Source organism: Chryseobacterium sp. RLHN22 (assembly GCF_051011795.1).
Lineage (GTDB): Bacteria > Bacteroidota > Bacteroidia > Flavobacteriales > Weeksellaceae > Chryseobacterium > Chryseobacterium zhengzhouense.
In genome coordinates, this window is record NZ_JBPCHW010000024.1 from 1 (window position 1) to 50901 (window position 50901).

The window sequence follows — 50901 nt, forward strand, 5'->3', positions numbered from 1 at the left end:
TGTTCTGAATATTTTATCGGCTTTAGCTGCTTATTCATTCTTTGATAAAAAACCATCAATAAACACCAATGAAGACATTATTGACAAAGATAGATTAATCGCTGCTTAAATCGAACTCACGTTAATTTAAAATTTGATGGAAATACTTCAAAAAACTTCACATCCAAATCTTTGAAAAGCCCATAAAAAGATTCCTTAATTATTTCTGGTGTTTTAATTCCAAAATAAATTCCCGTGATGGCAGAAGGATGAAATTTTTTCATTCCATACTTATCAAAAATTAATCTTATTTCTTCTTCATGTTTCCATGTAGATTTTTTAGTAGCAAACATTTTTTTAATAAAGCCGTCTTGTAAGTTTGTAAGATCTCCAATTCCTAAAGTTGGAATATTATCTTTATAATCAATTTCGAATGTATATTGAAAATCAAAGTTCTGACCTTTATCAATCAATTTCTCTAAATCATATTCGATGCAATATCCTGAATAAGAACTTGCATAGTAAGCCCATAATTGTTCATTCAAAAAATCCGTACTTAAACAATAAACTCCTATTTCTTCTTTGAAATTTAAAACTTCTTTAAATTGATCCTCGAAACTATCTAATTCCTGATAGGCAAATAAAGTTTTCAAAAGATTTATGACTTGAGATATTTCTTCATTAAAGTAAATGTCAAATGGATCATTCAACATATTATAATTTGATGAATAAAAAGAATTGTTTTTAATTGTCTCAAAATCTCTTTCAAAAACGTCTTTTTCTATTGATCTATATTTATAAACTTTCATGATAAATAAAATTTTAAATAATTTCTTCAAACGGCCTTATCATCTCCTCTTTCTTTGAAAGAATCGCAAAAACCACTCTTTTAAATTTATTTTTATACTTTCCGTGAAGATGCTTTTTAAATAATTCAGCAATTTCTTTCGGATCATTTTTGAAAACTCCGCATCCCCAAGCTCCCAAGATCAAGGTTTCATTTGCCTGACTTAAAGCCAAAGCCAACATTTTATCTGTTCTTACATCCATCGCTCCGAAAATTTCGTGAGCCCTTTCCGGTTCCTGACGTTTGACAACTCCTGCATTCACCGCGGGAGACGTGATGAAATTACACAATACAGGTTTTGATAACAATTCGCCTTTATCCTTTCTGAAAACCGGAACTTTCGGGCTGTAAATCATCATATCGGTGTAGAAACAAGATTCCATTTCGCGATGAATTTTGTAATAATCCCAACCTTGAAGCAAACTTTCATGCAATCCTGAAGTTCTCGCCAGGCTTTCTTCCTGAGCCTCGGCTCCGTTGATAAAACCGCCGCCCGGATTTTTCGCCGATGCGAAATTCAGACACATGATTTTTTCCTGATTTTCTTCTTCGGCTAATTGTAAAATAGCTTTTAAAGAACTGCATCTCCAGACTTCAAACTGCGTTTCAAAATGGATTTCAGGAAGTTTGTTATTTGCCAATTCTGAAAGTTCATCGGGATAGAACAAAACTGTCCCTTTCGTGGAAACTTCCAATTCGTTTTCTATATTTATTTTTTCGTTGTGTTCGTTTATATAATATTTCTTGGCAAGGATATCCAAAGTATCTTTTGCCATTCCTTTATTGGTCATCGTTAGTTTTTTTATGTTTATTAGTAATTTTTCTACATCCGTATTTACGGGTTCTTTAAATCTTTCCCCATAAATACCTTTGTCACTTTAATATTTCCTACAATTGCCTTATTAAAATTATCCAATTCTTCCGAAGGAACCCACAGTTCATTGTGATTTCTAGCTCCAACATTTTGTGAAGGATATTGATTGACAACTTCTTCTAATACTTCAAATTCGGTTACAAATCCAAGATAATTTCCGGCTTCATCTCTTGTATTCCATTTTTCTGCGATTTCGGAAGCGTAGCCTTCATCCAAAACGGGATAGAAAATGGGTTGCCATTCCAATCTTGAAGGGAATTTTTTGAAATTGCTTTCGATAATTAAAAGCATTTCTTTTTCTCCGACGGGTCTGTATAATGTTTTGGTTTTCATGATTGTGTTTTTAATTTATTTAACGCAAAGTCCGCAAAGATTTTCTTTTAAACTGGATGTATATTTTTAAGTTCGCAAAGGCGTTCTACTTAGCAAAGCTCTCAAAGAAAATTATTTATTCAAAATCATAAACATATACTTCAACATTATTTTTCAGCAATGTTCTTTCAATAATCGGTTCAATTTCTTCCCACTTTCCACCAGCTAAACCACAACCAATTCTTGGCATATGAACACTAGCATTTAATTTTAAAGCTTCATCAGAAAGTTTATTTAGACACTGTTCAACGGCTTCATATCTGATTGGTGGAATTCCTTTTGAATTGATAATTGTCTTATGCTGACCAATCATATTGCAAACCCAAAGATTATCTTCAACCTGAACGATTTGAATTTCTCCAAGTGTAAAATTTTCACCATTTTGAAACCATTTTCTGTATTCAGCTTCAGGCTTTTTCCATCGTTTTGAAATCGCTAATACGAAACCTTTTCCCCAGCCTCCGATATCGTTACAGATATGAGCAATAATTTTATTTCCTTCAATGTGAGGATTTGTGGCATCACCTTTTAAATATATTATCGTTTTCATGGTTATTGGATTTTAATTTTACCTAAACTTAGGCACTTTTCAATATTTTTTAAAGTTCCGCTTTTTCTTTTTTCATCACTATTAAAATCGATGGCTAAAAAATGAGTACAAAGTTCTATTCCGAACTGATCTCTTTCATTATCAGAATTAAATCCCCCAATTATTTTCCAGTTTTTTGCTTTTGTTTGAAATGAATTGGCAAAATATCTTGGTCTTTTTCCGACATGTAAAACTGTTACATTTTCAGATTTATCCTTTAAAAATTCCATCATTAAAGTATCGGTCCCTGAAAAATCTCCGAGAATAAATTCACACTCGGAAAGATTTAATTTTTTTATTGGTTCGATATAAAACTGATGAAAATTTTCCCACGACACATTTCCATTTCCGGATACATATATTTTTTTCATCACTTGTATTTTAGTATTTCTAATTTTTTAACGCAAAGTCCACAAAGTTTTTTTGCCAATAATCCTGCTGATTTTTAAGTTCGCAAAGGCGTTTCACCTAACAAAGCTCACAAAGAAATTCTACTATGTTAAATTTTAAGGATTTGTGGCGTCGCCTTTTAAATATGTTATTGTTTTCATGGTTTCTAATATTTTAAGTTTTGGCTAAAGCCTTTTGACTTTGCTTTATTATGAAAATGGGCTAAAGCCCATTCCTATTGATATGATAGTTGTGTTAATTATTTTTATCTCTTTATATCAATTAATTCTTTTAAAATCTATTGAAAACGGAGAATAAGACCCAAAAACCGCATCAAATTTCACCTTAAGATTTTCTATTTCAAATTTTTCATCTAACTGATCTAAGCAAGTTATCACCAGATTTTTCTTTTGAGCAACACCATAGGCTTCATCCACTTTCAAGGCATAATTCAACAACCCATAATCCAAATCTCCAAAACGCAGATCTTTTTGAAATTTATTAAAAGTACAGGTTTCTTCTTCATTATTTTTCAGATTTAATGATTTTTCATTGCTCATCCATCCATTTCCATGACGGGTTGAGTAACTTCTGGTCACATAAAACATTTCAATATCTTCAATATTAATCAGTTTACAAACCTGATAAGCGTTTTTAGAAGTCGTATTTGCATAAGTCACATTTGGAAAAACGCCATGATCCATGTCCAGTAAAATTCCCTGACTTCCTTCAAAAATAAGATGATTAAATGATTTCAAGTACTCATAACCTTCTATTTTCCAATCCATTTTATCAATCGCTTCTAAAAAATCCTGCAAAGCGTTTTCTATTTCTTCTCCTTCTTCAAAACCGTAGTAATTGGCAATTCCTTTTAATTTTTCAATCAGCATCGCTCTTGGAGCGATTAAATCAACAGCAAATAATTTAAACGGACTTTCATTTCTTTTCATCGTTGCGCCGACTCCTTTTCCACAGGTTCCGTGCTCTAAATTTTTGACATTTTTTCTATTGTATAAAACATCAAAAGGAGTTGTCACTTTTGCTAAAGGGTGGATCGTCAATTCAACATTTCCATTTTTTTGTATTAGCTCTTCCCTTTCATTGAATAAAAACGTCGGATGAATCGTGCAATGTTCCGTGAAATAGGAAGGCAAACCACGCAGCGCACCACTCGCAAAGCTGGAATGAATGTGCTTTTTATCATCAATCATCACCGTATGCGCCGCCTGTTGACCTCCAGAAAACCGAATAACTACAGACTCAGGATGTTGCTGAGCCAGAAAATCGGTTGTGATGCCTTTGCCTTCGTCCCCAAATCCTAAGCCTATAATTATTTGTGCTGTTTTCATTTTTTAATACATTTGAATATTATCTAATCCTAAATTCTCTGTTGTTTTCGTAAAACGATCTTTAAATTTACTGCAAACTACATCCTTAATCACTTTCGGAACATCTCTGTAATCTTCGATAGATAAACAGTTTTGTCCTAGCAAATCTTTCCAGCCTTTATCTGCATTAATTGCTTGTCCGGAATGCAGAACGCTGATGTGAAAAACCTCATATTTTTTCTGAGCTTCTGCCAGTAATTCCGTGTGTTTGAAAGTCTGCTGTCCCGTTCCCATAATCTCTCTGATCGCTGAAGCAGGAAGCGTTTTCAGGCAAGGTTCATCGCCAACTGTGAATAGTAATCCTTTTTGATTTCTCTTTTCAAAAGCATCTGTTCTTGTGTGAAAAGCCGCAAAATACCAAGCCAGTAAATAACTTTCTCCAGCATTTCCTCCACCTCCGGACTCGATATACGTTCTTGTTAACCACATATCAAGCTCTTCATCTCCCGATTCAAATTGACCAACTTGTAATGGATATCCATCACATTCATGATCTCCGATTCCTAAGAATAAAAGTGCTGCATCGGGAACGCCGCCCTGAATAATTCCGCCCATTAATTTTGGAAGACCTTCCTGAATCAGATCATAAGGAATATGTCCCATACTTCCCGTCACGTCCAATCCTAAAATGATCGGAACTGAATTCGGATGAACCGCAGAATCTCTTGATTCTCTGAAAGAAATACCGTGTGGATTCATCGATTCATGCGCTTTTCTCTTTGCATTCTGCGTGAAAATTTCACTTGCAGATTTTGATGCATAACCTGCTTTCTTTGCTCTGTCAAAACGAGCGTCCATATCGTATCTTGTACCTCCCATAACTTAAAATTTTTTGCCAAATAAATATTCAAATCTTTTTCTTGTCAGTTCTAATTGAATATTTAAATTTCTGATGATTAATGATAATTCTATGTCTTTCTGAACGAATGCTTCCGGCTGAAAATCAGCGAATGTCAAACTGTTTTTGTCTAATGGACTGATGTCGATCAGGCCTTCCTGTTCTCTTTCCAGTCTTTTGATCTTTAGTTCAATATCTTCTACTCTTCGCCTGTAGATCAGCTCTGCATCTTCTCCGATAATTCGGGCACGGTCTTCTCTGATCTGGTCATTATTTCTTTGTAATGACTCGATGAATCTGGGTTTTAGGTCTTCTTCCATAATTCATTTTATTTTGTGTTGTTTTTACGCTAATTTAAAACTGCATAGTTTTGCCTTAATTCTTTTCGAATTATTTTTTAGAGTACATGACATCTGTTCTCAAAACGTATTTTAAACCACTGATTAAAGTTTTCCCTTCGTGTCTCAAAGGATGGTAAAAAACCAATGCAGAACCTTTCTTCGGAGCAACAGTAAATAAATTTTCAAATTCTGTTTCTCCGCCTTCAAAATCATCATTCAAGTAAATCAGAAAGGTATAAAAACTTTTCTCATTTACATTTCTGATATAGCTTCCATCCCTATGCATTTTGAATCTCTGTCCTGTAGAATATTTATAAATTCTGAACATTTCATTAAAATCCAAAATGTTATAGTCGTCATGAGTCTGAGGAAGAAATTCAGCCGCTTTTTTAAAAAGATTTTCGGCCAAATCGTTATCAAAAATCATCAGTCGATCGTTATTTCTAACTCCTTTGCTCATCATTTGCCGACCACTCATATTGATTTTGGCTTCTTCAAAGACTTTGTCTTTCGTTAAATCAATATAATGGTCGCATTCTTCATCAGTCAGGAAATTCTCGATTACGAAAATTTGTGGGTGTAATTCTTTCTTTTTCATAATGAATACTTTGTGTTGGGTTATGTGTTTTTACCTTCTTAATTCGTCTCTTGCTTCCATTAAAGCAAATCCTAACAGATTTTCACCATTCCATAACAGTGGATTTTCTGCTCTCGTATCTGTTTCCAGCATTCCGATTCCCCAGATTTTATCGTAGGGACTGGCTTCTACCAAAATCTTATCATTTGTTGAAAGTAAAAATTCCTTAAACTTTTCATTTTGAGAAAATTTCAAAAGATTTCCCTGCTTTACGATTTCATACTTATGCTCATCCCAAATTTTAGAATCAAAATTCTTTACTTTTCTACCCAGACTTTTTGCCTGATTAGGAGAACTTGCTTCTAATATTTTCCCTAAAATTTCCTCATCATTAAATAATTTTGCTTTTCCGGCCATCATATAATGTTCAGCTGTTTTGTAAACAATTCCGTTTTCTTCAAACTTAAAAGGAAACCATTGACTGAAACACGACTTTGTAATTTCATCTTTTGCCGTATGTCCCCAAAAGAATAAAAACTTCAGCTTTTCCTTTCTCTGGAATCTTTCAATTATATTTTGTAAGTGATATTTCATTATTGCGTTATTTTTACACAAATTTAAAAGATTATGATTTTATTCTCCAAATTTATTTGTGTTAATTTTACGCTAATTAATTTAATTGATTGATTATCAATATAAAAAATTTAATTTATTGGAACACTAATTTCTCAAATATGCTCACAAATGGACACGAATTTGAATCTTTGAATGAGTTGGAAACTAATAGATTAAATTTATTTGATTTCAAAATAGAACCCCTGCTCCTCAAGCTCCTTATACTTTTCTTCATTGAAAGTAAATAACTTTCCGGGCCTTCCGCTGCCTTCTTTTTTTAACGTATTGGTATCATTGAGCAGTCCGTAGCTCATGATTTTTTTACGGAAATTTCGGCGGTCAATTTCCTTTCCGATAATGGTTTTATAAAGATTTTCCAAGTCAGAAAAGGCGAATTCTTCATTCAGAAGATTGAACCCGATCGGTTGATACTGGATTTTGGTACGAAGCCTTTTTAACGCAAGATCAATAATCGTTTGATGATCAAAAGCTAATTTAGGAAGCTGATTCACACTGAACCATTGTGCATCATCTGCATCAGAATCGGCAAACAGTTCATGATAAGAAGGATTTACAAGCCCCAAATAAGCTATTGAAACTACCCTGTTTCTGGGATCGCGACCTACATTGCCAAAGGTATAGAGCTGCTCCAGAAAATCAGGCTTTATGCCTGCTTCTTCGTATAATTCTCTTTTTACCGCATCATCCAGATTTTCATCATCCAAAACCAATCCGCCGGGAAGTGCCCAACCACCTTTGAACGGCTCAATATTTCTCTGAATCAACAAAAGCTGAAGGTCTTTCTTATCAAAATATCCGAAAATAACAGCATCTACAGCAACTTTGATGTCTTGGATTTTTTTTGGAGTATTCATTGAATTAATTTGCGTTACGAATACACAAATTTACAATTTAGATTGAACAATATCAAATTTAAAATAAAAAAATTTTGTCTTGTTATTTTAATTAAATTTATAAACAACTTAAAACTAAACGATTATGAAGAATTTATTATTTGCAGCCTGCACTGCTATTCTGTTTACAGCTTGTGATAAAGTAAAAATGGATGTAAAAACTGAGAAAAGCGAAGAATGGAAACCTGTAGATTCCGCAACGGCAACCAAAGCCTGGATGGACTATGCAACTCCTGGAGAAATGCAGAAAATGATGGCAAAATCTGACGGAGCCTGGTTAGGAGAAAACACCATGTGGATGGAAAATGGTGGAAAACCTATGAAGACAACATCCGAGGCTATCAACAAAATGATTTTCGACGGCCGCTATCAGGTAAGTGAACATAAAGGCGATTTTATGGGAATGCCTTTTGAAGGAATGAGCATTGTGGGTTACGACAATTCTAAAAAGAAATTTGTGAGCACTTGGATCGACAATATGGGAACGGGAATTATGCACGGAGAGGGCGATTGGAACCCATCCACAAAATCCATCGAGTTCAAAGGAAAAATGACTGATCCTTCAAGACCGGGAAAGGATTGTGATTTCAGGGAAGTGTTTACGTTTATTGATGATAATACTCAGAAAATGGAAATGTATGGACCTGATTCGAAGACTGGGAAAGAATATAAAACCATGGAAATTGTTTATAAAAGAAAGTAAAATCTTCCATTTGACCGTTTTTCGTAAAATCGTAGAAAATGTATCGGGAAAACTTTTTAATATAAGTTCTCCATACAGATTCTTGCAGAATTTTACCCGAACTGACGAACTGTTAATTCAATTATTCAACCAAAAAATCCGCAGAACGATCTGCGGATTTATATTTTTAAAATGCATCAATGAATGATGCTAATCATTCAACTTCAAAACAGCCATAAACGCCGATTGTGGTACTTCTACCCTACCAATCTGCTTCATTTTCTTCTTACCTTCTTTCTGCTTTTCCAAAAGTTTACGTTTTCTGGAAATATCTCCTCCGTAACATTTTGCGGTAACGTCTTTTCTTAAGGCTTTAATCGTTTCTCTGGCAATAACTTTTGTTCCTAAAGCCGCCTGAACCGCAATATCGAACTGCTGTCTAGGGATCAGCTCACGAAGCTTTTCACACATTTTTTTACCGATGTGATATGCATTAGAGTCGTGGATCAATGAAGAAAGTGCATCCACCATATCTCCGTTGATCAGGATATCCATTTTCACAAGCTTAGAAGCCCTGAATCCGATCGGATGATAGTCGAATGAAGCGTAGCCTTTAGAAATTGATTTTAAACGGTCGTAAAAGTCAAAAACAACCTCAGCCAAAGGCATATTAAAAATTAATTCAACTCTTTCTGATGTTAAATAACTTTGATTAACGATTTCTCCTCTTTTCTCGATACAAAGGGTCATTACAGAACCTACGAAATCAGATTTAGTGATGATGGAAGCCTTAATGAAAGGCTCTTCCACTCTATCCATAATCGAAGGATCCATCATTTCAGACGGGTTGTTAATCAGGATCGGAACTTCCGGTTCTTTTTTCGAGTATCCAAAATAAGACACGTTCGGAACTGTTGTGATCACGTTCATATTAAACTCCCTGTCAAGACGTTCCTGAACGATTTCCATGTGAAGCATTCCTAAGAATCCGCAACGGAAACCGAAACCAAGAGCCGCAGAACTTTCAGGTTCGAAAACCAGAGAAGCATCATTCAGTCTTAATTTTTCAAGAGAGAACCTCAATTCTTCAAAATCCTCGGAATCAATCGGGTAAATACCCGCAAAAACCATTGGCTTTACTTCCTCAAAACCTTCAATCGGTCCGGAAGCAGGATTTTCAAAAGACGTAATCGTATCACCCACTTTTACTTCTCTTGCATCTTTAATTCCTGAAATCAAATATCCTACATCTCCACACTGGATCGTTTTCTTTGGAACCTGCTTCAGCTTTAAAGTACCCACTTCATCAGCACCATATTCTTTTCCGGTAGCGAAGAATTTTACCTTTTCATTTTTACTGATACTTCCGTTTACCACTTTGAAATACGCCTCAATTCCTCTGAACGGATTATAAACCGAGTCAAAGATCAAAGCCTGAAGTGGCGCATCGGGATCTCCGACCGGAGCCGGAATTCTTTCCACAATCTGCTCCAACAAATGGTGAACTCCTTCTCCTGTTTTCCCTGAAACTCTTAATACATCTTCATATTCGCAACCGATAAGATTCATGATTTCGTCGGTTACTTCTTCAGGATTTGCAGAAGGAAGGTCAATTTTATTCAAAATCGGGATGATCGTTAAATCATTTTCCAATGCCAAATACAAATTACTAATTGTCTGTGCCTGAATACTTTGCGCAGCATCTACAATCAGAAGCGCTCCTTCACAGGCCGCAATTGAACGGGAAACCTCGTAAGAAAAATCTACGTGTCCCGGTGTATCAATTAAGTTTAATATAAATTTTTCGCCTTTATATTCATAATCCATCTGGATGGCGTGAGACTTGATCGTAATCCCACGTTCTTTTTCCAAATCCATATCATCCAGCGTCTGAGACTGTAATTCTCTTTGAGTCACCGTGTTGGTATACTCCAAAAGACGATCCGCCAAAGTACTTTTACCGTGGTCGATATGGGCGATTATGCAAAAATTTCGTATGTTTTTCATTTAAGAACCTTGTAATTTGCAAAGATAAAAAAATGCAGGAGAATTTCATTTTTAATTTTAGAGGTGAAACCTTCCTTAATTTGGTTTCCAATTAAAAAAGAGAGACAAACTGCCTCTCTTAATTCTTATTTAGATTTACCAAAATCTTCGGGTAAAATATAATTTCCGGTAAACGGATCAAGCGATACCTCGGTTCCTGCCATTGCTCTTCTTTTTTGGGCAGCTTTGGCATCAATTGCTACGATTGCGACATTTGCAACCACACTTCCTATTAATCCTGCGATACCGCCACCAACCATCATAAAGGAAGAGTTGGCTTCGGGGAAGAGTTCTTCTTTTTTAACTTCAATAAAAAGACCTTGTTCATCTCTGAAAATTTCAACATACCATACAGGAATTACCTTAAATGGCACTCCTTTATAAACAAAGGCATAAAAATTTCTGATCGGTGTTTTCTCTTTTCCATTTACTGCTTTTGTTACAATGCCTTTGTTATTGGTTTCTATAATAAATCCCGGCTCAGGATTATGGGTGAAAAAACTGTAATAATCTTTATACACCCCATCTTTTAAAGAATCTGTCTTATAAATTTCGAGTTTATCTTTTAATAATGTCGAATAGTTTGAAAGTTCATCCTGATTAACCACAAAATCCCAAGCCTTCGCTCTGTATGTATTTTTTAGTAATTCTGAAAATGTAAGTGTAAGTTTTTTTGCGAGACTTTGCGCCAAATAAGGTGTTGTGCGGGAAGAAACTGTTGCAACGGTATCTTTTCTCGACAGAAAATGATACCCGTCATCTTTTTTGAGAAATGTACTCGCCCGAACCTCAAGTTTTGCTATCGAATACTTTTCGTGTTTATCCTCAGAAATATTAATATTTTCCAGCAAAAGAACCAGCTCATCATTTCCTCTTACAGGATTATCACCATAAAACCAATTTTGAAGGTCTTTGGCTGCCTCATTTTCAAAAGCAATATTTACTCGGTCTTTATGATACATAACCGAACCAATTTCCTGATTTGCTCTCCAGTCAATGACTGTAAAGCTTTTATAATCATGCTTTTTACTTTTTACAGACTGCGAAAGTTTAATTGTTTCGGTTTTTTGCGCACATAGAGATGCGGATAATAAAATGAATAGGAATAGCTTTTTCATAATCCAATTTTCACAAAAATAAGAAATATGTTATTTGTACTTAATTAATACCGCTAAAATTATTTTTTAATTTTTTATGAAAATTAAACGACCCTCACAATAAATTGCAAGAGTCGTCCAACATTAAAAAATAAACTATTATGGGTTTTGCTTCGATCTCGGAGCATTTTTCTTCCCGTCATGAGATCTCTTTTCATTCATTTTTTCTCTCATCATGGCTTCAGAATTGAAAAGCTTCAATACTTTTTGACAAGGAATAACGGTTTGCATTTTTTCAGCATATTTCTTTTTATTATCCAGTAATTTCTGTCCTAAATCAAAACTCTGCTGAAGTTTTACTTTCGCTTCTTCTTCATTTAGTTTTTCAGGATCAAAATTTGAATCGAACTGGTTTTTTATCTTCTTCTGATCATCCAGATATTCGTTGTAAATAGAAGTAAACTCAGCTTTATCCTGTGGCGCAACTTCTAACATATCAACAACCATTTTATTTCTGAATTCTGTAAGAAGTATTTTCCTTTCTTCCGGTGACATACTATTTATCACCTCTTTCCTTTTCTCAGGACTCATTTTCTTCCAGTCATAATCCTTGACCTGGGCATTTAAGCCAAACCCTGAAATTATAAAAAGTGTAAATAATATTTTTTTCATCTTACTTTAATTATATAAGTCCAAATAAACATCCTGACTAGAATTATTTGCTAATTCTGCAATCTCAGAATTGGTAAGAGATTCCAGATATTCATTCATATGAACTTCATTGGTTGCTTTTACCGCTTTTTTGTTCTGATTTCCAGAATTATTATTCACTACCTGAGAAACAACAGGTTTGATATTCATCTGACTTTCAGTTCTTTGATTAGCATTTTCAACAGAAGTTAAATCTGATGCTAAAGTTTCATAAGCTAACTGACTTTCTTTTTTCGGAGATTCTCTGTTATCAGCGTAACTACTAACTGAATTTTCATTTACTGCAGAAACTGAACTTGAATTGTAAACAAATGTTACTCCAAAAATAAGAGCCACCGATGCAGCAACAGCATATCCCCAGTTCAATTTGAAAATCGGAGCTTTTTTCTCTACTTTTATTTCGCTCAATATTCTTTCCTGAACAGTTTCAAACATGTTTTCAGGAACTTTGTAAATGTTTTTACGTTCTAAATTTTCTACGTCAAAACTTTGAACTCTGCTCAGAACTTTCTCCTGAATGTTTTCAAACATATTTTCAGGAGTTTTGTAAATATTTTTACGCTCTAAATTCTCCAGATCAAAATTTTTCACTCCACTCAACACCTTTTCCTGAATATTTTCAAACATATTCTCAGGAACTTTATAGATGTTCTTGCGTTCTAAATTATTTAGATCAAAATTTTTCATTTTTGTTTTCTCAAAAATTATCTCTCGTAATTTTCTTTGATATATTCTTCTATTTTCTGTTTGGCATAATGATAATTTGTTTTCAGAGTCCCGACAGACATATCTACAATTTTAGATATCTCTTCGTAAGGCAAATCATCATAATACCGCATCATAAATACCAGTTTCTGCTTTTCAGGCAGACTTTGTATGGCTTTTTGCAGCAAAATCTGTATTTCTTCAGCATCTCCTTCTGTATTATCAGCAACCAGATTCTGCATATAATATTCAGGATCTTCATCCGTCTTCTGCATTTTCTTTAGCTTATTAATCTGCTGCAACGCTTCATTGGTCGCAATTCTGTAAAGCCAGGTGTAAAGCTGGCTGTCATTTTTGAACTGATGAAAATTCTGATACGCCTTGATAAATGTTTCCTGCAAAGTATCCTGCGCCAGGTCTGCATCTACAATAATACGTCTGATATGCCAATATAATCTGCTTTGATAAGCATCCATCAACACACGAAGTCCTTTTTCAAGGGTTCGTGGATCTTGCATCAGCGCAATAATTTCCGCGTCTTTAATCTTCATAAGATGCTTTCATTGGTTTGGATTACAAAAATATCTAAAAGTTAAATTACTTATTCAATTTTTGTGCTATAATTTAGCTTCTTATCATTAAAAATTTAAAAATATCAATTATGCGACTTTCACCGCTACAACAAAAAATATTTATCTTTGTTGTATGCAAACAGTCATTATCGGATCCGGAAATGTTGCCTATCATCTGGCAAAAGCTTTCGTTCAAAACGGGATTTCTTTAGCCCAAATTTTTGGCAGAAATGAAAATGAGCTTCAGAAAATTTCTTCAGAATTAAATATTCCTTATTCAACACAAAAACTGGAAGAAGCAGATTTGTACATCATTTGTGTAAGTGACAATTCTGTAGAGGAAGTTTCCAAAATTATTTCTAAAAAAGATTGTTTAGTAACCCATACTTCAGGTTCACTTCCTAAGGAAGTTTTGATAGGAGAGTACAGAAAATCAAGCTTTTATCCTTTACAGACATTTTCAAAAACTAAAAATTTAGATTACAGCAAGATTCCTTTTTTTATAGAAACTGAAAACACTGAAGATCAGCAAGTTTTAACTGAATTAGCTTCTAGAATTTCAGAAAATGTGATGGAAAGTACCCATGAAAAGAGAAAATATATTCATTTGACTGCAGTTTTTGCCTGCAATTTTGTGAATCATCTTTTTTCGAGAGCAAAAGAAATTTCAGATGCACAGAAAATTCCTTTTGATTATTTTTTACCATTAATTGACGAAACCGTTCAGAAAATTCATGAAATTGAGCCAAAATCTGCACAAACCGGACCGGCTGTAAGAAATGACAAAAGAGTTTTAGAATTACATGAGCAATTATTGCAGGACGAAAGTCTTGAGATTTACAAAACGATGAATCGGTCTATAAAAAAAATGTATCAATTGCCATAAAGTTTTAACTTTGAGGAAAACAGAAAAAATGAATACAAACATTATTCGTTCCCTCATCATCGGAGCAGCCATCGTTATTACCGCTTTCGTATTAGGTTCAAGTTTTAAAAACAGAAACTTAAAACAAGATACCATATCCGTTACAGGATTGGGTTCTAAGGATTTTATTTCAGACGAAATAAGTTGGGGCGGAAGCTTTGACGCCAGTGCCATGGATGCCAAAGAAGCTTACAATTTAATCTCGCAGGATAAAGAAAAGGTAAAAGCTTTTTTCTACAGCAAAGGTTTCAAAGCTGGAGAATTTGCTTTTGGCGGGGTTAATTTTTCAAGGTCTTACAGAACGGTTACAACAAAAGAAGCAGACGGATCAGAAAAATCGGAAGATATTTTTGATGGCTATAAAGCTACTCAGAGTGTGTTTTTCAGGGCAAAGAAAAATCCGGCTTTGATGAAAAAAATTGAAAGCGTGATCGACAAAACTGCTGAACTTATCAACAGTGGAGTACAGTTTGAACCATCTTCAGCGCAATATACATACTCTGATCTTTCTTCATTAAAACACAGTTTAATCGAACAAGGTTCAAAAGATGCCAGAGAAAGAGCTGAAAAAATTGTAAAAAGCGCAGACGGAGATTTAGGAAAATTAAAAGATGCGTCGATGGGAGTTTTTCAAATCACTGCAAAAGGTTCTACGGATGAAGACAGCTATGGAGGAAATTTTGATACTTCCAGCAAAGAAAAATCAGCGAGAATTACCGTAAGACTTACGTATAATCTTGATTAAAATAATTTAGTAATAAAACAAACAAGCGATTAATGAATCCGTTAATTTGAATTTTGTCATTCATCAATTATCATTCATCAATCATTAAATTAAAATGAGTTATAAAGAGAAATTAAAAGATATTAAAGCATTTGTATTTGATGTAGACGGAGTTTTCACAGATGGAAGTGTTTATCTGATGCCCGGTGGAAATATGAGCCGAGTAATGAATGTTCTGGACGGATATGCCGTTGTAAAAGCTTTAAAAAATGATTATCTGATTGGCGTTATTACCGGAGGAAACGATGAAATGGTAAGACACCGTATCAGTTACCTGGGAATTCAGGATTATTATGCAAAATCACATGATAAAATGGTGGATTATGAAGATTTTAAAGCGAAATACAATCTTAAAAATGAAGAAATTCTGACGATGGGAGACGATATCCCTGATCTTCACATGATGCAGAATTCGGCGATTGCAACCTGCCCTGAAAATGCCGTTTCTGAGATCAAAGAAATTGCAGATTATATTTCTCAAATCAAAGGTGGAAGTGGAGCAGTACGTGATGTCATCGAACAGGTCATGAAAGTTCAGGGTAAATGGCATGATGATAATACACAATCTGTTTAATTATAAGCTTTAGTATCATTTATATTTTATCAATAATCATTTATAAATACTGATGAAAATACTTTTAGCATCACAATCTCCGAGAAGAAAAGAACTGCTTTCAAGCTTAGGATTTGATTTTGAAGTGGTGAAAATCGATTGTGAAGAAATTCTACCGGAAAATATTAAAGTAGAAGATTCTGCAGCTTATTTATCGGAATTAAAAGCCAGTACCTATCAAAATCTTCAGGAAGGTGAAATATTGCTTACCGCAGATACCGTTGTTGCCAATGGAAATGAATTTTTGGGAAAACCGAAAGATGAAAATGAAGCCAAAGAAATGCTTCAGTCATTATCCGGAAAAACACATCAGGTTTATACCGGAATTACGATTAAAACTTCAGATAAAACCATTACAGAAACTGATGTTGCCGATGTAGAGTTTGATGAAATTTCGGAGGAAGAAATTGATTTTTACATTAAAAATTACAAACCTTTCGACAAAGCAGGAAGCTACGGAATCCAGGAATGGCTCGGAATGTCGAAAATAAAAAAGATCAATGGAAGCTTCTATACCATCATGGGTCTTCCTACTCATTTGGTCTATAAAATTTTGAAGGAATTATAAATATTTTCAAAATAAAATTTTATTATTTTTACAAAATCATCAAACTGCTGATAATAAAAAGTAAATTAGCGAGTTATATTGAAATAATGAAAAAGATTCTATTACTCCTTTTAACCGCAATTGTTGTCGTTTCCTGCAGCACGAAAGTGAAAAAACCGGAAGCGAGATCGAAGTTTTTAAAAGGGTTTTCAACATATTACAATACACTTTTTAATGCAAAAGACGCATTGAACAGTGAATTTACAGAGAGAGATAAAGCACATAAGGACAACTTTTATGCGCCGTATATTCCGATTTTAACCTACGAAGAGCAACCTTTAGGGAGTGATTTGGGACAGTCTGCTGCTTTTGCCGAAAACTCCATGAAAATGGCAGAAGTAAACCGACCACAAACCAACGGAAGAACGGGCCCCGGAATGCCATCAAATGGTCCCGGAATGCCTGGAAATATACCACAGGATGCCAATAACCCTGAAGCAGCAAAAGGAGCATCAGTATTAGAAATTGCCGAAGCAAAAGCTTTAAAAGCCATCAACAAATATTCTGTTATCAGAAAAGGCGAGGAGAAAAATAAAGTGATTTTTGACGCGTATATCATTTTAGCACAATCAAGAATTTATCAGGGGAAAGCGGTAAAAGCGCTGGATGCACTCAATTACGTTTTCACCCACATGAAGGAAGATAAAAGACTTCCTTTGGCTCATATTTATGAAGCTTTGGCTTATTCACAGATCAAAAATTACCATAAATCTGACGAGATTTTTGATAAAGTAAAAAGTGAAAAATTAAGCAAAGATCATGAGAAACTTCTTAGTATTTACTATGCAGAATCTCTTTTGGATCAGGGTAAAAAAGAAGCTTCTGTAAAAGAACTGGACCGTGCGTTTGAATTAAACGGAAACAGAAAACTGAAAAGCAGAATTGCCTATTTAAGAGGTCAGGTTTTACAGGAATTGGGGAAATCAGAATTAGCCAGAGAAAGTTTTGTCTCCGCTTACAAATATGCTAATGATTTTGAGTTTGAAGTAAAATCACAAATTGAAATTGCCAAAACATTCAATGGAAGAGGAAATTACGAAGGGGCAAAAGATTATCTTGAAAATATAAGTAAAAAAGGAACCTACGGCTCCAGAAAAAATGAGTTTTATTATGCTTTAGGGCTAATGGCTACTAAAGCAGGCAAGAAGAAAGAAGGCCAGGAGTTTTTCAGAAAATCATTGCTGGAGAAAGTTTCTGACCCTCAGGTAAGGGGTTTGACTTATTATGAGATAGGAAGAGATTATTTAGACCGAAACGATTACATCGGAGCAGGAGCCTATTATGATTCAGCTTTAGCTTCAATGACCTACCAACCTTCAAAGATTTTGTTGCAGGATCAGTCGAACTACATCAAGAAGATTTCAAAAAACTATTATTTAATCAAGAAAAATGACAGCATCCTTTCATTGGCAAAAATGACCGATACCCAGAAAAACGATTATTTTTCAAAATATATAGCAAAATTAAAACTCAAAGAAGAAAAAGAAGAGCTTGAAAGAAGACGTGCCGAAAGAAGCAAAGGTTTTGATTCCGGAGATTACAATGCCAATTCTTTGTTTGCCAACAGCGGAAATTCCTTTGAAGATTTCGGAGTTGCGCAAAAAGGTTTTTACTTCAGCAATACAGGTACGGTAAGTAAGGGGACATCAACGTTTAAACAGGTTTGGGGAGACAGAGCTTTGGTCGACAACTGGCGCTATTCTAAAAAAATGGCAACGATTGAAGATATGAAAAATGAGGCTTTAGGAATTACTTCAGCACCGAACCCGAGACGTTTTGAGCCTTCATATTATATCGAACAGATTCCATCTGACGCTGGAAAATTATCTCAGCTCAAAAAAGACAGAGATACTGCTTCATTAGGCCTTGGAATCATGTATCAGAATTATTTTACCAATACTTCTTTAGCTACAAAAACGCTTTATGATCTTGTAGATGTAAAACCTGAAGAGAAAGTAATGTTACAGGCCCTGTATGAGATCTTTGCCATGAATTACGAGAAAAACCCGCAGATTGCAGCCAGAGCGAAGCAGATTTTATTAACAGATTATCCTTATACTTCCTATGCAGAATTCGTAAGAAATCCTAAGAATAACTCTTTTGTGAAATCTTCTGAAGAAGTTGAAAACGAATACAAAATGGCTTATGCCCTCTACGAATCTGAAAAATTTACGGAAAGTCAGGGGAAAATAGATCAGGTAATCCTTAAATATCCGAAAGATGCCATGATTCCGAAACTGAATCTTCTTAATGCCTTCAATGCCGGAAAAACAAGTGGGAAAGAAGTGATGATTCTTCAGCTTGAACAGATTGTTCTGAACTACGCCAAAACTCCGGAAGGACTAAAAGCCAAAGAAATGCTTAATTACTTAAAAAGTGACCTTGCATTCAAAGCGACAGATAATAAAGGAAATACGATACAAAATAGCCCTTTCAATGGACCCGGGAAGCCTTCTAATATTCCTGAAAACAATCAGAATAATATTGCTCCCGGGAATAATCAAAAGCAGATGAATAATGGCAGCCAGATGATGAACAATAGTCCTCAGAACAATAACGGTATGAAAAAGAGTGTTCAGATGCAAAAACTTGAAGCTCCTGTTGAAGCACAGCCAGTGAAAAAATAAAAGAAAAGCGAAGACTTACTCTTCGCTTTTTTGTTTCTTTTTTACCCCATGAAAATCTTTTAGATAAAAAGGCTCGAAATAAGCAATATCTTCAAACTCTTGTTTTTCTATTTTCTCTAAAGTTTTCTTTACCAAATATTTTGCGGAAGGGTAGATGTCCGCTTTAAATTCAGCATTGGGAAGCTGAAGAACATCTTTAGCTTTTGAAGCTCCATCTCCTACAAAAAGTATTTTTTTTCCTTTAAATTCTTCAAAAGCACTTTCATCAAGAATTTTTGCTTCTGTTGGCGAGATCTCATTTCCTGTCTGACCATCATAAACGGCCGTATAAACCTCCATTCTCCTTGCATCGACTAAAGTAATGATATAATCAAAATTTTGCCCTAAAAACGGCTCAATCATACTTTCCATAGAATTGACTGCGAGCAAAGGAATTTTCAAACCATAACAAAACCCCTTTGCTGAGGCTGCTCCAATTCTCAATCCAGTATAAGAACCAGGACCTTTTCCTAAAGACACCGCTTCAATGTCTTTCATGGTGAGTTTTGCACCTTCCAAAGCCCATTCTACAAAAGTGTGTAGTGATTCGCTCTGTTTGTAGTTTTCTGAAACTTCTTCACAAACACATAAAAGTTTTTCACCATCAGAAATGGCTACCGAACAGTTTTTTGAGGAAGTTTCGAGATATAATATTTTCATTTTTAATTAAATTTTTAAACAGCAATTCGAGCTTTTGCTTTTATTGTGCAAATTTATGGCTTTATTTCCACACTTTGCCGGCTCCACAATTTCCATTCAGATCTGTTTTTAATCCAGATTTCAAGTAGCGATAAATTCATTTCAAAATCTTGATTTTTATACAAACCTGAAACTTTTATTTTCCTTCTGATGCTGAATGTATTTTTTAATTTCTTAATTTCTGAAACTTCAGTTTGCTTGATTTCTTTGTAAACAACTTTTTTCGAAGTAAAATCTCTTTTAAAATCATTCAGATTCTGAATCCATCCATTTGAATGACCGAAAGAAACATCAGGCTCAAACAGATTCAAGATTTTAGAATCATTATTTTGCATCAGAGAATCCAGTTTTGCAGTTTGAGAAAGCAATTTCTTTTCCTGTCTTGAATAATTCTGAGAATATCCAAAAGCACAACAAAAAAGGAATAGGATAGGGAAGGACCTCATTTTCAAATGTTCAGATTAAATCATTTTTAAACTGAAATTATCCTTTTCTATAGATTGTTCTTGGCTCACTCTGAGCACTCGGATAAATTGCCATATCTGAAACCGTTACATGTTGTGGCGCATTAATACAATAGGCGATTGCATCGGCAATATCTTCGGCTTTCAAAGCTTCATAACCTGCATAAACGGTAGCAGCTCTTTCCTGATCTCCTTTAAATCTAACGAGTGAAAAATCAGTTTCTACAGCTCCCGGTTGAATATTTGTGACGCGAATTCCAAATTCTGTTAGTTCAATTCTCATACCTTCAGAAATTACATCAACTGCTTTTTTGGTAGCACAATACACAACTCCGTTCGCATAAGTCTGCCTTGCAGCAACCGAACTGATATTGATAATCTGTCCCGAACTTCTTTCTTTCATCATTGGAATAAGTGTTTTTGAGACGTATAAAAGTCCTTTTACATTTCCGTCAATCATATTATCCCAATCGTCGGTACTCCCTGCTGAAAGAGGCTCTAAGCCATGTGCATTTCCTGCATTATTGATGAGAACATCCACATTTTTCCATGCTGAGGGAAGAGATGCAATAGCTGTTTCCACCTCTTTAAGATTTCGAACGTCAAATTTTAAACTAAAAATTTCGGTTAATTCTGATAATTCTGTTTTTACTTTATCTAAGACTTCAGATCTTCTTCCGCAAATGATGATCCTGTTTCCTTGTTTTGCTAAAAGTTCCGCGGTTGCTTTTCCTATTCCGGAAGTCGCTCCGGTGATGAGTATTGTTTTCATAAAAAAATTTCATTTTTAAATGTAGCAATGTATTCATGTAAAAATTTACCAATAATTGTTACACTGTTAGATTACTTAGATTGATACATTTGATTAATTTGCATCAAATGCTTCAAAAGCATTCTCAATATGTTCTATTTCTAATTTTCCGGTTTTGTCAGGAAGAACAGAAATTATATCAAATCGTACTTCCTGATCCTTGCTAAACTCTTCCATAAAATGATTGGCAGCTGAAACAATTGATTTTATTTTCCCTTTAGTAACCGCTTCTTGGGGTAGAATGAAAAAATCTGTAGACCTGGCTTTTACTTCAACTACAATAATCAGATTATCTTTTTCGGCAATAATGTCCACTTCATTTTTCTTGAAACGAAAATTTCTCATAAGAATTTTATACTCATTTTTAAGTAAATATTCCGCTGCAAGATTTTCTGCTTCTTTTCCTAATTCGTTGTGATCTGCCATAAAAAATTATTCTTCTTCCCTGATTAGATTATCATGAGTTTCGTCGATCCAATCTAAAATATTCTGATGAAATTTCAAAAAAGACAACTCTTGCTCTGTTTTCAGTAGTTTTTTGTTGAAATACCAAGGATTAACATTAACAGAATATTTATTTTCATTAAGAAAAAATGTATAATATTCATTTCCAATGTCGTTTGGTTCATATTGCTTTTTTTCTTCTTCAGTAAGTTCAGGATATGTTCTTTGTATTTTAAAGTTTTTAAAAGATAAAAGTTTTTCGATATCATAAATAATCTTTTTTGGAAGTTTACCATTAATTTCCACATGATTTCTTAAAGATTTATAATACCTTTCGTCAAAAGGTCTACCATCTGGTTTTTTGTGATAGAAAATTTCAAATCTGAATTCAAAATTTTCATATATCAATATATCAACGGTTCTTAATTTCCCTGTTAAGGAAGGAGAATAGTTGTATTCTATTATGATACTTTTCACTTTTAAAACTCAAGCTTTACCTTATCCTCAACCTTTACCGTAATCTCACTCCCAATAATCAACGGTCGGTTGTCCTTAATATGACCATTCGGGAAACCAAAAATCACAGGAAAATTGTACTTTGAAATTCTGTCTGAAATCAATTGATAAGCAAATTCATCGAAGCTTTCTTCGTATTGTTGATTGTCTTTTTCATCGCCCATGTTTGTCATTCCGCCGATGATTAATCCTTTAATTTTTTTGAAAACTCCGGCTAATTCGAGACTCATCATCATTCGGTCCAAGGCATAGAAATTTTCGCCAATATCTTCGATAAATAGAATTTTGTCACTAAAATTAAATGAGTATTTGGTTCCTAAAAGAGCATAAACTAAGGCTAAATTTCCTCCAATCAATTCTCCTTCAATATTTCCTTGCTTATTAAATTGATGCGATTTTAAGCTGTATTTTGGCTTTTTACCTTTTAAAATATCAAAAAGCAAAGCGTAACTTTCTTCAGTCACTCCAAAACTCGAAGTTTTAATGGTTTGGCCGTGAATCGAAGCAAATCCTTTTTTCAGCAGATAGCTTTGGATCACTGTATTATCAGAATAGCCAATATACCATTTCGGATTTTTGGTAAATTCTTTTAAGTTTAAACCTTCCAATAAATGCTGGCAACCATAACCGCCTCTTGAAGCCCAGATTGCAGAAATTTCGGGATCATTTAATGCCCAGTTCATATCTTTTAACCTTTCGGCTTCGGTTCCTGCGTAATTGTAGCCGTTTGAAAATTTAGTATAAAGATTTTCGCCTAAAACTGGTTCATAACCTTTAGACTTAATCATATCCAAACCTTTTTCCAATTGAGATGGTTCCACAGAACCTGCAGGAGAAATGATGGCAATTTTATCGCCCTTTTTTAGGGGTTTCGGGAATATTTTTTCCATTTGTTTTTTTGAATTTTACTTCTTTTTTCTCTGCTTCTTCCAATTGTTTATCAAACTGGTTAAACATTTTAAAACTCTGAAGGAAGATGAAGAAACTGAAAATAATCAGAACAACACCAACGCCTTTTCTGATATTGTTTGCCAACTTTTGGGTCAGTCTGTCGTGAAACTGTTTAGCCAGAAATATTTTAAGAAAATCAATCGCAAGATAGGTTGCAATCACGATTCCGAGATAGAAAATAACGCTTTCCGTATCCGGATATTGATTTCTCACGCCAATTACCGTTACCAACCAAAAAAGAATAACCCCGACATTCAGAAGATTTAATAAAAACCCGTTTAGAAATGTTTTAAAGTAATTCTGGCTGATAAGTTTTTCTTCACCGGGCATATGCATTTTGGTTTTTGTAACCAGCATGATAATTCCGTAGGTAAGAATAAGAATGGATGTAATTCTGTAAAATCCGGGATGCTTGTCGATAAGCTGTACAATATCTGCACTGGCGTAATAAGCCGCAATAATACAAAGCAAGTCTGCCGTAATAACGCCAAAATCAAGCGCCAAAGCATGTTTTGGACCTCTTGTGAAGCTGGTTTCGATCAACAGGAAAAAAATCGGCCCGATAAAAACGAGACTCAGCATAAAGCCTAAACCAATGGCAGAAAGTATGAGTTCAAACATTAAAAATTTGTTTCAAACCCAAATTTAAAGATTATATTTTTATTGGAGTTTCAAATAAAGAATTTATTAGGTTTTGAATTGAATTAATTTTTAAGTTTCTCGCTGATTTTGCAGATAAAACAAATCTGCACAATTAGCTTAATCTGCGTGAAATTAACTTTTAAAAAACAAAAAAGACCGCAAAATTGCAGTCTTTAAATATTATTTAAGTTTAAAATTCTATTCAACAATCTTAAAATCAAGCTGTTTTGCAATTAAATTAGCTTTCACCACTTTAATTTTAACCTGATCTCCCAATTGGTAACGGTTTCCTGTACGGTTTCCATAGACAGCATGAGTCGATTTGTCATAGGTGTAAGAATCGTCCATCAAATCTCTCAATTTAATTAAACCTTCTGCACCGTTCTCAGGGATTTCTACCCAGAAACCAAATTCTGCAACTCCGGAAATAACACCCGTGAAAGTTTCTCCCAAATGTTTTTCCATGAATTTCACCTGCATAAATTTGATGGAATCTCTTTCTGCATCAGCTGCCAAACGTTCCATTGCGCTGCAGTGTTTTGCTTTTTCTTCCAGCTCATTTCTGTCAGGAGACTTTCCTCCATCCAGATAATGCTGCAATAATCTGTGAGCAAGCAAATCCGGATAACGACGGATAGGAGAAGTGAAATGCGAATAATAATCGAATCCTAAACCATAGTGACCAATCGGTTCGGTAGAATAGACTGCCTTACTCATACTTCGCATCGCTAAAGTTTCAATCATATTTTCTTCGCCTTTTCCTTTCACATCTTTCAATAAAGTATTTAAAGATTCAGCGACTTTCTTGGTATTTGCTAAATCCATTTTATATCCGAAGGTAGAAACAAAATCTCTTAACGCTTCCAGTTTTGCCGGATCCGGATCGTCGTGAACTCTGTAGATAAAGGTATTTCCGTTTGGTCTTCCTTTTTTCAGCGAAACAAATTCAGAAACTTTTTTATTTGCCAACAACATAAATTCTTCAATCAAATGATTCGAATCTTTGCTGATTTTAAAATAAACTCCTATCGGCTGATTGTTTTCATCCAAATTGAAACGAACTTCGCTTCTGTCAAACGTAATTGCACCATTTTTAATACGTTCGCCACGCATAATTTTAGCTAATCTGTCCAAAACATTGATTTCCTCTTGTAAATCGCCTTCTTTAGTCTCAATTCTTTCCTGAGCTTCTTCATAAGTAAATCTTCTGTCGGAATGAATCACGGTCCTTCCAAACCATTGCTTCTGAATTTCTGCTTTGTCATTTAATTCAAAAACTGCAGAGAAAGTATATTTATCTTCATTTGGACGAAGTGAGCAAACATCGTTACTCAAAACTTCCGGAAGCATCGGCACAACACGGTCAACTAAATAAACTGAAGTTGCTCTTTCGTAAGCTTCATCATCTAAAATAGTTCCGGGAACCACATAATGAGAAACGTCTGCAATATGAACCCCGATTTCCCAGTTTCCGTTTTCCAACTGTCTGATCGATAATGCATCATCGAAATCTTTAGCATCTTTCGGGTCAATCGTAAATGTTAAAACATCACGCATATCCCAACGTTTTGAAGCTTCTTCATCGGTAATTCTGCGGTCGATTTTATCAGCATCTCTTTCCACTTCTTCAGGAAATTCGTACGGTAAACCGTATTCTGCCAGAATAGAGTGGATTTCGGTTTCATGTTCTCCAGGATTTCCTAAAACCTGGAGAATTTCTCCTTCAGGGTTCTTATCTCCGGGTTTCCATTCAGTCATTTTTACGATGACTTTATTTCCGTTTTCGGCTCCGTTTATTTTCCCTTTCGGAATAAAAATATCAGTGTTAATCGTCTTTTTATCACAAACTACAAAACCGAATTCTTTATGAGCAACCAATTGGAAAGTTCCTACAAATTCTGTTCTTTTTCTTTCCAGAACTTCCAAAACAGAACCTTCTAACTTTTTGCCTTTGAAATTGTAGGTTACGATTAAAACTTTATCTCCCTGTAAAGCATCTTTTACGTTCTTTGAATGAATGAAAATATCATCTTTCAAATTCTCAACTGTTACGTAAGCATTTCCGCTTTGGTTGAAATCGATTGTACCTGTTAAAGTTCCGGCAATATTAAGGTTGATGCTGAACTTGCCTTTTTCGGTTTCTTTAATTCTCTGGTTTGCCAAAAGTTTATGCAAAGCCTGAATTACCATTTCTCTCTGTCTGGGATTTTTGTAATCAATCCCGTCTGAGATTTGTTTGTAATTGTATAGTTTGGTTTGATTTTGATTCATAAATCTCATAATCAGCTTACCGATTTCCATAAGTTTATGATCATTTTTCTGACTTATATATTTTTTCTTTTTTGCCATTTTTTAATTTGATTGTATAAAGATATTTCCTTTAGCTTGTAATCGGAAATATTTGTGTTCTAAATCTGAATTTTCATTGATCTTAATAAAAATTTCATCATTTTCTTCAAAGAAGATGTAGATATGAAAGTTTTTGTAAGGATTAATTTCTTTACTATTTAATTCTTTAAAATTATTTTTCGCGTTGTAAAAAGTCATTCCATTACTTCTTTTAGAATAAATCTTTTTAAACGACTGAATTTTTTTGTTTACACCTTCATTTTCGCTGTATGGAAAAACGATTTTTGAAGGAAATTTATTTACAAATTTTTTGAAGTTATTTTCATTCCAAAACAATTCTGAAGCCAAATTTACTCTTAGATTTAAAGGAGAATAATCTGCTCTATCTTGTCCGCAACCTGCCATTTGAGAAAAGCTCGCGATTTCCAAGGTAATCATTCTTGATTTAAATTCTTTTAAATCTATTTTGCTAAAGATAAAATCTGCCAGTTTTTCATAATTAACATTTTTTGTTTTGTCTAAAAATTTCTTTTTTACATCATCCAATTCTTCTTTTGAATAACTGTGACTTTGATAAACCTTGGGGCAACCTTGTTCTTCAGCAAGACCCGGAACTGTAGGACACGCATCATCTTTATCTAGAATTCCGTCTCCATCTGTATCCGGCCAAGGACAACCATTATTTTCTTCGGGTCCTACAACCGTGGGGCATAAATCATCTTTATCTAAAACAGCATCCCCCATCTGTATCCGGCCAAGGACAGCCATTATTTTATGCAGGTCCTGCATCTTTTGGACATTGATCTAAATAAAACAAAACACCATCTCTATCTTCATCCGAAAGACAAATCTTCTTGCTGAATTCTTTTCTGCATTTTTTGAAAGATTCTTTGTCAATAATTTCCTGCGAACTACAACACAGAAAAAGAAATAGGAAAAAGAATGTATAATAAAATTTCATAGTTATACTTTATAGTTTATTTATTCTTTAAAAACTTCCACTTTCCATCTTTAAATTGATATCGATTATCAATTCTATTCAATTCTTGTCTTTCATTTTTTAAAATAACTATAACATTATAAACATTATTTTTTCCATTTACAACAGGAGAAATATTCATCTCTAATTGAAGATAATCCTCAGATATTATTTTATTTTTTTGAAGATGAATTTCTAAATTTTCAGTGGGTTTATTATCGGAAGAATAATAAAATTCTTTTTCTAAATTATTCAAATCCCAATAAATTCCTTTATAAAGAGGTTTAATATTGTTGTTTTTAAGATAGTTGTTTTCATCATACATATTTTGTTCAAAAGATGAAAATGGCAATCCTACTAAGGGAATAATTGCTTTATTATCAAAGAATTTTTGAATTTTCAGATAATTATTTTTCATCCAGACTTTCGCAAAAACTTCATTTTGAATATGCTTTTCGTAATGTTTACATTTAAAATAAGAATCGTTTCCACAAACAGAAAAAATCGTTTTATAATCAGGATTTAAAATTAATATTTTTCGATTATCTGACTTTAGTTGCTGTATTTCTTTTAGTTGTAATATTTCATCAAAAAGTCCTTCAAAATTCAATTTTCTAAGTTCTTTAGATTGCTTTTCATAAAAAGTTTTTTCTTCATCATAAATTTTCTGACAACCTAGTTTTGGATGTCCTAAAATCACAACGTCCTCAATTTTATAATTATTCACGGAATCTTTTTCCTGTGCCTGAAAGCACAAAAAACTTAATAATGACAAAAAAGAAAATACAAATTTCATTTAAAGTTTAATTCTTTAATCAAAAAACATCAATTCCATCTAAATTTTTATAATGGAAGTTTCAGTTAAATTTAAAACAAAAAAGTGGAGAAGGAGAGATAAACTTTCTATTGGGACTTCGAAAGTTTTTACGGAATCAACAGTCAGGTAGTTTCTGTTGGATGATGCAAAGATATAAATAAAAAAATAAATAAGGCTTGTAATTTGATTTACAAGCCTTTATCAATTTAGCAGAATGCAATTTTGTCTACTCGGTTTTGGTGTCTTCCTCCTTCGAAATCGGTTGAAAGAAATTGATTAACAATCTCTATTGCCAATTCTTTTGCAATGAATCTCGCAGGGATAGAAATCATATTCGCATCATTGTGCTGTCTTGCCAATTCTGCAATTTCGGGCATCCAACATAGTGCACATCTAATTTTCTGATGTTTGTTGGCCGTAATCTGAACTCCGTTTCCGCTTCCACAGATAAGAATCCCCAATTCGTTTTCACCATTTTCCACTGAAGTTGCTGCAGGATGTACAAAATCAGGATAATCAACAGAATCAGTAGAAAAAGTTCCAAAATCCTGAACATCAAAATTTTCTTCCAGATGCTTCTTTAGAATTTCTTTGTATTCAAAACCGGCGTGATCTGCTGCAATAGCAATTTTTCTTTTCATTTTTACTTTTATTTACTCCTACAAAGTTACGTTAATCTTATTCAATTTTGTTTTACTCAATCTAAATCCTATTTATAAAAACATTTCATTCCATAAAAATTGCTCACTTCGTATTTAATGAATTCGCATTTAAAATAGTAACGAAAATCTCTTTATCATATAATTCATTGATTTCCATTAAACTACATTTCATTATCCATAATTTCTATTATTGTTAATTAAATTCTAACAAAATGTTAAAACCATTGTGAATAAGTGTGGAAAACTTTGTTAAAAATAATATTTTTTTTCTTCTGAAAAATTAGTAATGAAAGTTACTTCCAAAAAATTGGCTTAAAATTTTCTAAAACTTTTATGGGAGAATTCTTTGGCTTTTCCATAAATCGGTTATTCATAATCGACATCGTGGAAAAGTTATCAATATTTGTTAGTAAGTAATCGAAAAATCAGATTTACAGTATTTTATTTTGTGAATTAAATATGAATTGCAGATAAATTCTGTGTTATGAAGTTTTCACTTTAAAGTTATCCCCGAAACTCACAATACTCAACAACAGTATTCATTCTTTATTTTTAAAAAAAAGAAATTAGTGTTGATTAATGAGTGGTGGGTTTGTTCAGAAAATTTTGAAAACTTTTGGAGGATTCAATTTTTTACGAGATTTTAAAATCTTACATTTGTGAAACAAAAAACAAAAGAATTTAAGAAATCAGCCTGCCTCTACAGTTTTCAATAAACTGTTCCGCGCAAGTTGATTTAATGACTGCAGAAATTAATAAAAGTACATATGAAAACAATCAATGATTTCAATTTCAATGGTAAAAAGGCTCTGGTAAGAGTAGATTTTAATGTTCCTCAGGATGATCAGTTGAAAGTAACAGATAATACAAGAATAGTAGCTGTAAAACCAACAGTTGATAAAATTCTTAAAGACGGAGGATCTGTAATTTTAATGGCTCACTTAGGAAGACCAAAAGGTGAAGTTAAAGACGAATTTTCATTAAGACATATAGTAGAGGAAGTTTCTAATGTTTTAGGGCAGGAAGTTAAGTTTGTAGATGAATGTGTAGGGGAGAAGGCAGAAAAAGCTTCGGCAGAACTTCAGGCTGGAGAAATTCTTTTATTAGAAAATTTACGTTTTCATAATGAAGAGGAGAAAGGAGATGATGGATTTGCTGAACAGCTTTCAAAATTAGCTGATGCGTATGTGAACGATGCCTTTGGTACAGCGCACAGAGCACATGCTTCAACAGCAGTAATTGCTAAATTCTTTCCTTCAACTAAATTTTTCGGTTTATTGATGGCTAAAGAACTTCAGGCAATTGATAAAGTATTAAAAAGTGGTGAACGTCCTGTAACTGCGATACTTGGTGGATCCAAAGTTTCTACTAAAATTACAATTATAGAAAATATTTTACCAGCAGTTGATAATTTAATTATCGGTGGCGGAATGGCATTTACTTTCATTAAAGCTCTTGGAGGTAAGATCGGAACTTCTCTGGTTGAAGAAGATAAATTGCCTTTAGCTCTTGAGATTTTAGGAAAAGCTAAAGAACATAATGTAAAAGTTTATCTTCCATCTGATACGATCATTGCTGAAAGTTTCAGTAATGACGCTGACAGAAAAGAAGTAGATATCTATGCGATTCCAGAAGGATGGATGGGATTGGATGCAGGTCCAAGATCAAGAGATCAGTTTAATGATGTTCTTTTAAATTCAAGAACAATTCTTTGGAATGGTCCGATCGGAGTTTTTGAAATGTCAAACTTTGCCGAAGGAACTGTTGCTCTTGGAGACAGTATTGCTGAAGCGACAAGACAAGGAGCTTTCTCTTTAGTTGGAGGAGGAGACAGTGTAGCTTTCGTAAAACAATTCGGCTATGGAGACAAAGTAAGCTATGTTTCTACCGGAGGTGGAGCAATGCTTGAAAGTTTGGAAGGTCTAGAACTTCCCGGAGTTGCTGCAATTAACAACTAAATTTTAAAAAAATATTAAAAGTCTGCTATTTTATGGCAGACTTTTGTTTTTCTATTCCAAATTTCCAAAATTCATTTGGTGTATCTTTAATTTTGACTATTTGCTTTGCCTAAAAAGGTATTTTCTTGAAAATTTATACGTTTTCACAGTCTCTTGTACTGTATTATTATCAATTTAAATAAATCTAGACTATTCTCAGAGGGTTTGTTTGAAGTTTGGTAAAACATTAAATTTAATAAATCACATTAATATTTTCGAAGAGATGTAAAATTTCAAATTAATTGTGTTTTCTTTTCTAAATGATTATTCTAAATGATTACTATTTTCTTCCGTTATACTGAACAATTACTAATTAAAAAAAATCTGTGGCATTCGCAGAGCCTTAGTTTGTACTCTTGACTTCAGTTATTTTTTCCAAATTAGTTTTGATCTTTTCGAGAAACGTATATGTTTAGGTTTTTCTCTTTTTAAATTGTACTATTCTCTTTCTTCTACACTGTACAATTATTAATTAAAAATAATTTAAACGATTCTCAGGCTATTAGTTTTATTTGTTGAATATTTTATTTTTCCAGTAATTAAACTAATTACTAACATATTGTCCATATTATTAAGAATAAATATTCAATTTTTAGAATTTTATCTTTTAAAAAAAATATTAATTAGAATATGGAGTAGGGGAGTAGTTGAACAGAATAAAAAAACTCAGAAAATAATTCTGAGTTTTACTTTTTATATTAAAAATTCGAAAAAATGACCTTTAGAAATAGGTCAAAAATCGATTTTCTACTTTTTTTCGATAATGTATATCAAACTTGAAAATTCGTTGGAAAAAATAGCTTTTACGTTAGAAATCGTTCCATAGAACGTAGCTTTTAGCCAAAAAAGAGTTGATTTCTTGTATTTTTCGCTCAACATCGAGATATAATAAGAGTCAAGAACCAATGGTTTAATTTTTCTTATTTTCCAATTTGTTTTCTTTGCAATCAGATTTTCCATTCCAACTTTTGAGAAATGATAGATGTGTCTTGGTACATCATAAGCTGCCCAATATTCCTTATAATGTTTTGCATCGTAAGAAGTAGGGTTGGGAACAGCTATAATTAAAAGTCCTTTTTCTTTTAATTTATTATTGAAAATTTCAAGCATTTCATCCTGATTTTCCACGTGCTCGAAAACATGCCAAAGAGTGATGGCATCTAAACTTTTATCTTCAATAGCATTGATATTATCTAAAATTGTTGCTTTTGAAATCTTATTTTTTGCTGCTTTTCTGGCATCTGAATTTGGTTCAAATCCGAAAGTTTCAAAATCATTTTCTATATATTTTACGAATTCTCCGGCACCACATCCATAATCCAATACTTTTGATCCCTTCTGAATTCTATCTAAAAGAATTGTTTTTTTGTACTGTAAATTGAATGATTGTAAAAATTTGTAAAGCTTTTCTTTTAAACTTCCTGAATCCTGATGATGGGAAATGTAATCTTCACTTTCATAATATTTTGAAATATTCGATGGAATAGGGGAGGTTTTAAATACTCCTTTTGTTTCTGTTTCTTTAATTTCAAATATTTCCTGTGAAAGAAAATGATCTTTAATTTTCATTGAATTTGTTTCTTTAAATATAAAAATTAAGATATTCAGAGTTTATAATAAGCTCATAAATACCTTAATTTCCGCCTTTATTTTATCTATGTTTCACGTGAAACATTTTATATTTAACGTCCTAAATAGATTAGTAAAACGTTTATATCGGCAGGTGAAACCCCACTGATTCTTCCTGCTTGGGCGATAGTTTTTGGCCTTACATTTGACATTTTTTGTTTCGCTTCAGCAGACAAACTTGAGATTTTTGTGTAATCAAAATCTTCTGGAATTTTGATGTTTTCCAAACGGTTTAGTTTGGCTGCATTCTCTTTTTCTTTTTCTATATAACCTCTGTATTTAATATTTACTTCAGCCTGCTCTCTTACTTCGTCATCATAAGTAGAAGAAACCTCATTGATGAAGTCAATTCCATCCAGCTTTTCTAATGTCATATTAGGTCTTGTAAGGATTTGAGCTGCTCTGTATGCTTGGTCGACAGGGTTACTTTCAATACTTTCAAGAATAGGATTAATCACTCCAGGCTTTAAAGAAGTTTCTCGAAGGAAGTTCTCAAGTTCCTCACTTTTAGCTACTTTTTCGTTTACTCTTTGTAATCTGTCTTCTTTTGCTAAGCCTAAGTCAAAAGCCTTCTGAGTAAGTCTGATATCTGCATTATCCTGTCTTAAAAGGAGTCTGTATTCTGCTCTGGAAGTAAACATTCTATAAGGTTCTTCCGTTCCTTTGGTGATCAAATCATCAATTAAAACCCCAATATAAGCTTCATCTCTATTTAAGATGAACTCATCCCTTTCTTTTACTTTATTGTGAGCATTAATCCCTGCAATAAGACCTTGTCCAGCTGCTTCTTCATACCCTGTTGTACCATTAATCTGGCCAGCAAAGTATAAATTGTCGATCAATTTTGTCTCTAAGGTATGCTTTAATTGGGTAGGAGGGAAGTAGTCATATTCAATAGCATAGCCAGGACGGAATACCTTTACGTTCTCAAATCCCGGAATATGTTTCATTGCTTTGATCTGTACATCTTCAGGAAGGGAAGAACTGAATCCATTTACATAGATTTCCACGGTTCTCCAACCTTCAGGTTCTACGAATAACTGATGTCTGTTTCTTTCTGCAAAGCGGTTGATTTTATCTTCAATACTCGGACAATATCTTGGTCCTAAACTCTGAATAGTACCATTGAACATAGGGCTTCTGTCGAATCCTTCACGTAAAATATCGTGTACCGTTTCGTTTGTATAAACAATATGGCAACTTAATTGTTTGGTTAACTTAGGAGTATCTAAATAACTGAATTTTTGAGGGTTTTCATCTCCTTTTTGTTCTTCCATTTTAGAATAATCCAAGCTTCTTCCGTCTACTCTCGGTGGAGTACCTGTCTTCATTCTTCCTGCTTCAAAACCTAAAGAAACCAATTGTTCTGTGATCCCAAAAGCTCTTGGTTCACCCATTCTTCCACCTCCTAACTGCTTATCTCCAACGTGGATCAGGCCGTTAAGGAAAGTACCGTTTGTAAGTACTACTGAACGTCCTTTTATCTCAATTCCCAATGAAGTAACAACTCCTACTACCTTGTTATTCTCTACGATAAGCTGTTTTACCATATCCTGGAAGAAATCAAGATTTGGAGTATTTTCTAAGGCTAATCTCCATTCTTCTGCAAATAGCATTCTGTCGTTCTGTGTTCTTGGCGACCACATTGCAGGACCTTTTGAAAGGTTTAGCATTTTGAACTGTATAGCAGATTTGTCTGCTACAATTCCTGAATAACCTCCCATTGCATCAATTTCTCGTACAATTTGTCCTTTAGCGATTCCACCCATCGCTGGGTTACAGCTCATCTGTCCGATTGTCTGCATATTCATCGTAATAAGCAGAGTCTTTGAACCCAGATTGGCTGCGGCAGCTGCTGCTTCACATCCTGCGTGACCGGCACCAACTACGATTACATCATATATTTCTGAAATCATTTTTTATTGCTTGTTTTAAGCCTTAAATTTTAATCTTTTTTATCAATGTTTCACGTGAAACATTGTTTTAAAATACGTGCTAAAATAGCTTGTATTGCGGTTTATTTAGCTTATTGTTAATTATACTTAGCTAAATATTGATCTTCTTTTTCTCGCATTCCTCTTTCTTCTTCTTCAATTTTATCCTTGTATCCGCACAAGTGAAGTATACCGTGAGCTAAAACTCTTCTCAGTTCTTCTTCATAATCTTTGGATAGGGTAGAAGCGTTATCCGAAATGCGCTGCAAAGATACGAAAATCTCTCCGCTTATTGTTTTGCCTTTTACATAGTCAAAAGTAATGATGTCTGTATAGTAATCATGCTGCAGATAATCCTGATTTACTTTCAATAAATATTCGTCGTCGCAGAAGATATAGTTGATTTCGCCAAGCTTTTTTCCTTCTGAAAGAATAATATCTTCCAGCCAAGCTGTGTAGTCTGTATTTACAGATTCGGGTAGGTTTTCGTAAAAGAATTGTATCATTGTTTTAAAACCAGTGTCCTAAAATAACACTGAATATGCCTTTTTGATTGTTTTTAAGTGAATGACTGAAATTGAATTTAATTTGTCCAAAAGGAGATCTGTAACCAATTGTTGCTCCCATAGAACTATAATTTACTTTTACAGCATCTTCGAAAGTAATGTCATTTGAAAGATTCGCGAAAGAAAAGTTACCGCTCAGGAATAAATTTTTATAAAATTTAAATTGCAGATCGTTAGATACCAATACGACATTATTGGTATTAAGCTGTGCAAAGTAAAATCCTGAAAAATTATGAAAGTTGATAATGTTCTGTTCAAAGATTCCACCTAATCTATATTGATAAAATTGTGGAAGATTTTCTCCAATTGTAATTCCACCATAAAGATTTAAATGATAACTTAGTTTTTTAATAATTGGTACATTGATTCTTAAATCTGCTTTTACCTGTATAAGGCGTTTTTCTACTTCAGATTTTAAAAGATCGATTACTTTACCTTCAGCATTGAGATAGAATCCTCTGGTTGGAAAATCACGGTCATTTTGTGTATCACTTTTCAAAAATACATATGGATTCAAAAAGCGGCTGTATCTTTTGTTTAGACCATTCATGTCGGCTTCAAAATAATCGTGGCTTATTCCTGCCCCGATTGCAAATTTGTCTTTCCAAACAGACTGTATATAGGCCTCATTCCTCAGCCATTCCCATTTGTCTGTATTAATATTGTTATTCCCTTTAAGGTCAAAGCTCATTCCTGATGAATAAATACCAAATCCCGGAATGTAACCATTATCGATAAAATAATTTAGATAATATCTAGGCTTATCTCCTACAACGACATCTAAAGAGAGATTTGAATTTTTAAAAAGAAGTCTCTTTGCAGAATAATTTAATAGAAGGCCTGTCTTAAATATTTCATCATAGTGTAAGCCAACTTTCAAAAAATGTCTTGCTTCGTCTTCAGTAACGTATAATTTCAGATAATTAAAATTGTTTTCGGTAACGATATCATAATTAATAAAACGATAGTTATTAGTTGCAACTAACTTGTCTAAACCTTTATTAATGCTTCCATAAGTTTGCATCGATGGAAGTCGAAGTCCCATTTTACCGAGAACATAGTTTTTACCATAAATACGGCCACCTTCTATTGAAATGCTGTCAATCTTGTATACGTTGGAATAAATCGGATTTATGGGTTGTCTAAGACGGTCAAATTCACGTTTTGGGAGCTGATCCAAAACAGCCGAATATTTTAAACCTTCAACATAGCCACTGTCAAGTATTTTTTTCTTTTCATCATAACTTGTGGCGGTCATTCCGGTAAGATTTGGTTTGATATTAATGTCGGTGTATTTGTATTGTCTCCTTGTATCTTTTTTAATTCCGAAATCAATGACCTGATTTAAAATGGCAATAATATTATTCAAATCTTCTCTTTTTGAAAGGTCTTGATTAAGGTCCACACCAATGACGATATCAATGCCCTTTTCTTTTAACGGCTTTGAAGGATAATTTACAGTCATTGCTCCATCAATGTAAATACTGTCACCTATCTTTACGGGGTCCATTAATGAAGGAAAAGCCGAGCTTGCCATAATAGATTGTACCAGATCTCCTTTTTCAAAAATTTCCATATTTCCGCTTTCCAGATTGGTGGCAACACACATGAAAGGGATTGGTAGTTTTGAAAAATCATTAACATTGGAAACATTTTTAAAAAGTTCTTTCAGAAGATAAACATTTTTCTGTCCGGAACTTATAGAGGAGGGAAGGGTAATTTTTCCGTTTTTAAGTGGAATTGAAAATAAATATTTATCAACTGATTTATTGAAAAAAGTACTTTCTTTTCTGGATTTGGGATCTCTGATTAATGAATAAAAATCAGTATCCATTACAATCTTTTCAATTTCCTTTCCGGAATATCCGGACGCATACAAACCGCCGACAATGGCCCCCATGCTGGTTCCTGCTATATAATCTACTTTTACTCCTAAAGAATCTAATACTTTAAGGACTCCGACATGAGAAAATCCTTTAGCTCCTCCACCTGCAAGCGAAAGTCCGATTCTTGGATTTTTAGGAATCACCAGATCTTTTTTCACCTGAGAATGGATCAGTAATAATTGAAATACAAATAAAATCAGCAGGAGCTTTCTCATAGGCTTAATCTTTTACATAAATCCTTTTCACTCGTGGCGAAATAGAGGTTAGAACTTCATAGGTTATTGTTTTGCAGTAAGCTGCGAATTCTTTCAGGCTTGGGTAAGCATTAAAAACAGTTACTGTATCGCCTTCTTTTACATTGGGGATGTGATCTATATTAATCATCATCATATCCATGCAAATGCTTCCGACAATCGGAGCCAGGGTTTTATTAACACCAACATTGCCAACCTGATTTCCGATCAGTCTTGGAATTCCGTCTGCATATCCAACGGGAATGGTAGCTATTTTTGTATTATGATCTGCTTTAAATCTTCGGCTGTAACCGACAGATTCTCCGTTTTCTACCAAAGATATCTGCGAAATTACGGTTTTAAAGCTTACCACAGATCGTAACTGTTTTTGTATTTCACTATTTGGTGATTCTCCCAGCATTCCGATGCCGATTCTCACCATATCATACTGATGATCGGTATAGCTTGTAATTCCCGAGGAATTTAAAATATGGCGGATAGGCGTATAACCTAATTTTTCAATCAAATAATTTGAGTTTTTTTCAAATGTTTCCAGCTGGTTTAAAGTAAATTCTTTTTCTTCCGGTATATCTGAAGACGAAAGATGGCTGAAAATACTTTGAACTTTTACATTAATCGTGTTTAAAGTTTCGCTCAATTGATCTAATTCAAAACCTTTGAAACCAAGACGATGCATTCCTGTTTCTAACTTGATATGGATAGGATATTTTTTGTCATAACCAGATTTTTGAACGGCTTCATAAAATAATTCTAAGACTCTGAAACTGTAAATTTCCGGTTCCAAATTATATTCAATTACGGTTTCATAGCTGTGTTGTTCAGGATTCATCACAACAATAGGAACAGTGATTCCTTTCTTTCTAAGCTCAACCCCTTCATCCACAAAAGCAACGCCCAAATAATCAATATGATGATGTTGCAGAAATTCTGAAATCTCATAACTGCCTAAACCATAAGAATTTGCTTTTACCATCGCCATCATTTTTGTACTTGGTTTCAGCAAAGATTTATGATAATTGATGTTATGAAGGATTGCGTTGAGATTGATTTCTAAAACGGTATCATGCTTTCTAAGTTCAAGAATATCCTTTAATCTTTCAATCTCAAATTTTCTTGCTCCTTTTAGCAAAATAATCTGATTTTCGAGTTCAGTAAGATGTTTACTTTCAATTAATTCCTGAGTATTAATAAAAGTAAAAGTTTTAGCTTTAAATAATTCACTAAAATTTGATATTTCATTACCAATTAAGAAAACAGAATCAAATTTTTGTTCGTTCACTAAATCCGAAACTTCTTCATACAATTCTTTTGAATTTGAATTGACACCGACAATATCTGTTAAGACCAAAGATTTCTTTGGTTTGTTATATTCGTTCAAAAATTGAAGGGCAGTTTTCAAAGAATCGAGGTCGAGATTGAAAGAATCGTTAATCACAATATTGCTCTTAATTCCTTCGATCGCTTCAAGCCTCATTTCAACGGCCTTCAGAGCGTTGATTTTTTCGACGATCTTTTTATTTTCGACTCCTAACTCCTTTAAGACTGTTATAAGCGCCAAAGCATTGGTTAACGTCGCTTCGTCTCTCTGATGAACAGGAAAAGAGATATTTTCGTCGAAATATTGTACAACAACGTCTTCGTTTTTTGAAATATTGTTTTTAAAGAAAACTTTATTGTTATTTTTAAACCCGTAAGAGATTAATTTTTTATCGGAATATAAATTTTTAATTTTTTCATCAACCACAGAATTGTCACCATTATAAATCACAACTTCCGAATCTTTAAAGAGTTTAATTTTTTCATCAATCAATTCTTCCTCAGATTTGAAGTTAGCGAGGTGAGCGGTTCCAATGTGAGCCAATAAACCAATTTGAGGATGGAAAATAGCTGATAGTCTATCCATTTCCTCCGGTTTGGAAATTCCGACTTCAAAAATTCCAAGTTCGTGAGAATTATTTATTTGAAGCAAAGAAAGCGGAAGTCCAATCTGTGAATTGAAGCTTTTCGGGCTTTTTACGGTCGGTAACTCGTTCCAAAGACATTGATACAACCATTCTTTTAAAATCGTTTTTCCGTTACTTCCTGTAATTCCTATCGATTTTAAATGAGAATTTTCGAAATGATGTTTAGCTAATTTTTGAAGAAAGTCTACAGAATTCTCAACAATAATCCACGTTATATTTTCAAACTGCGGATAATGATGTTCGGAAATAATGATATTTATCCCTCTGTCAATCGCAGCTTCAATGAATTTTTCACCAGAATTTTTATGGGTATTGATTGCAATAAAAGCTGTATTTTTGGTAGAATAAATAATCCTGCTGTCGAAAGCTATATTTTTAATCAATAATTCTTTCTCTCCAATGATTTTTGCATTGGTGATCTCTGCGATTTGATTTACTGTGTAGTTCATTGGTGCCTTTCTCCTTGTTAAGTCAAATTTTATTACTGAAATTTATAAAATCTAAAATACCTAATTATTTTTATTTAAAACTTCATCCACAAAAACTCTGCGGCTTACTGCATCATAAGCTTCTGTTTCTCCGAGCTCTACAAGGTCTTTTCCTGCCGAAGTTCTCATCGAATAATTGGCAAGATTTCCCGTTCTTCTGCAGATTGCGTGAACTTTTGTCACATATTCTGCGGTTGCCATTAAATTAGGCATCGGTCCGAAAGGTCTTCCGAGAAAGTCCATATCAAGACCGGCAATTACGACTCTGATTCCGCTGTTTGCCAATTGATTGGCTACATCTACAATGCCCTGATCGAAAAACTGTGCTTCATCAATTCCTACCACGTCACAATTGGAAGCCAACAAAAGAATTTCATTGGGATTTTCCACCGGTGTACTTCTGATTTTTGTCTGATTATGAGAAATTACATCGTCTTCAGAATACCGTACATCGATTTTCGGTTTAAAAATTTCCACATTCTGCCCCGCCATTTCTGCCCTTCGCAATCTTCGGATCAACTCTTCGGTTTTTCCGGAAAACATTGAGCCACAAATAACTTCCATCCAACCGCTCTGTTTGGAATGATTAATTGTATTTTCTAAAAACATTTGTTAAATTAGCCGTAATATTTTAACATCAAAAGTAAGCAATTTTAATAAGAATCTACGATGCAGAACATTCAAGATTTAAAGGATAAAATTTTTTTTGAATCCAAGAGTATCATTGATATTTTGGGCAAAACAAACAATGTTGACGAACTGATTTCGAAGCAAGATCTCTTGAATGAGATGGCTGAAAAAATTGCTTTTTTAAAATTGTTAAATAAAAATTTAGAGCATTACAGTGAGAAAAATTCTAATTTTTCGTCTTATCAGCACAATGAAATTTTAATTTCTGATAATTTGGTAACGGAAGAAGAGGCGATTTTCAATAATGAATTAAACGAAATTGGCAGCGAATATTCTGAAACAGAAGAGAAATTTAAAGTTGAGGAAGAAGAAGCTATTTTTAATAATCAGCTGAATGAAATTATCGAAAGCGATTTTCATGAAAATATGGTAAATCTTGCCGAAGAATATCAACCTGAAGCGAATGAAAATTTTGTTTCGGATGAAATTTCTGATCATTTGGAACTGGAGGAAGAGGCCGTTTTTAATAATCAATTGAATGAAATTGATGAAGAACCTGAAAATACAGATCAGGTTTTAAGTTTTGTAGATGAAGACCGAATTCTTGAAGATTCTGAGCCAGAAAGTGATGATGATTTTAACGAAGAAATTTTTAATCAGGAAGTTACTGAAGAAGAAGTTGTTTTCAATGATCAGTTAAATGAAATTACCGACGAATCTGAATCAGTAAATACTGAAATTCAACAGGAAACTCATATTATTCCCGATATTTTCGAAGCTGAAGATATTGAAGATGAGATTTTGATTGAAGAAACAGAAAATGAATATCATTCTAATGAGTTTAATCAGGAAGAGATCATCACCGAAAATTCAAATGTTGAAGCAATTTTAACGGAAATAAAAAAAGATTCGGAAGTTGAAGAAGTTAAAGCTGAAGAAATTGAAGTAAAATCAGAAGATTCAGAAAGAAGAAAAATTGTTGATATTGAGAAAGAGGAACCTGAAACCAATCCGGTAAATCTGAAATCTGATGAAAGCTTTGAAAATATTGAGGCTTACCGTCAGGAAAAAAAGATAAAACTGGCAAATATCAGAGGTTTAAAAAATATTCAGACTCTTTTTGATGATGATCCTTTGGAAAGAGAAACGGGACATGAAAAAATTGAAATTCCTGTGGTAAAAGAAGATACAGGAAGTTTGATCAAAACAAATATTCCGACCGATTTTATGGAGGCTGAAAAATCGCGTCCGGAGTTCAGACTTGATTTGAACGATAGAATTGCTTTTACAAAAGTGTTATTTAGTGGAAGTCAGTCTGATTTAAATAATGCAATGACGGAACTCAACAGCTGCAGAAACCTCGAGGAGGCAAAAGAATATCTCAGTGATCTTTATTACGAAAAAAACTGGGATAAAGTGGATGAATACGCACAAAGACTTTGGATTTTAGTAGAAAATAAATTTGCATAGTTTTGAGCGGAATACTGTATTTTGTCCCGACACCTGTCGGAAACCTTGAAGATATGACTTTCAGAGCGGTCAATACGCTGAAAGAAGTAGATTATATTTTGTGTGAAGATACCCGAACTTCGGGTATTCTTTTGAAGCATTTCGAGATTTCTAAACCGTTGAAATCATATCATCTTCACAATGAACATCAGGCAACGGAAAAAGTAATTGCAGACCTCAAAAACGGTCAGAATATTGCGATTATTACCGATGCAGGAACTCCGGGAATTTCAGATCCCGGTTATTTGCTTGCAAAAGCTGGAGCCGATCATGATATTGAAATGATTTGTCTTCCAGGTGCAACGGCTTTGATTCCAGCTTTGGTGGTATCAGGTCTGCCGAATAATGAGTTTCTTTTTGCAGGTTTTCTTCCACAGAAAAAAGGCAGACAAACGAAGCTGAAACAGCTTGCAGAAGAGAAAAAAACTGTTGTTCTTTATGAAAGTCCGCATAAAATCAATACCACTTTAGAGCAGATTAAAGAGTTTTTCGGCGAACAGACCAAAGTAAGTCTGAGTCGTGAAATCTCAAAGAAATTTGAGGAAACAAAAAGAGGAACAATCGATGAGCTTATCGCATTTTCCAAAAGTAAAACATTAAAAGGAGAGATTGTTCTCATCGTGAATAATTCTATTTAATTGAAAAAATTAGTTTTTATATTATTGTCATCGGTTTGCATTGCACAGAATACCGATCAGTATACACAGATATTATTGTCTAAAAAAGTTGGGAAAGAAGTGCATTCTTACACCAAAGGTTACGGAATCATTACCGATTCTGATACAGGAAATTCTTCTATAATAGATTCTTTGGGAACTATTTCTTTTAATTATCCTTACAAAAGTGAAATTCTCCGTCTGTCGAAGAACAGATTTATTTTGAAGGTAAAAGAGGGAGAATCCATCGGAAAAACGGCTTTAATTGACGGAAACGGAAACCAACTGATTTCATTTGATAGATTTAAATACAAAATCTGGGAAAACAAAGACCGTCTGATTATATCTAAAGACGGAAAAGACGGTGTTTACGATTACAACGGAAAACAGATTATCTCCAATCAGGATAAAATAGAATTTGCAAACGAAAGCAGGTTTTTTGTAAAAAAAGATAAGCTGTGGTTTCTATATGATTTTGATGGACAGCAGGTTTCTGACAGAGAATTTAAGGAAAACTTGAGATTCTATAAAGGAAAGGTTTTTCTCAACACAGGCATTAAAACCGGAGAAGTAATTGATATCGATGGTAAAACGGTAAGTCAGTTTTCAAATAATTATATTGAAGATATTAACGGTTTTCCATTTTTAATTACAAAAAATATTGCTAAAAATAAGTATGGGATCGTTGACGAAAACGAGCAGGTCTTGGCAGAAAACATCTATGACCAGGCCTTTGTAGGAAGAAACTACATTTATCTTATCAAAGACAATAAAGTAAGTGTTTTTTCGAAGTCCGAGAGAAAATTGTATTCAACGGACTATCATTATGTGAATCATTTATTTAACGGTATTTTCAAAACACTCAAAGACAGCAAAAATCCTAAAATTGCTGTCATAAAAGCCGGCGGAGAAGTTATTTTGCCTAAAGAATATGATGTAGTAGAGGCTTTTAAAATAAAAGGTGAAGATTATGTTTTTGTAAGCAAGGATAATGAAGAAAGACTTTTAGATAAAAATTTCGAAAGTATTCTGAATGAGGGATTTCAGATTGAAAAAATCTTCTTCAACAATGTCATTTTAAAGAAAGATGAAATGTATTATAAATTTTCACCAAAAGAAAAATTGTATACCCCTATCAAAAATATTGTTTCAATCAAACCCTTTCAGTTTTACCCTGCCATCATCGGAAAAAATAAAGAAAACCTTTATGGAATGCTTGATGAAGAAGGAAGAGAAATTGTCCCTTTTGTTTATGATGACATTGTGAGTTTTACTGAGGGAGATGAAGTAATTGTTCAGAAAGGAGATAAATTTGGGGTGACCAACCTTAAAAACGAGCCCCTGAAAGAGGTAATATACGATAAATATTCTGCGGACAGTAAAAAAATCACACTTACCAAGGATAAAGAATCTGAAGTCCTCGATTTCACATCTTCAGAGGAGAAGGTTGTATTTTAGGACAGATTAATTATTGAGTGAATTAAACCCGCAAAAACAAAATATCTATCTTTGCAATCTCAATGATTTGAAGCCGTTGAATTATATTTTTAAAAATAAATAATCATTATATGAAACTATTGGAAGGAAAAGTAGCGCTAATTACCGGAGCTACAAGAGGAATCGGAAAAGGGATTGCTGAAATTTTTGCTCAGCAGGGAGCGAAAGTTGCATTTACTTACGCCGGTTCTGTAGAAAAAGCGAAAGAATTGGAAACTGCTTTAAGTTCTGTTACTCAAATTAAAGGTTATCAGTCTGATGCTTCAGATTTCGAAGCTGCTCAGAAATTGGTGGATGATGTAATGACAGAGTTTGGTAAAATTGATATTCTGGTAAATAATGCAGGAATTACAAAAGACAATCTTCTGATGAGAATGTCAAAAGATGACTGGGATACCATTATCAAGGTAAATTTAGATTCTGTATTTAACCTTACAAAGGCTGTAATTAAGCCTATGATGAAGGCAAAAGCGGGTTCTATCATCAATATGACTTCTGTAGTGGGAGTAAAAGGAAATGCAGGACAGGCAAATTATGCTGCTTCTAAGGCAGGAGTAATTGGTTTTACTAAATCTATTGCATTGGAATTAGGTTCAAGAAACATCCGTTGTAACGCTATTGCTCCAGGATTTATCGAAACTGAAATGACGGCTGCTTTAGACGAAAAAACAGTTCAGGGTTGGAGAGACGGAATTCCTTTGAAGAGAGGAGGACAGCCTGAAGATGTTGCAAACGCATGTGTATTTTTAGGAAGCGAGATGTCTTCTTACATTTCCGGTCAGGTTTTAAACGTTGACGGCGGAATGTTGACTTAAGAAATTTATACTAATAGATAAAGCTTTTTCTGAAAAATGAAAAAGCTTTTTTAATTTAACACACAAATGATAAAATTCTTATTAAATCTGTTATTTTCTTCAGATAAAGGAAATCGAAATTCCTCATTAGTCAAATTCTTTATTTTCTTGCCAATTTTATCTCCATTGGCGGCACTTTTTCATAATAAAAAAGCATTTCTTAAAACTGTTGTTTATTCTAGCTTTTTTATAAGTTTTCTGATTTTCTATATACTTATTGACATTTGGATGGATATTTCTGCGAAGAGTTATTTTAATTTTTGGTGGATGTATGGTATATTATTAATGATCAATTTAGTATATATTGCGAAAAATTGGAAAAATGAAGATAATCTTATAGTGGGTTTTTGTACACTTTTTACATGGGCGCCTATTGTTTTTATAATCATTTTTTTATTTGCTGCTGCACATCTTCATTAAATTTGGAACCCTTGAAGCTTTTTTTTGCCTATTCAGAATCAATATGATTTCTCAGCCAGATCTGAAGATCTTTTTCCGGCGAAAGATTGATTTTTTTTCTGAAATTATATCTGTTGTTCTCAATCGTTTTTACTGCTTTGAAGGTGTAATCTGCAATTTCCTTTGTTGTAAACCCCAAATAAATATAAGCGGCAAAAGTAAGCTCGCTTGGCTTTAAACTTTCATTAAGCTGAAGCATTTTAGACTGAAATTTAGGATAAACTTCCTGAAATCTGGTATAGAATGAAGGATTATTGTCTTTTGCCAGTTGAATTACTTCATCAAATGCCTCATTGAGCTGTTGCTTCAGCTTATGAGCTTCCTGTTCCTGAAGTTCTTTTTCTCTGATGAGTTTTTCGGCTATTTCAATAGTCTTTTGCGTTTTATATTTTGACTTTTTGAGAAGATAAATGATAAAGGATGTGATGATGATGAGGAAAGAAACAATAATTAATGTCATCCGCTGATTGTTTTTTACTTCTTCGGCATGTTTTATTTTTTCTTCTTTCATAACCTGGTTCAGGGCAAAATCTCTTTCTTTTTTCATTCTTTCATCAAGATCATTATTGGTTTTTAAATAAAGATCCTGAAAGTATTTTGCTTCAGAGGGGATTCCCTGTGAGACTTTCAGTTCGGCAATTTTTTTATACAATTCGCTCAGAATATCGGGAAAATTGTTCTGGTTAAAACTTGCTAAAGCATCATCATAAAACTTCTGAGCTTTAGCATAATTCTTTTGAGATGCATAAAGATTTCCTAAACCTATCAAAGATTCAATTTTGCAAGGATGCTGTTTTCCATCAAAGAATTGTAATGATCTGTTGTAATAATACTGTGCAGAATCGATCTTGTTTTGTTTCAGATGATAATTTCCAAAGCCGAGACAAGAGCAACCTTTTTGTATATATGCGCCATTTTGATCAATGTTTTTTAGGATTACTTTTTCTTTCAGTAAATAATAGTACATAGAATCCTGCTTATTGATGTTTTCATAAATGTAGCTCAGATTAGAGTAGGCTGCACTTTCGGTGAGGAGATCTGTAGATGTTTTCTGTTTCTTGGAATTTAAAATTTCGAGAGTCTTTCTGTAATTTCTAAAAGACAGACTGTAAAGCTCCAGAAGTAAATAATTTCCTGCTAAAAGCGATGAAATATTGGCTGCATGTGTTTTGTCTGTCTGAAGGTAATCAGAATATTTTTGAGCCTCTTTAGCATTATCGATACTCAGCTTAAATTTGGCATGATCATAATAATATGATGCCATAAAAAAGTATCCGTAAGATAAACCTTTTTCGTACTGAGAATGTTGCGAAAGTTGAATGATTTTTTTTGAAAAAGCAAAGACTTTATCAGATTTTCCAGCAATAGAAAGCTGTTCTGTGCTTTTTATCAGCCGATCAATCTCTAACTTAGGATTTGTTTTTTGTGCATGAAAAAAACATGACCAAAAAGCCAGAATAAGAATGTATCTGATGGAATAACAATGTGATATTTTCAAATAATTTGTGCTTTTTTATTGATACAAAAATCTGCCAATAGCAGTTAATTTTCAATACGTTAATTGATAAATTGTCAGAGAAAAAATAACACAATTTTTATGCCAATGAATAATCTTATATCAAGAACTAATGAAATGATGTAGAAGATGAAGAGAAAAAGAAATCTGAAGCAAATTTTCCATAAAAAATCCGAGTATTTTAAGCTGTTTAGGCTAAAATACTCGGAGACTTTTTTCATCATTTGCATTTTCAACTCTGAATTGAACAATGCAAATAGATAGAAATTTTAAAAAAAACGCAAAAATAACGACCCTCAATTGGCCCTCTACTTTTAGGGTTGCTTTAAACAGGGAGTTTTTCAAGTAGTGATAAGTTATTGCTTTAAAATGAAGCAAAAATAATTTTAGCAAAATTTAATCATTAAAAACTTGGTTTTCCTGCTCCTGAACACGAATAAAAGTTGTCCTTTTTGACAATTCTTTCAACGTAGAAGCACCAACATAAGTACAGGTTGAACGAACACCACCCAAAATATCTTTTACTGTTTCCGAAACCGAACCTTTATATGAAACTTTCACCGTTTTGCCTTCAGAAGCTCGATATTCTGCAACACCTCCGGAATGTTTATCCATTGCGGTTTTAGAACTCATTCCATAAAAAAGTTTAAATTTCTTGCCGTTTTCTTCCACCATTTCGCCACCGCTTTCGTCATGACCGGCAAACATTCCGCCCAACATCACAAAATCTGCTCCGCCACCAAAAGCTTTGGCAACATCTCCCGGAACCTTGCAACCACCGTCTGCAATAATATGTCCTTTTAAGCCATGTGCTGCATCAGCACATTCAATAATCGCAGAAAGTTGTGGGTAACCCACTCCGGTTTTCACTCTCGTTGTACAAACCGAACCGGGGCCAATTCCGACTTTTATAATATCTGCACCAACTAAAAGAAGCTCTTCAACCATTTCTCCGGTTACAACGTTTCCTGCAATGATAATTTTATCAGGGAAATTGGTTCTTGCTTTCTTCACAAATTCAACGAAATGCTCAGAATAGCCATTGGCAACATCAATACAGAGAAATTCGATTTTTGGGTGCTTTTCGAGGATGGTTTTTATTTTCTCTTCGTCTGCTTTTCCGGTTCCGGTGCTTAATGCAATATACTGATGAATTTCTTCAGGCTGATTATTTAAAAAATTGCTCCATTCTTCTGGAGTATAATGTTTGTGAACCGCAGTGATAATTTTGTCTTTTGCAAGCTCAACCGCCATTTCGAAAGTTCCGACAGTATCCATATTGGCTGCAATAATCGGAGTTCCTTTCCATTTTTTTTGGGTGTGCCTGAAGGTGAATTCTCTTTCAAGATTTACTTCAGAACGGGATTTTAGAGTTGATCTTTTCGGTCTGAACATTACATCTTTAAAACCCAGTTTTATATCATATTCTATGCGCATAATTTGGAAAATTATTTTAATTAAAATTAGGAAAAAGATTTTTAGTAATCTTAAAAAGAAATGATTTTATGGATTAACTACGAATATGTAACCTTACAATAGAAAGATTTTAATTAATTAAATACACACACGATTAGTACAAAAATTCTCCATTTTATTTTTGTTGTTATAAATATTTAGACCTATAGAAAATTTAGAGATAACTGTACAAGTTTTATACGCTATTAGTTTGATTTATCAACTAATTGAAAAAAATAGTAAAGATCATTTGAAAAAATAGTAAGAAAGAAAAAAGATTAGAAAGAAAGAAGAAAAAGCAAAGACATAGAAAATAGATTTTATCATAATCATCTGTGAAAACCTGTGCAATCTGTGGGAAAATTTATTCACAATCTTTGTCTCATCATCAATTGAAAATCCTATTTTTGGTTTTATGGATTTTCCTGTTACTTTTCAGATTTTCGATAAAACGATTTTGGCGCATCCTGTTTTGGAGACCATCGGGATTTTCATCGGAATGCAGTATTATTTTTATTTAAAACGAAAGTCGAAAGAAAAATTGTCGTTCAACACATCTGCGGCAGTATTAATCGGAGCTACAGCAGGCGCTTTAATCGGCTCAAAACTCATCGGAAACCTTGAAAATCCGTACACATTATTTGAAAATTTCAGTTTTAAAAGATTCTGGACAAATAATACCATTGTGGGCGGCCTTGCTTTTGGTTTGATTGGGGTAGAATGGGCAAAGAAAATTGTAGGTCACAAAGAAAGTACAGGCGATTTGATTGTTTATCCTTTAATTTTAGCAATGATTATCGGTAGAATTGGCTGTTTTCTGACCGGAGTTCATGAAGAGACCTATGGAATTCCTACCAATTTTATTTTTGGAATGCATTTAGGGGATGAATATGTAAGGCATCCGGTGGCTTTGTACGAAATTGCTTTTCTTATTATTTTATGGATTGTTTTAAAAATTCTTCAAAGAAAAAATAAATATCCTTCAGGTTTTGTTTTTCAGCTTTTCATGCTGAGTTATTTCAGCTTTAGATTGATGTTGGACTTTATTAAACCACGAATAGAAATTGTTGGAAATTTAGGAACGATACAGTTAGTTTGTATAGGTGTAATTTTTTATTATTTCTTGAAACTGAGAAAAACAAAAGTTGTAACTTCACTTTAAAATATCATATCATGAAATTTTTAACATTACTTGAAGTCGGTGGTCTCGGTGGTCTGGTTGCAATGATCATCGGGATGATTTTCATTGTGGTTTTCGTTGTTTCTTTAGTCATTGGAGGTATTACAAAAGTCATTTATGAATGGAATAATACAAAGAAGTTTTCAACAGGTCAGTTTTGGAAAACGGTTCTGATATCGATGCTTATCGGTGGTTTGATAAGCGGTTTTATTTGTGGTGGAATGTAAATAGAAATTATGCCGGTAAGAAATTATACTTATTACGATTATACAATCAGTCTTTGCCCGGAATGCTTAAAAAGGGTAGGAGCAAAAATTATCATCGAAGATGAAGCTGTTTTTATGACGAAAAGATGTCCCGATCACGGATTTTTTAAGACTAAAATTGCTTCCGATGTTCATTATTACAAAAACATCAGAAATTACAACAAAGCTTCGGAAATGCCAGTTCATTTTGGGACCGATGTAGAATACGGTTGTCCTTATGATTGTGGTTTATGTGTTGATCATGAGCAGCATAGCTGTCTTTCGATTGTGGAAGTGACTGATCGATGTAATCTTACCTGTCCGACTTGTTATGCCATGTCTTCACCGCATTACGGAGGTCACAGAAGCCTTGAAGAAATAGAGGCGATGTTTGATATCATTGTAAAAAATGAAGGTGAACCCGACGTTGTTCAGATTAGTGGGGGCGAACCGACGATTCATCCTGAGTTTTTCAAAATAATGGATATTGCAAAGGCGAAACCGATTAAACATTTAATGCTTAATACCAACGGAGTAAGAATTGCTAATGATCCTGGTTTTGCGGAAAAACTGGCAACTTATGCTCCCGAATTTGAGATTTATCTTCAGTTTGATTCTTTTAAGCCTGAAGTGTTACAGGATTTCAGAGGTAAAGATTTGACGGATGTACGGATGAAAGCTTTAGAGAAATTAAATGCTTTAAACCTTTCCACAACGCTCGTTATTGTTCTTCAAAAAGATAAAAATATTGATGAAATCGGTAATATTATTGATTTTGCCTTAAAGCAGAAGTGTGTTCGCGGAGTTACTTTTCAACCTGTAGAAATTGCCGGAAGAAACCGAGAAGATTCTGCGCATGAAAAAATTACTTTGACGGAAGTAAGACATGAAATTTTAAACCAGTTTCCATTACTGAATTCAGATGATATCATTCCCGTTCCGTGTAATCCGGATGCTTTGGCGATGGGTTATATTTTAAAACTGGAAGGAGAAACGATACCTTTAACCAGATATATTAATCCTGCTGATTTGTTGAATAATGAAACCAAAAACACGATTGTTTACGAACAGGATACCGGATTGCATATGCAGCTTCTTGATATTTTTAGTACGGGGATTTCTGTGGATAAAGTTCAGCCTAAAGTGAATCAGTTATTATGTTGTCTTCCTGAAGTTTCCGCACCAAATTTAGATTATGATAATTTGTTCAGAGTCATCATTATGAATTTTATGGATGCGCATGATTTTGATGTTCGTGCTGTAAAAAAATCCTGCGTTCATATCGTAAACAAAGATTTAAAAATGATTCCGTTTGAGACGATGAATCTTTTTTATCGGGATGATAAAAGTAAATATCTGGAAGAATTGAGGAAAGAGGATAGGGTTTTGTTTTAATTAACGTGAGTTCGGGATAATAATAAATAAATTTATGATACAAAAAAGCAGAAAAATTAGTATATTCAAGGTATTGAAATTCAAATATTTAACTAAAATTTCTGCTATGATTTCTGATGATGAAATTACAACTATTTATTACATTGTTGATGAATTTTTTAAAGAATTTGATAACGTTCTCAAAGATTATGCTTTGAAAGATCCAAAAATTAAGATCCGATACCGAAAATCTGCCATGTCTCAAAGTGAAGTAATGACTATTATGATCCTGTTTCATTACGGTGCATTCAAAAACCTCAAGCACTTTTACCAGGGTTACGT

48 protein-coding genes and 3 pseudogenes are annotated in these 50901 nt (G+C 33.6%); 16 read left to right on the plus strand and 35 right to left on the minus strand.

From position 1 onward, the window contains the following. Positions 1–109: pseudogene (locus ACR1PN_RS17865) on the plus strand (IS982 family transposase); the annotation flags it as partial. Positions 110–116: 7 nt separating this feature from the next. Here the strand turns inward: ACR1PN_RS17865 and ACR1PN_RS17870 are convergent. The 11 genes from ACR1PN_RS17870 to ACR1PN_RS17920 all read right to left on the minus strand — a co-directional run bounded on the left by ACR1PN_RS17870 (position 117) and on the right by ACR1PN_RS17920 (position 7667). Next, entirely contained in the window at positions 117–788 is a 672-nt protein-coding gene (locus ACR1PN_RS17870; protein WP_433981133.1) for a DUF2971 domain-containing protein, read from the minus strand. 13 nt (positions 789–801) lie between these two features. Beyond that, on the minus strand, positions 802–1617 hold the full coding sequence (locus ACR1PN_RS17875) for a TIGR02452 family protein (RefSeq protein WP_433981134.1): 816 nt from the start codon (positions 1615–1617) through the stop codon (positions 802–804). Between the two features lie 44 nt (positions 1618–1661). Next, positions 1662–2033 (minus strand): ADP-ribosylation/crystallin J1, encoded by a 372-nt coding sequence (locus ACR1PN_RS17880; RefSeq protein WP_433981135.1) that lies wholly within the window; start codon positions 2031–2033, stop codon positions 1662–1664. A gap of 115 nt (positions 2034–2148) precedes the next feature. Then, the gene (locus tag ACR1PN_RS17885; protein WP_433981136.1) at positions 2149–2622 is read right to left on the minus strand and encodes a macro domain-containing protein; all 474 of its coding nucleotides are present in this window, start codon (positions 2620–2622) and stop codon (positions 2149–2151) included. Positions 2623–2624: 2 nt separating this feature from the next. Continuing rightward, complete coding sequence (locus ACR1PN_RS17890; protein ID WP_433981137.1) at positions 2625–3032, minus strand: hypothetical protein; 408 nt, start codon at positions 3030–3032, stop codon at positions 2625–2627. Between the two features lie 297 nt (positions 3033–3329). Continuing rightward, positions 3330–4400 carry an adenylosuccinate synthetase gene (locus ACR1PN_RS17895; protein ID WP_433981138.1) on the minus strand — a complete coding sequence of 357 codons (1071 nt, stop codon included), beginning with the start codon at positions 4398–4400 and terminating at the stop codon, positions 3330–3332. Between the two features lie 3 nt (positions 4401–4403). Further along, positions 4404–5258 carry a hypothetical protein gene (locus ACR1PN_RS17900; protein WP_433981139.1) on the minus strand — a complete coding sequence of 285 codons (855 nt, stop codon included), beginning with the start codon at positions 5256–5258 and terminating at the stop codon, positions 4404–4406. 3 nt (positions 5259–5261) lie between these two features. Beyond that, a complete protein-coding gene (locus tag ACR1PN_RS17905) occupies positions 5262–5597 on the minus strand; it encodes a hypothetical protein (RefSeq protein ID WP_433981140.1) in 336 nt (111 codons plus the stop codon). Between the two features lie 70 nt (positions 5598–5667). After that, positions 5668–6216: a prolyl hydroxylase family protein gene (locus ACR1PN_RS17910; protein WP_433981141.1), complete on the minus strand. Its 549-nt coding sequence runs from the start codon at positions 6214–6216 to the stop codon at positions 5668–5670. 30 nt (positions 6217–6246) lie between these two features. After that, complete coding sequence (locus ACR1PN_RS17915) at positions 6247–6789, minus strand: NADAR family protein (protein WP_433981142.1); 543 nt, start codon at positions 6787–6789, stop codon at positions 6247–6249. Positions 6790–6989: 200 nt separating this feature from the next. Then, a complete protein-coding gene (locus ACR1PN_RS17920; protein ID WP_072963087.1) occupies positions 6990–7667 on the minus strand; it encodes an NUDIX hydrolase in 678 nt (225 codons plus the stop codon). Positions 7668–7809: 142 nt separating this feature from the next. Between ACR1PN_RS17920 and ACR1PN_RS17925 the strand changes: the two genes are divergently transcribed. Then, positions 7810–8427, plus strand: coding sequence for a DUF1579 domain-containing protein (locus ACR1PN_RS17925; protein ID WP_433981143.1), 618 nt, complete (start codon positions 7810–7812; stop codon positions 8425–8427). Positions 8428–8616: 189 nt separating this feature from the next. Here ACR1PN_RS17925 and lepA read toward each other — a convergent pair whose 3' ends face one another. The 5 genes from lepA to ACR1PN_RS17950 all read right to left on the minus strand — a co-directional run bounded on the left by lepA (position 8617) and on the right by ACR1PN_RS17950 (position 13516). Next, a complete protein-coding gene (gene lepA / locus ACR1PN_RS17930) occupies positions 8617–10413 on the minus strand; it encodes a translation elongation factor 4 (protein WP_072962884.1) in 1797 nt (598 codons plus the stop codon). Positions 10414–10538: 125 nt separating this feature from the next. Further along, positions 10539–11570 carry a hypothetical protein gene (locus tag ACR1PN_RS17935; RefSeq protein ID WP_433981144.1) on the minus strand — a complete coding sequence of 344 codons (1032 nt, stop codon included), beginning with the start codon at positions 11568–11570 and terminating at the stop codon, positions 10539–10541. A 138-nt stretch (positions 11571–11708) separates the two neighbouring features. Next, positions 11709–12221, minus strand: a complete 513-nt coding sequence (locus ACR1PN_RS17940; RefSeq protein ID WP_433981145.1) for a hypothetical protein — start codon at positions 12219–12221, stop codon at positions 11709–11711. Positions 12222–12227: 6 nt separating this feature from the next. Continuing rightward, positions 12228–12947, minus strand: coding sequence for a hypothetical protein (locus tag ACR1PN_RS17945; RefSeq protein WP_433981146.1), 720 nt, complete (start codon positions 12945–12947; stop codon positions 12228–12230). 17 nt (positions 12948–12964) lie between these two features. Then, entirely contained in the window at positions 12965–13516 is a 552-nt protein-coding gene (locus tag ACR1PN_RS17950) for an RNA polymerase sigma factor (RefSeq protein ID WP_378182724.1), read from the minus strand. A 154-nt stretch (positions 13517–13670) separates the two neighbouring features. Here ACR1PN_RS17950 and ACR1PN_RS17955 point away from each other — a divergent pair, with 154 nt between their 5' ends. The 5 genes from ACR1PN_RS17955 to ACR1PN_RS17975 all read left to right on the plus strand — a co-directional run bounded on the left by ACR1PN_RS17955 (position 13671) and on the right by ACR1PN_RS17975 (position 19093). Beyond that, on the plus strand, positions 13671–14423 hold the full coding sequence (locus ACR1PN_RS17955; RefSeq protein ID WP_433981147.1) for a Rossmann-like and DUF2520 domain-containing protein: 753 nt from the start codon (positions 13671–13673) through the stop codon (positions 14421–14423). 28 nt (positions 14424–14451) lie between these two features. Beyond that, on the plus strand, positions 14452–15207 hold the full coding sequence (locus tag ACR1PN_RS17960) for an SIMPL domain-containing protein (protein WP_378182718.1): 756 nt from the start codon (positions 14452–14454) through the stop codon (positions 15205–15207). 94 nt (positions 15208–15301) lie between these two features. Beyond that, positions 15302–15820, plus strand: coding sequence for a KdsC family phosphatase (locus ACR1PN_RS17965; RefSeq protein ID WP_433981148.1), 519 nt, complete (start codon positions 15302–15304; stop codon positions 15818–15820). A gap of 52 nt (positions 15821–15872) precedes the next feature. Continuing rightward, positions 15873–16427 carry a Maf family protein gene (locus ACR1PN_RS17970; RefSeq protein WP_433981149.1) on the plus strand — a complete coding sequence of 185 codons (555 nt, stop codon included), beginning with the start codon at positions 15873–15875 and terminating at the stop codon, positions 16425–16427. A gap of 86 nt (positions 16428–16513) precedes the next feature. Beyond that, positions 16514–19093, plus strand: coding sequence for a tetratricopeptide repeat protein (locus ACR1PN_RS17975; RefSeq protein ID WP_433981150.1), 2580 nt, complete (start codon positions 16514–16516; stop codon positions 19091–19093). A 15-nt stretch (positions 19094–19108) separates the two neighbouring features. On the opposite strand, the gene tsaB is transcribed toward ACR1PN_RS17975, so the two are convergent. The 11 genes and pseudogenes from tsaB to rpiB form a co-directional block, all read right to left on the minus strand. Next, on the minus strand, positions 19109–19792 hold the full coding sequence (gene tsaB / locus ACR1PN_RS17980; protein WP_433981151.1) for a tRNA (adenosine(37)-N6)-threonylcarbamoyltransferase complex dimerization subunit type 1 TsaB: 684 nt from the start codon (positions 19790–19792) through the stop codon (positions 19109–19111). Positions 19793–19845: 53 nt separating this feature from the next. Further along, positions 19846–20277 (minus strand): hypothetical protein, encoded by a 432-nt coding sequence (locus ACR1PN_RS17985; protein ID WP_433981152.1) that lies wholly within the window; start codon positions 20275–20277, stop codon positions 19846–19848. A gap of 37 nt (positions 20278–20314) precedes the next feature. Next, positions 20315–21067, minus strand: coding sequence for an SDR family NAD(P)-dependent oxidoreductase (locus ACR1PN_RS17990; RefSeq protein WP_433981153.1), 753 nt, complete (start codon positions 21065–21067; stop codon positions 20315–20317). 93 nt (positions 21068–21160) lie between these two features. Continuing rightward, positions 21161–21532 carry a YraN family protein gene (locus ACR1PN_RS17995; RefSeq protein ID WP_378182699.1) on the minus strand — a complete coding sequence of 124 codons (372 nt, stop codon included), beginning with the start codon at positions 21530–21532 and terminating at the stop codon, positions 21161–21163. Positions 21533–21538: 6 nt separating this feature from the next. Further along, entirely contained in the window at positions 21539–22027 is a 489-nt protein-coding gene (locus ACR1PN_RS18000) for a hypothetical protein (protein WP_433981154.1), read from the minus strand. A gap of 2 nt (positions 22028–22029) precedes the next feature. Beyond that, positions 22030–22956 carry a S66 peptidase family protein gene (locus ACR1PN_RS18005; protein WP_433981155.1) on the minus strand — a complete coding sequence of 309 codons (927 nt, stop codon included), beginning with the start codon at positions 22954–22956 and terminating at the stop codon, positions 22030–22032. Next, positions 22916–23638, minus strand: coding sequence for a LysE family translocator (locus ACR1PN_RS18010; protein WP_378182690.1), 723 nt, complete (start codon positions 23636–23638; stop codon positions 22916–22918). The genes ACR1PN_RS18005 and ACR1PN_RS18010 overlap by 41 nt, the downstream gene beginning before the upstream one ends. Positions 23639–23857: 219 nt before the next feature. Further along, positions 23858–26008 (minus strand): ribonuclease R, encoded by a 2151-nt coding sequence (rnr, locus tag ACR1PN_RS18015; RefSeq protein ID WP_433981156.1) that lies wholly within the window; start codon positions 26006–26008, stop codon positions 23858–23860. Between the two features lie 579 nt (positions 26009–26587). Further along, positions 26588–26846, minus strand: a pseudogene (locus tag ACR1PN_RS18020) (thrombospondin type 3 repeat-containing protein); the annotation flags it as partial. Positions 26847–26985: 139 nt separating this feature from the next. Beyond that, positions 26986–27714 (minus strand): hypothetical protein, encoded by a 729-nt coding sequence (locus ACR1PN_RS18025; protein ID WP_433981157.1) that lies wholly within the window; start codon positions 27712–27714, stop codon positions 26986–26988. Positions 27715–28010: 296 nt separating this feature from the next. Then, positions 28011–28445 carry a ribose 5-phosphate isomerase B gene (gene rpiB, locus ACR1PN_RS18030; protein ID WP_378182678.1) on the minus strand — a complete coding sequence of 145 codons (435 nt, stop codon included), beginning with the start codon at positions 28443–28445 and terminating at the stop codon, positions 28011–28013. Between the two features lie 788 nt (positions 28446–29233). On the opposite strand from rpiB, the gene ACR1PN_RS18035 reads away from it, so the two are divergent. Beyond that, a complete protein-coding gene (locus ACR1PN_RS18035) occupies positions 29234–30424 on the plus strand; it encodes a phosphoglycerate kinase (protein WP_433981158.1) in 1191 nt (396 codons plus the stop codon). A 786-nt stretch (positions 30425–31210) separates the two neighbouring features. On the opposite strand, the gene ACR1PN_RS18040 is transcribed toward ACR1PN_RS18035, so the two are convergent. From ACR1PN_RS18040 to ACR1PN_RS18065, 6 genes are all read right to left on the minus strand, one after another. Continuing rightward, positions 31211–32032 carry a class I SAM-dependent methyltransferase gene (locus tag ACR1PN_RS18040; RefSeq protein ID WP_433981159.1) on the minus strand — a complete coding sequence of 274 codons (822 nt, stop codon included), beginning with the start codon at positions 32030–32032 and terminating at the stop codon, positions 31211–31213. A 113-nt stretch (positions 32033–32145) separates the two neighbouring features. Then, positions 32146–34008, minus strand: a complete 1863-nt coding sequence (gene mnmG, locus ACR1PN_RS18045) for a tRNA uridine-5-carboxymethylaminomethyl(34) synthesis enzyme MnmG (protein ID WP_433981160.1) — start codon at positions 34006–34008, stop codon at positions 32146–32148. A 116-nt stretch (positions 34009–34124) separates the two neighbouring features. Further along, entirely contained in the window at positions 34125–34532 is a 408-nt protein-coding gene (ybeY, locus tag ACR1PN_RS18050; RefSeq protein WP_433981161.1) for an rRNA maturation RNase YbeY, read from the minus strand. Between the two features lie 4 nt (positions 34533–34536). Continuing rightward, on the minus strand, positions 34537–36693 hold the full coding sequence (locus ACR1PN_RS18055) for a patatin-like phospholipase family protein (protein ID WP_433981162.1): 2157 nt from the start codon (positions 36691–36693) through the stop codon (positions 34537–34539). Positions 36694–36697: 4 nt separating this feature from the next. Next, positions 36698–39145 carry a bifunctional UDP-N-acetylmuramoyl-tripeptide:D-alanyl-D-alanine ligase/alanine racemase gene (locus ACR1PN_RS18060; protein ID WP_433981163.1) on the minus strand — a complete coding sequence of 816 codons (2448 nt, stop codon included), beginning with the start codon at positions 39143–39145 and terminating at the stop codon, positions 36698–36700. 60 nt (positions 39146–39205) lie between these two features. Further along, positions 39206–39793 carry a thymidine kinase gene (locus ACR1PN_RS18065; protein ID WP_433981164.1) on the minus strand — a complete coding sequence of 196 codons (588 nt, stop codon included), beginning with the start codon at positions 39791–39793 and terminating at the stop codon, positions 39206–39208. A 60-nt stretch (positions 39794–39853) separates the two neighbouring features. Between ACR1PN_RS18065 and ACR1PN_RS18070 the strand changes: the two genes are divergently transcribed. The 4 genes from ACR1PN_RS18070 (at position 39854) to fabG (ending at position 44291) form a co-directional block, all read left to right on the plus strand. Then, positions 39854–41284 carry a hypothetical protein gene (locus ACR1PN_RS18070; protein ID WP_433981165.1) on the plus strand — a complete coding sequence of 477 codons (1431 nt, stop codon included), beginning with the start codon at positions 39854–39856 and terminating at the stop codon, positions 41282–41284. 2 nt (positions 41285–41286) lie between these two features. After that, the gene (gene rsmI, locus ACR1PN_RS18075) at positions 41287–41961 is read left to right on the plus strand and encodes a 16S rRNA (cytidine(1402)-2'-O)-methyltransferase (RefSeq protein ID WP_378182649.1); all 675 of its coding nucleotides are present in this window, start codon (positions 41287–41289) and stop codon (positions 41959–41961) included. Next, entirely contained in the window at positions 41962–43437 is a 1476-nt protein-coding gene (locus ACR1PN_RS18080; protein WP_433981166.1) for a WG repeat-containing protein, read from the plus strand. Between the two features lie 110 nt (positions 43438–43547). Then, positions 43548–44291: a 3-oxoacyl-[acyl-carrier-protein] reductase gene (gene fabG, locus ACR1PN_RS18085; RefSeq protein WP_378182643.1), complete on the plus strand. Its 744-nt coding sequence runs from the start codon at positions 43548–43550 to the stop codon at positions 44289–44291. A gap of 487 nt (positions 44292–44778) precedes the next feature. Here the strand turns inward: fabG and ACR1PN_RS18090 are convergent, their stop codons facing one another. After that, positions 44779–46287, minus strand: coding sequence for a transcriptional regulator (locus tag ACR1PN_RS18090; RefSeq protein ID WP_433981167.1), 1509 nt, complete (start codon positions 46285–46287; stop codon positions 44779–44781). 414 nt (positions 46288–46701) lie between these two features. Further along, complete coding sequence (locus tag ACR1PN_RS18095) at positions 46702–47742, minus strand: GMP reductase (RefSeq protein WP_378182637.1); 1041 nt, start codon at positions 47740–47742, stop codon at positions 46702–46704. A 433-nt stretch (positions 47743–48175) separates the two neighbouring features. Between ACR1PN_RS18095 and ACR1PN_RS18100 the strand changes: the two genes are divergently transcribed. The 4 genes and pseudogenes from ACR1PN_RS18100 to ACR1PN_RS18115 form a co-directional block, all read left to right on the plus strand. Further along, a complete protein-coding gene (locus tag ACR1PN_RS18100) occupies positions 48176–48922 on the plus strand; it encodes a prolipoprotein diacylglyceryl transferase (protein ID WP_433981168.1) in 747 nt (248 codons plus the stop codon). 11 nt (positions 48923–48933) lie between these two features. Further along, complete coding sequence (locus tag ACR1PN_RS18105; protein ID WP_433981169.1) at positions 48934–49167, plus strand: hypothetical protein; 234 nt, start codon at positions 48934–48936, stop codon at positions 49165–49167. A 9-nt stretch (positions 49168–49176) separates the two neighbouring features. Continuing rightward, positions 49177–50580, plus strand: coding sequence for a radical SAM protein (locus ACR1PN_RS18110; RefSeq protein ID WP_433981170.1), 1404 nt, complete (start codon positions 49177–49179; stop codon positions 50578–50580). Between the two features lie 106 nt (positions 50581–50686). After that, positions 50687–50901: pseudogene (locus ACR1PN_RS18115) on the plus strand (IS982 family transposase); the annotation flags it as partial.

Coding starts and splice junctions, on each gene's coding strand:
- ACR1PN_RS17910 (WP_433981141.1), bottom strand. CDS start 6,216: ATGAAAAAGAAAGAATTACACCCACAAATTTTCGTAATCGAGAATTTC.
- ACR1PN_RS17985 (WP_433981152.1), bottom strand. CDS start 20,277: ATGAGGTCCTTCCCTATCCTATTCCTTTTTTGTTGTGCTTTTGGATAT.
- ACR1PN_RS18070 (WP_433981165.1), top strand. CDS start 39,854: ATGCAGAACATTCAAGATTTAAAGGATAAAATTTTTTTTGAATCCAAG.
- ACR1PN_RS17880 (WP_433981135.1), bottom strand. CDS start 2,033: ATGAAAACCAAAACATTATACAGACCCGTCGGAGAAAAAGAAATGCTT.
- ACR1PN_RS18065 (WP_433981164.1), bottom strand. CDS start 39,793: ATGTTTTTAGAAAATACAATTAATCATTCCAAACAGAGCGGTTGGATG.
- ACR1PN_RS17995 (WP_378182699.1), bottom strand. CDS start 21,532: ATGGCAGATCACAACGAATTAGGAAAAGAAGCAGAAAATCTTGCAGCG.
- ACR1PN_RS18095 (WP_378182637.1), bottom strand. CDS start 47,742: ATGCGCATAGAATATGATATAAAACTGGGTTTTAAAGATGTAATGTTC.
- ACR1PN_RS18055 (WP_433981162.1), bottom strand. CDS start 36,693: ATGAGAAAGCTCCTGCTGATTTTATTTGTATTTCAATTATTACTGATC.
- ACR1PN_RS18010 (WP_378182690.1), bottom strand. CDS start 23,638: ATGTTTGAACTCATACTTTCTGCCATTGGTTTAGGCTTTATGCTGAGT.
- ACR1PN_RS18040 (WP_433981159.1), bottom strand. CDS start 32,032: ATGAAAATTAAAGATCATTTTCTTTCACAGGAAATATTTGAAATTAAA.
- ACR1PN_RS17895 (WP_433981138.1), bottom strand. CDS start 4,400: ATGAAAACAGCACAAATAATTATAGGCTTAGGATTTGGGGACGAAGGC.
- ACR1PN_RS17875 (WP_433981134.1), bottom strand. CDS start 1,617: ATGACCAATAAAGGAATGGCAAAAGATACTTTGGATATCCTTGCCAAG.
- ACR1PN_RS18035 (WP_433981158.1), top strand. CDS start 29,234: ATGAAAACAATCAATGATTTCAATTTCAATGGTAAAAAGGCTCTGGTA.
- ACR1PN_RS17870 (WP_433981133.1), bottom strand. CDS start 788: ATGAAAGTTTATAAATATAGATCAATAGAAAAAGACGTTTTTGAAAGA.
- ACR1PN_RS18005 (WP_433981155.1), bottom strand. CDS start 22,956: ATGGAAAAAATATTCCCGAAACCCCTAAAAAAGGGCGATAAAATTGCC.
- ACR1PN_RS17915 (WP_433981142.1), bottom strand. CDS start 6,789: ATGAAATATCACTTACAAAATATAATTGAAAGATTCCAGAGAAAGGAA.
- ACR1PN_RS17935 (WP_433981144.1), bottom strand. CDS start 11,570: ATGAAAAAGCTATTCCTATTCATTTTATTATCCGCATCTCTATGTGCG.
- ACR1PN_RS18105 (WP_433981169.1), top strand. CDS start 48,934: ATGAAATTTTTAACATTACTTGAAGTCGGTGGTCTCGGTGGTCTGGTT.
- ACR1PN_RS17990 (WP_433981153.1), bottom strand. CDS start 21,067: ATGAAAACAATACTCATCACCGGAGCGACTTCCGGAATAGGAAAAGCA.
- ACR1PN_RS17950 (WP_378182724.1), bottom strand. CDS start 13,516: ATGAAGATTAAAGACGCGGAAATTATTGCGCTGATGCAAGATCCACGA.
- fabG (WP_378182643.1), top strand. CDS start 43,548: ATGAAACTATTGGAAGGAAAAGTAGCGCTAATTACCGGAGCTACAAGA.
- ACR1PN_RS17890 (WP_433981137.1), bottom strand. CDS start 3,032: ATGAAAAAAATATATGTATCCGGAAATGGAAATGTGTCGTGGGAAAAT.
- ACR1PN_RS17885 (WP_433981136.1), bottom strand. CDS start 2,622: ATGAAAACGATAATATATTTAAAAGGTGATGCCACAAATCCTCACATT.
- ACR1PN_RS18110 (WP_433981170.1), top strand. CDS start 49,177: ATGCCGGTAAGAAATTATACTTATTACGATTATACAATCAGTCTTTGC.
- ybeY (WP_433981161.1), bottom strand. CDS start 34,532: ATGATACAATTCTTTTACGAAAACCTACCCGAATCTGTAAATACAGAC.
- ACR1PN_RS17905 (WP_433981140.1), bottom strand. CDS start 5,597: ATGGAAGAAGACCTAAAACCCAGATTCATCGAGTCATTACAAAGAAAT.
- ACR1PN_RS17925 (WP_433981143.1), top strand. CDS start 7,810: ATGAAGAATTTATTATTTGCAGCCTGCACTGCTATTCTGTTTACAGCT.
- ACR1PN_RS17960 (WP_378182718.1), top strand. CDS start 14,452: ATGAATACAAACATTATTCGTTCCCTCATCATCGGAGCAGCCATCGTT.
- lepA (WP_072962884.1), bottom strand. CDS start 10,413: ATGAAAAACATACGAAATTTTTGCATAATCGCCCATATCGACCACGGT.
- ACR1PN_RS17955 (WP_433981147.1), top strand. CDS start 13,671: ATGCAAACAGTCATTATCGGATCCGGAAATGTTGCCTATCATCTGGCA.
- ACR1PN_RS18060 (WP_433981163.1), bottom strand. CDS start 39,145: ATGAACTACACAGTAAATCAAATCGCAGAGATCACCAATGCAAAAATC.
- rnr (WP_433981156.1), bottom strand. CDS start 26,008: ATGGCAAAAAAGAAAAAATATATAAGTCAGAAAAATGATCATAAACTT.
- ACR1PN_RS17940 (WP_433981145.1), bottom strand. CDS start 12,221: ATGAAAAAAATATTATTTACACTTTTTATAATTTCAGGGTTTGGCTTA.
- tsaB (WP_433981151.1), bottom strand. CDS start 19,792: ATGAAAATATTATATCTCGAAACTTCCTCAAAAAACTGTTCGGTAGCC.
- rpiB (WP_378182678.1), bottom strand. CDS start 28,445: ATGAAAAGAAAAATTGCTATTGCAGCAGATCACGCCGGTTTTGAATAC.
- mnmG (WP_433981160.1), bottom strand. CDS start 34,008: ATGATTTCAGAAATATATGATGTAATCGTAGTTGGTGCCGGTCACGCA.
- ACR1PN_RS17975 (WP_433981150.1), top strand. CDS start 16,514: ATGAAAAAGATTCTATTACTCCTTTTAACCGCAATTGTTGTCGTTTCC.
- ACR1PN_RS17900 (WP_433981139.1), bottom strand. CDS start 5,258: ATGGGAGGTACAAGATACGATATGGACGCTCGTTTTGACAGAGCAAAG.
- ACR1PN_RS17945 (WP_433981146.1), bottom strand. CDS start 12,947: ATGAAAAATTTTGATCTAAATAATTTAGAACGCAAGAACATCTATAAA.
- ACR1PN_RS17965 (WP_433981148.1), top strand. CDS start 15,302: ATGAGTTATAAAGAGAAATTAAAAGATATTAAAGCATTTGTATTTGAT.
- ACR1PN_RS17970 (WP_433981149.1), top strand. CDS start 15,873: ATGAAAATACTTTTAGCATCACAATCTCCGAGAAGAAAAGAACTGCTT.
- ACR1PN_RS18100 (WP_433981168.1), top strand. CDS start 48,176: ATGGATTTTCCTGTTACTTTTCAGATTTTCGATAAAACGATTTTGGCG.